The sequence below is a fragment of the Streptomyces sp. NPDC090077 genome (assembly GCF_044747545.1).
Classification (GTDB): Bacteria; Actinomycetota; Actinomycetes; order Streptomycetales; family Streptomycetaceae; genus Streptomyces.
The window spans coordinates 84,273-140,431 of the sequence record NZ_JBIVEG010000005.1; the positions used below are offsets into that span (position 1 = coordinate 84,273).

Annotated in this window: 47 protein-coding genes, 1 other RNA gene and 1 pseudogene (1 of these 49 only partly in view); 28 read left to right on the forward strand and 21 right to left on the reverse strand. The window is 73.6% G+C overall.

What is annotated here, in order from left to right; genetic code table 11:
* Positions 1 to 123 precede the first annotated feature (123 nt).
* Positions 124 to 3,111: a bifunctional [glutamine synthetase] adenylyltransferase/[glutamine synthetase]-adenylyl-L-tyrosine phosphorylase gene (locus ACIPW5_RS10895; RefSeq protein WP_401243312.1), complete on the reverse strand. Its 2,988-nt coding sequence runs from the start codon at positions 3,109 to 3,111 to the stop codon at positions 124 to 126.
* A 193-nt stretch (positions 3,112 to 3,304) separates the two neighbouring features.
* On the opposite strand from ACIPW5_RS10895, the gene ACIPW5_RS10900 reads away from it, so the two are divergent.
* The 3 genes from ACIPW5_RS10900 (at position 3,305) to ACIPW5_RS10910 (ending at position 9,084) form a co-directional block, all read left to right on the forward strand.
* Complete coding sequence (locus tag ACIPW5_RS10900; protein ID WP_401243315.1) at positions 3,305 to 6,067, forward strand: PIG-L family deacetylase; 2,763 nt, start codon at positions 3,305 to 3,307, stop codon at positions 6,065 to 6,067.
* A gap of 192 nt (positions 6,068 to 6,259) precedes the next feature.
* Entirely contained in the window at positions 6,260 to 8,338 is a 2,079-nt protein-coding gene (locus tag ACIPW5_RS10905) for a PIG-L family deacetylase (protein WP_401243317.1), read from the forward strand.
* A 56-nt stretch (positions 8,339 to 8,394) separates the two neighbouring features.
* Positions 8,395 to 9,084 carry a hypothetical protein gene (locus tag ACIPW5_RS10910; protein WP_401243320.1) on the forward strand — a complete coding sequence of 230 codons (690 nt, stop codon included), beginning with the start codon at positions 8,395 to 8,397 and terminating at the stop codon, positions 9,082 to 9,084.
* Between the two features lie 57 nt (positions 9,085 to 9,141).
* Here ACIPW5_RS10910 and ACIPW5_RS10915 read toward each other — a convergent pair.
* The 3 genes and pseudogenes from ACIPW5_RS10915 to ACIPW5_RS10925 form a co-directional block, all read right to left on the reverse strand.
* Positions 9,142 to 9,228 (reverse strand): annotated as a pseudogene (locus ACIPW5_RS10915) (glutamine synthetase); the annotation flags it as partial.
* A gap of 315 nt (positions 9,229 to 9,543) precedes the next feature.
* A complete protein-coding gene (locus ACIPW5_RS10920; protein WP_401243323.1) occupies positions 9,544 to 10,119 on the reverse strand; it encodes a hypothetical protein in 576 nt (191 codons plus the stop codon).
* A 528-nt stretch (positions 10,120 to 10,647) separates the two neighbouring features.
* A complete protein-coding gene (locus ACIPW5_RS10925) occupies positions 10,648 to 11,586 on the reverse strand; it encodes a hypothetical protein (RefSeq protein WP_401243325.1) in 939 nt (312 codons plus the stop codon).
* A gap of 438 nt (positions 11,587 to 12,024) precedes the next feature.
* On the opposite strand from ACIPW5_RS10925, the gene ACIPW5_RS10930 reads away from it, so the two are divergent.
* Complete coding sequence (locus ACIPW5_RS10930; RefSeq protein WP_401243327.1) at positions 12,025 to 12,600, forward strand: hypothetical protein; 576 nt, start codon at positions 12,025 to 12,027, stop codon at positions 12,598 to 12,600.
* Between the two features lie 75 nt (positions 12,601 to 12,675).
* Here ACIPW5_RS10930 and ACIPW5_RS10935 read toward each other — a convergent pair whose 3' ends face one another.
* Positions 12,676 to 14,037 carry a glutamine synthetase family protein gene (locus ACIPW5_RS10935; RefSeq protein ID WP_344153501.1) on the reverse strand — a complete coding sequence of 454 codons (1,362 nt, stop codon included), beginning with the start codon at positions 14,035 to 14,037 and terminating at the stop codon, positions 12,676 to 12,678.
* 175 nt (positions 14,038 to 14,212) lie between these two features.
* On the opposite strand from ACIPW5_RS10935, the gene ACIPW5_RS10940 reads away from it, so the two are divergent.
* The 3 genes from ACIPW5_RS10940 to ACIPW5_RS10950 all read left to right on the forward strand — a co-directional run bounded on the left by ACIPW5_RS10940 (position 14,213) and on the right by ACIPW5_RS10950 (position 15,966).
* Entirely contained in the window at positions 14,213 to 14,587 is a 375-nt protein-coding gene (locus ACIPW5_RS10940) for a hypothetical protein (RefSeq protein ID WP_401243330.1), read from the forward strand.
* Positions 14,588 to 14,659: 72 nt separating this feature from the next.
* Positions 14,660 to 15,310, forward strand: a complete 651-nt coding sequence (locus ACIPW5_RS10945; RefSeq protein WP_401243333.1) for a DUF3105 domain-containing protein — start codon at positions 14,660 to 14,662, stop codon at positions 15,308 to 15,310.
* Positions 15,307 to 15,966 carry a DUF305 domain-containing protein gene (locus ACIPW5_RS10950; protein WP_401243335.1) on the forward strand — a complete coding sequence of 220 codons (660 nt, stop codon included), beginning with the start codon at positions 15,307 to 15,309 and terminating at the stop codon, positions 15,964 to 15,966. The genes ACIPW5_RS10945 and ACIPW5_RS10950 overlap by 4 nt, the downstream gene beginning before the upstream one ends.
* Before the next feature lie 161 nt (positions 15,967 to 16,127).
* On the opposite strand, the gene ACIPW5_RS10955 is transcribed toward ACIPW5_RS10950, so the two are convergent.
* Together ACIPW5_RS10955 and ACIPW5_RS10960 are read right to left on the reverse strand one after the other, a co-directional pair.
* Entirely contained in the window at positions 16,128 to 16,985 is an 858-nt protein-coding gene (locus tag ACIPW5_RS10955; RefSeq protein WP_401243338.1) for an alpha/beta fold hydrolase, read from the reverse strand.
* Complete coding sequence (locus ACIPW5_RS10960) at positions 16,982 to 17,710, reverse strand: DUF998 domain-containing protein (protein WP_401243341.1); 729 nt, start codon at positions 17,708 to 17,710, stop codon at positions 16,982 to 16,984. Before ACIPW5_RS10960 ends, ACIPW5_RS10955 begins: the two co-directional genes overlap by 4 nt.
* 691 nt (positions 17,711 to 18,401) lie before the next feature.
* Here ACIPW5_RS10960 and ACIPW5_RS10965 point away from each other — a divergent pair.
* Complete coding sequence (locus ACIPW5_RS10965; RefSeq protein WP_401243344.1) at positions 18,402 to 20,087, forward strand: hypothetical protein; 1,686 nt, start codon at positions 18,402 to 18,404, stop codon at positions 20,085 to 20,087.
* 106 nt (positions 20,088 to 20,193) lie between these two features.
* A complete protein-coding gene (locus ACIPW5_RS10970; RefSeq protein ID WP_401243346.1) occupies positions 20,194 to 21,948 on the forward strand; it encodes an NAD+ synthase in 1,755 nt (584 codons plus the stop codon).
* 46 nt (positions 21,949 to 21,994) lie between these two features.
* On the opposite strand, the gene ACIPW5_RS10975 is transcribed toward ACIPW5_RS10970, so the two are convergent.
* Positions 21,995 to 23,023: an endonuclease/exonuclease/phosphatase family protein gene (locus ACIPW5_RS10975; protein ID WP_401243349.1), complete on the reverse strand. Its 1,029-nt coding sequence runs from the start codon at positions 23,021 to 23,023 to the stop codon at positions 21,995 to 21,997.
* Between the two features lie 306 nt (positions 23,024 to 23,329).
* Here ACIPW5_RS10975 and panB point away from each other — a divergent pair, with 306 nt between their 5' ends.
* From panB to ACIPW5_RS10990, 3 genes are all read left to right on the forward strand, one after another.
* Positions 23,330 to 24,190 carry a 3-methyl-2-oxobutanoate hydroxymethyltransferase gene (gene panB / locus ACIPW5_RS10980; protein WP_401243352.1) on the forward strand — a complete coding sequence of 287 codons (861 nt, stop codon included), beginning with the start codon at positions 23,330 to 23,332 and terminating at the stop codon, positions 24,188 to 24,190.
* 144 nt (positions 24,191 to 24,334) lie between these two features.
* Positions 24,335 to 25,363 (forward strand): ATP-binding cassette domain-containing protein, encoded by a 1,029-nt coding sequence (locus tag ACIPW5_RS10985; protein WP_401243355.1) that lies wholly within the window; start codon positions 24,335 to 24,337, stop codon positions 25,361 to 25,363.
* On the forward strand, positions 25,360 to 26,208 hold the full coding sequence (locus ACIPW5_RS10990; protein WP_401243358.1) for an ABC transporter permease: 849 nt from the start codon (positions 25,360 to 25,362) through the stop codon (positions 26,206 to 26,208). The genes ACIPW5_RS10985 and ACIPW5_RS10990 overlap by 4 nt, the downstream gene beginning before the upstream one ends.
* A gap of 64 nt (positions 26,209 to 26,272) precedes the next feature.
* Here ACIPW5_RS10990 and ACIPW5_RS10995 read toward each other — a convergent pair whose 3' ends face one another.
* Complete coding sequence (locus ACIPW5_RS10995) at positions 26,273 to 29,767, reverse strand: AfsR/SARP family transcriptional regulator (RefSeq protein ID WP_401243361.1); 3,495 nt, start codon at positions 29,765 to 29,767, stop codon at positions 26,273 to 26,275.
* Between the two features lie 62 nt (positions 29,768 to 29,829).
* On the opposite strand from ACIPW5_RS10995, the gene ACIPW5_RS11000 reads away from it, so the two are divergent.
* Entirely contained in the window at positions 29,830 to 30,633 is an 804-nt protein-coding gene (locus tag ACIPW5_RS11000; RefSeq protein WP_401243363.1) for a site-2 protease family protein, read from the forward strand.
* A 9-nt stretch (positions 30,634 to 30,642) separates the two neighbouring features.
* On the opposite strand, the gene ACIPW5_RS11005 is transcribed toward ACIPW5_RS11000, so the two are convergent.
* Together ACIPW5_RS11005 and npdG are read right to left on the reverse strand one after the other, a co-directional pair.
* A complete protein-coding gene (locus ACIPW5_RS11005) occupies positions 30,643 to 30,828 on the reverse strand; it encodes a hypothetical protein (protein ID WP_401243366.1) in 186 nt (61 codons plus the stop codon).
* A 103-nt stretch (positions 30,829 to 30,931) separates the two neighbouring features.
* Entirely contained in the window at positions 30,932 to 31,636 is a 705-nt protein-coding gene (gene npdG, locus ACIPW5_RS11010; RefSeq protein WP_401243368.1) for an NADPH-dependent F420 reductase, read from the reverse strand.
* Between the two features lie 84 nt (positions 31,637 to 31,720).
* Here npdG and ACIPW5_RS11015 point away from each other — a divergent pair, with 84 nt between their 5' ends.
* A complete protein-coding gene (locus ACIPW5_RS11015) occupies positions 31,721 to 32,326 on the forward strand; it encodes a hypothetical protein (RefSeq protein ID WP_401243371.1) in 606 nt (201 codons plus the stop codon).
* Positions 32,327 to 32,347: 21 nt separating this feature from the next.
* On the opposite strand, the gene ACIPW5_RS11020 is transcribed toward ACIPW5_RS11015, so the two are convergent.
* Positions 32,348 to 32,584 carry a hypothetical protein gene (locus ACIPW5_RS11020; protein WP_401243373.1) on the reverse strand — a complete coding sequence of 79 codons (237 nt, stop codon included), beginning with the start codon at positions 32,582 to 32,584 and terminating at the stop codon, positions 32,348 to 32,350.
* Between the two features lie 108 nt (positions 32,585 to 32,692).
* On the opposite strand from ACIPW5_RS11020, the gene map reads away from it, so the two are divergent.
* On the forward strand, positions 32,693 to 33,550 hold the full coding sequence (map, locus tag ACIPW5_RS11025) for a type I methionyl aminopeptidase (RefSeq protein ID WP_401243376.1): 858 nt from the start codon (positions 32,693 to 32,695) through the stop codon (positions 33,548 to 33,550).
* Between the two features lie 148 nt (positions 33,551 to 33,698).
* The gene (locus tag ACIPW5_RS11030; protein ID WP_401243379.1) at positions 33,699 to 34,346 is read left to right on the forward strand and encodes a heme oxygenase (biliverdin-producing); all 648 of its coding nucleotides are present in this window, start codon (positions 33,699 to 33,701) and stop codon (positions 34,344 to 34,346) included.
* A 30-nt stretch (positions 34,347 to 34,376) separates the two neighbouring features.
* Here ACIPW5_RS11030 and ACIPW5_RS11035 read toward each other — a convergent pair whose 3' ends face one another.
* From ACIPW5_RS11035 to ACIPW5_RS11045, 3 genes are read right to left on the reverse strand one after another with little or no spacing between them, the layout of a single operon-like run.
* Positions 34,377 to 35,027 (reverse strand): PhzF family phenazine biosynthesis protein, encoded by a 651-nt coding sequence (locus tag ACIPW5_RS11035; protein ID WP_401243381.1) that lies wholly within the window; start codon positions 35,025 to 35,027, stop codon positions 34,377 to 34,379.
* A 36-nt stretch (positions 35,028 to 35,063) separates the two neighbouring features.
* The gene (locus tag ACIPW5_RS11040; RefSeq protein WP_401243384.1) at positions 35,064 to 36,530 is read right to left on the reverse strand and encodes an HtaA domain-containing protein; all 1,467 of its coding nucleotides are present in this window, start codon (positions 36,528 to 36,530) and stop codon (positions 35,064 to 35,066) included.
* A 53-nt stretch (positions 36,531 to 36,583) separates the two neighbouring features.
* On the reverse strand, positions 36,584 to 38,005 hold the full coding sequence (locus tag ACIPW5_RS11045) for an HtaA domain-containing protein (RefSeq protein ID WP_401243387.1): 1,422 nt from the start codon (positions 38,003 to 38,005) through the stop codon (positions 36,584 to 36,586).
* 142 nt (positions 38,006 to 38,147) lie between these two features.
* Here ACIPW5_RS11045 and ACIPW5_RS11050 point away from each other — a divergent pair, with 142 nt between their 5' ends.
* The 6 genes from ACIPW5_RS11050 to efeU all read left to right on the forward strand — a co-directional run bounded on the left by ACIPW5_RS11050 (position 38,148) and on the right by efeU (position 44,689).
* Complete coding sequence (locus tag ACIPW5_RS11050; RefSeq protein ID WP_401243390.1) at positions 38,148 to 39,179, forward strand: hemin ABC transporter substrate-binding protein; 1,032 nt, start codon at positions 38,148 to 38,150, stop codon at positions 39,177 to 39,179.
* 1 nt (position 39,180) lies between these two features.
* Positions 39,181 to 40,272, forward strand: a complete 1,092-nt coding sequence (locus tag ACIPW5_RS11055; protein ID WP_401243392.1) for a FecCD family ABC transporter permease — start codon at positions 39,181 to 39,183, stop codon at positions 40,270 to 40,272.
* Positions 40,269 to 41,195 (forward strand): heme ABC transporter ATP-binding protein, encoded by a 927-nt coding sequence (locus ACIPW5_RS11060; RefSeq protein WP_401243394.1) that lies wholly within the window; start codon positions 40,269 to 40,271, stop codon positions 41,193 to 41,195. The genes ACIPW5_RS11055 and ACIPW5_RS11060 overlap by 4 nt, the downstream gene beginning before the upstream one ends.
* Positions 41,196 to 41,360: 165 nt before the next feature.
* The gene (gene efeO / locus ACIPW5_RS11065; RefSeq protein ID WP_401243396.1) at positions 41,361 to 42,512 is read left to right on the forward strand and encodes an iron uptake system protein EfeO; all 1,152 of its coding nucleotides are present in this window, start codon (positions 41,361 to 41,363) and stop codon (positions 42,510 to 42,512) included.
* A 31-nt stretch (positions 42,513 to 42,543) separates the two neighbouring features.
* A complete protein-coding gene (efeB, locus tag ACIPW5_RS11070; RefSeq protein ID WP_401243398.1) occupies positions 42,544 to 43,806 on the forward strand; it encodes an iron uptake transporter deferrochelatase/peroxidase subunit in 1,263 nt (420 codons plus the stop codon).
* A gap of 22 nt (positions 43,807 to 43,828) precedes the next feature.
* Complete coding sequence (gene efeU / locus ACIPW5_RS11075) at positions 43,829 to 44,689, forward strand: iron uptake transporter permease EfeU (RefSeq protein ID WP_401243399.1); 861 nt, start codon at positions 43,829 to 43,831, stop codon at positions 44,687 to 44,689.
* A gap of 79 nt (positions 44,690 to 44,768) precedes the next feature.
* Here the strand turns inward: efeU and ACIPW5_RS11080 are convergent, their stop codons facing one another.
* The gene (locus tag ACIPW5_RS11080; RefSeq protein WP_401243401.1) at positions 44,769 to 45,530 is read right to left on the reverse strand and encodes an SDR family oxidoreductase; all 762 of its coding nucleotides are present in this window, start codon (positions 45,528 to 45,530) and stop codon (positions 44,769 to 44,771) included.
* Between the two features lie 108 nt (positions 45,531 to 45,638).
* Between ACIPW5_RS11080 and ACIPW5_RS11085 the strand changes: the two genes are divergently transcribed.
* Positions 45,639 to 47,027 carry a multidrug effflux MFS transporter gene (locus tag ACIPW5_RS11085; RefSeq protein WP_401243403.1) on the forward strand — a complete coding sequence of 463 codons (1,389 nt, stop codon included), beginning with the start codon at positions 45,639 to 45,641 and terminating at the stop codon, positions 47,025 to 47,027.
* Positions 47,028 to 47,036: 9 nt separating this feature from the next.
* Entirely contained in the window at positions 47,037 to 48,041 is a 1,005-nt protein-coding gene (locus ACIPW5_RS11090; protein ID WP_401243404.1) for a small ribosomal subunit Rsm22 family protein, read from the forward strand.
* Positions 48,042 to 48,044: 3 nt separating this feature from the next.
* On the opposite strand, the gene ddaH is transcribed toward ACIPW5_RS11090, so the two are convergent.
* Complete coding sequence (gene ddaH / locus ACIPW5_RS11095) at positions 48,045 to 48,917, reverse strand: dimethylargininase (protein WP_401243853.1); 873 nt, start codon at positions 48,915 to 48,917, stop codon at positions 48,045 to 48,047.
* Between the two features lie 72 nt (positions 48,918 to 48,989).
* Between ddaH and ACIPW5_RS11100 the strand changes: the two genes are divergently transcribed.
* Both ACIPW5_RS11100 and ACIPW5_RS11105 read left to right on the forward strand, forming a co-directional pair.
* On the forward strand, positions 48,990 to 49,616 hold the full coding sequence (locus ACIPW5_RS11100) for a TetR/AcrR family transcriptional regulator (protein WP_401243406.1): 627 nt from the start codon (positions 48,990 to 48,992) through the stop codon (positions 49,614 to 49,616).
* A gap of 149 nt (positions 49,617 to 49,765) precedes the next feature.
* Positions 49,766 to 50,518, forward strand: a complete 753-nt coding sequence (locus ACIPW5_RS11105; protein WP_401243408.1) for a bifunctional DNA primase/polymerase — start codon at positions 49,766 to 49,768, stop codon at positions 50,516 to 50,518.
* Positions 50,519 to 50,568: 50 nt separating this feature from the next.
* On the opposite strand, the gene yaaA is transcribed toward ACIPW5_RS11105, so the two are convergent.
* Positions 50,569 to 51,369: a peroxide stress protein YaaA gene (gene yaaA, locus ACIPW5_RS11110; protein ID WP_401243410.1), complete on the reverse strand. Its 801-nt coding sequence runs from the start codon at positions 51,367 to 51,369 to the stop codon at positions 50,569 to 50,571.
* A 148-nt stretch (positions 51,370 to 51,517) separates the two neighbouring features.
* Between yaaA and ACIPW5_RS11115 the strand changes: the two genes are divergently transcribed.
* Entirely contained in the window at positions 51,518 to 52,960 is a 1,443-nt protein-coding gene (locus tag ACIPW5_RS11115; protein ID WP_401243412.1) for an RNB domain-containing ribonuclease, read from the forward strand.
* 24 nt (positions 52,961 to 52,984) lie between these two features.
* Here ACIPW5_RS11115 and ACIPW5_RS11120 read toward each other — a convergent pair whose 3' ends face one another.
* Together ACIPW5_RS11120 and ACIPW5_RS11125 are read right to left on the reverse strand one after the other, a co-directional pair.
* Positions 52,985 to 53,794, reverse strand: a complete 810-nt coding sequence (locus tag ACIPW5_RS11120) for a hypothetical protein (RefSeq protein WP_401243413.1) — start codon at positions 53,792 to 53,794, stop codon at positions 52,985 to 52,987.
* The gene (locus ACIPW5_RS11125; RefSeq protein ID WP_401243415.1) at positions 53,791 to 54,525 is read right to left on the reverse strand and encodes a MerR family transcriptional regulator; all 735 of its coding nucleotides are present in this window, start codon (positions 54,523 to 54,525) and stop codon (positions 53,791 to 53,793) included. The genes ACIPW5_RS11120 and ACIPW5_RS11125 overlap by 4 nt, the downstream gene beginning before the upstream one ends.
* Before the next feature lie 77 nt (positions 54,526 to 54,602).
* Between ACIPW5_RS11125 and rnpB the strand changes: the two genes are divergently transcribed.
* Positions 54,603 to 55,005: RNase P RNA component class A (rnpB, locus tag ACIPW5_RS11130), an RNA gene on the forward strand.
* Between the two features lie 30 nt (positions 55,006 to 55,035).
* Here rnpB and ACIPW5_RS11135 read toward each other — a convergent pair.
* A protein-coding gene (locus ACIPW5_RS11135) for a tyrosine-type recombinase/integrase (protein WP_401243416.1) crosses the window boundary here: on the reverse strand, positions 55,036 to 56,159 show its 3' portion. 244 nt of this gene lie beyond the right edge of the window; 1,124 of the gene's 1,368 nt are visible here — the last part of the coding sequence; its start codon lies off the right edge, out of view — the gene reads right to left on this strand; it ends in the stop codon at positions 55,036 to 55,038.

Consider the following 56,159-nt stretch of genomic DNA (forward strand, 5'->3'; position numbering starts at 1 on the left):
GTCCCGGGGCGCCCCCGGCACGGGCGCCCCCGGCCCCCCCCCCCGCCGGCGGGGGGGGGCGGGGGGGGGGGCGGGGGGGGGCCCCGCCCGCGGCCGGCCGGCCCCGGTCAGGGGCCGGCCGGCCTACGCCCCGTAGAACAGCTCGTCCACCACGGCGCGGGCGCGGCGGGTGGTGCGGCGGTAGTCGTCCAGCATCTCGCCGACCCTGCCCTCCGGGTAGCCCAGGTAGCGGCCGACGGCGGCCAGTTCGCGGGCGTCCGAGGGGAAGGTGTCCCCGGCGCGGCCGCGGACCAGCATGACGGCGTTGCGGACGCGGGTGGCGAGGACCCAGGCCTCGTCCAGGATCTGCGCCTCCTCCGCCGGGAGCAGCCCGGCTGTCCGGGCGGCGGCCAGGGCCCGGCGGGTGCGGGTGGTGCGCAGGCCCGGTTCGGCCCAGGCGTGCCGCATCTGGAGCAGCTGGACGGTCCACTCGACGTCGCTGAGCCCGCCGCGGCCGAGTTTGGTGTGCAGCGTGGGGTCGGCGCCGCGCGGCAGGCGTTCGGACTCCATGCGGGCCTTGAGGCGCCGGATCTCGCGGACCGCGTCCTCGCCGAGGCCTCCGGCGGGGTAGCGCAGCGGGTCGATCAGCTCGATGAAGCGGCTGCCGAGGTCCGGGTCGCCGGCGACCGGCTCGGCGCGCAGCAGGGCCTGGCTCTCCCAGGTCAGGGACCAGCGCCGGTAGTAGGCGGCGTAGGAGGCCAGGGTGCGTACGAGGGGCCCGGAGCGGCCCTCGGGGCGCAGGTCGGCGTCGATGAGGAGCGGCGGGTCGGCGGTGGGCAGCTGGAGCAGCCTGCGCATCTCGGCGATCACCGTCTGGGCGGCCTTGGCGGCCTCCTGTTCGTCGACGCCCTCGCGGGGTTCGTGGACGAAGAGCACGTCGGCGTCGGAGCCGTAGCCCAGCTCGTGCCCGCCGAAGCGGCCGACGCCGATGACGGCGAACCGGGTGGGCAGGGTCTCGCCCCAGTGGTCGCGTACGGCGGCGCGCAGGGCGCCGGCGATGGTGGCGGCGGTGAGGTCGGAGACGGCGTCGCCGACCCGGTCGACGAGGGCGCCGCAGTCCTTCTCGGCGGGGCTGTCCTCGGTTCCGTAGGAGGCGATGATGTCGGCGGCGGAGGTGCGGAACAGCTCGCGGCGGCGGACCCCGCGGGCGGCGGCGACGGCGGCTTCCCCGCTGTCGGCGCGGCCGACGGCGGAGAGCACCTCCTGTTCGAGGGCCTCGTGCGTACGGGGCTGGAGGCCTTCGGGGTCGCCGAGCAGGGCGACGGCCTCGGGGGCGCGCATCAGGAGGTCGGGGGCGAGTCGTCCGGCGGACAGGACGCGGGCGAGGTTCTCGGCGGCGGCGCCCTCATCGCGCAGCAGGCGCAGGTACCAGGGGGTCTTGCCGAGGGCGTCGGAGACCTTGCGGAAGCCGAGCAGTCCGGCGTCCGGGTCGGCGGAGTCGGCGAACCAGCCGAGGAGGACGGGCAGCAGGGTGCGCTGGATGGCGGCCTTGCGGCTGACGCCGGAGGCGAGGGCCTCCAGGTGGCGCAGGGCGGAGGCCGGGTCGGCGTAGCCGAGGGCTTCGAGCCGCTGTCCGGCGGCGCGCGGGGAGAGCCGGGTCTCGCCGGGGGACAGCTGGGCGACGGCGTCGAGCAGCGGCCGGTAGAAGAGCTTCTCGTGGAGGCGGCGCACGACGGAGGCGTGCCGGCGCCAGGCCTTGTTGAGCTCGGCGACGGGTTCGGTGCGCAGGCCCAGCGAGCGGCCGAGGCGCCGCAGGTCGGCCTCGTCCTCGGGGACGAGGTGGGTGCGGCGCAGCCGGTAGAGCTGGATGCGGTGCTCCATGGCGCGCAGGAAGCGGTACGCGTCGTGCAGTTGGGCGGCGTCGGCACGGCCGACGTAGCCGCCCGCGGCGAGGGCGTGCAGGGCGTCGAGGGTGGTGCCGGAGTGCAGGGTGGCGTCGCTGCGGCCGTGGACGAGCTGGAGCAGCTGGACGGCGAACTCGACGTCGCGCAGGCCGCCGGGGCCGAGTTTCAGTTCCCGGTCGACCTGGGCGGCGGGGATGTTGTCGACGACGCGGCGGCGCATCTTCTGGACGTCGGTGACGAAGTTCTCGCGTTCGGCGGCCTGCCAGACGAGGGGGCTTATCGCGGCGACGTAGTCGGCGCCGAGGTCGGGGTCGCCGGCGACGGCGCGGGCCTTGAGGAGGGCCTGGAACTCCCAGGTCTTGGCCCAGCGCTGGTAGTAGGCCATGTGGGAGGCCAGGGTGCGGACGAGGGGGCCGTTGCGGCCCTCGGGGCGGAGGTTGGCGTCGACGGGCCAGATGCTGCCCTCGACGGTGGTCTCGGAGCAGATCCGCATCAGGTGGGAGGCGAGGCGGGTGGCGGCCTGGAGCGCCTTGTGCTCCTCGGCGCCGCCGACGGACTCCCCCACGAAGATCACGTCGACGTCGGAGACGTAGTTGAGCTCGTTGCCCCCGCACTTGCCCATGGCGATGACGGCGAGGCGGCACTGTGCGGCGTCGTCGGGCGCGGCGGCGGTCGCCATGCGCAGGGCCGCGCGGAGGGTGGCGGTCGCGAGGTCGGCGAGTTCGGCGGCGGTCTGGGCGACGTCGGTGGTGCCGCAGACGTCGCGGGCCGCGATGGAGAGCAGGCAGCGGCGGTAGGCGACGCGCAGGGCGACGGGGTCGTGGGCGTCGGCGAGGCCCTGCTCGAACTCGGCGAGGCCGGGGTGCAGGTCGGCGGCCTCGTAGGTGACGAGGGCCTGCCAGTCGCGGGGGTGGCGGGCGAGGTGGTCGGCGAGGGCCTCGGAGGCGCCGAGCACGCCGAGGAGCCGGTCGCGCAGGGGTTTGGCGCTGACGAGGGTGTCGAGGAGCAGGGGCAGCTCCTCGGCGGACTGGGCCTCCGCGAGGCGCACCAGCCCGTGCAGGGCGAGGTCGGGGTCGGCGGTGGCGCCGAGGGCGTCGAGGAGGACCGGGTCGGCGCGTACGGCGGTCAGCGCGTCGGCGTCGAGGAGCCGGGCCGCGTGCGTGGGGTCGGTGAACCCGCTGCGCAGCAGCCGGATGAAGGTGCTGCTCCTGCGTCCCGGGACTGTCATCCCGCCGCCTCCCGAGTGTGTCGCTGCCGGTTGGTCCGGCCGCCGGCCTGGGGCGAGCCTAGCCGGAGCAGGCGTTCGACTCACCGGGCACCGTGGCCGATATCATGAGGCGGATTATCGGATTATCTGCTTACTTGTTAGATCTATGCCCGAGGGGGCCCGGTCCCCGCCCGACCGGCCGCGAGGAGCCCCCATGTCCGACGGACCCCCCGGCTCCGCCGCACCCCCCTCCCCCGAGCCCCCCTCCACCCGGCCTGCACGCGTCCCCGAGCAACGCCGCACCCCTGCCGAGCCCCCGGCGGGGAGCCCTGCGGACGGCACCCCGGGCCCGGACGCGCCGGGCCCGGACGTGCCGGCACCCCCTGCGGGGAGCCCCGCGGACGACGCCCCGGGCAAGGACGTACCGGCGCCCCCTGCGGGGAGCCTCGCGGACGACACTCCGGGCCCGGACGCGCCGGCGCCCCCTGCGGGAAGTCCCGCGGACGACGCCCCGGGCAAGGACGCCGCCGGGCCCCGCGCCGCCGCGACCCCGGACTCCCCCGAACCCCGGACCCCCTCCCGGTCCACGGCCTCCCGGTCCACGGCCCCCGGGGCCGAAGCCGCCGGGAGCCGCCCGGACGACGCCCCGGGCGGGAACGCTCCCGCCGACGCTTCCGTTCCCGCTCCGGCGGACGGTCCCCGGGCCGCCGCGCGCGCGACCGGTGCCGGGACCCCGGGCGGGCCCGGCCCCGAGGCCGGCGACGGGCCCCGCGTACCGGGTCCCCGTACGGCGGGCCCCGCGACCGGCACGGGCGCGTCCGGCCCCTCCGGGGGGCGCGCGCCCGCCCCGGGAGCGGCCGCCCGGGTCGCCGGAAGCCCCGGCGCAGCCGCCCGGCATCCGGTGGCCCGGAAGATCGTCAAGGCCGTCGGGCTCGTCGCCGCCACCGCCGCCGGCGGCATGCTCGTGCTCCGGGGCAACGAGGCCCTGGCCGGCCTCGACGCGCCCACCGCCGCCGATTCCCGGGCCACCACCGCCACCGCCGTGGACGCCCCCGACCCCGGCCGGGTGCTCCAGATCGTCGCCCACCCCGACGACGACCTGTACTTCATGAACCCCGACCTGCGGTACTCCATAACCGCCGGCCACCCCGTCACCTCCGTCTACCTCACCTCCGGCGAAGCCGACGGCATCAACGCGGGCGCCGCCGCACAGGCCTCCACCCGCCCCGACAAGCCCGCCTACGCCGAGGCCCGCCAGAACGGCATCCGCGCCGCCTACGCCAAGATGGCCACCGGCGACCGCAGCAGCGCCTGGAAGCGCACGGTGATCCCGACCAAGGGCGGCGGGCAGGCCGAGGTGGACGTCCTCGTCGCGAAGCCCGAGATCAACCTCGTCTGGCTCCAGCTGCGCGAGGCCGGCAACGTCTACGCCGACGTCCCCGACAGCCTCCGCGGCCTGTGGGACGGCCGGGTCCCCCACCTGGAGTCGGTGCTCGCCTCCGGCTCCCCCGTCCGGCAGGGGTTCACGTACACCAAGGACCAGGTCGTCCGGACGATCGAGGGCATCCTGGAGCGCTACCGGCCCACCACCATCCGCGCCCAGGACCCGACCCCCGGCCGCTTCCAGGACACCAAGCGGTACACCGACCACCAGGACCACTTCTACGGCGCCCGCTTCGCCCAGCTGGCCACCGCCGCCTACGCGCAGGAGGTCGAGGACCGCCCGCACTTCGCGGTGCAGAACTACATCGGCTACTTCAACGGCTCGCTCCCCAGCGCCCTCGACCCCGGCGAGGCCAAGGAGAAGCTGGACATCCTGGACACCTACGCCTGGCTCGACAAGCAGAACCACTGCGGCAGCGAGGCCGGCTGCGGCGACCTCAAGGTCGCCGACCACCCCTCCGGCAACCGCTGGACGCAGTCCATCAACTACGCGCGCGGCACCAGCACCTCCTGGCTCGCCTCCGACGCCGAGCACGGCCTGTGGGCGTTCAAGGTCCTCGACGGCCAGGTCGCCGTCTGGCACCGCACCGGCCTGATCGGCCACTGGACCGGCCCCAGCCTGCTCCCCGGAACCGGGATGGACCAGGGCATATCCACCGTCACCCTCAAGGACGGCCGGATCGCCGCCTTCGGCACCCGCACCTCCTTCGGCGACAAGCCCGCCGACTACCTCCGCGAGGTCGTGTACGCGGTCCAGCAGGCCCCCGGCTCCGCGGAGTTCGGCCCCTGGCAGTCCCTCGGCACCCCGGAGGGCTCCGACGACGCCTGGACCTCCGACATCAGCGCGCCCGCCGTGTCGGTCGACGGCACCGGGGCGCTCGCCGCGTACGTGCGCGACGGCGCCTCCACCCTGCGCGGCCGCGTCCAGCGCCCCGACGGCGAGTGGGGCCCGTGGGAGTCCCTCGGCGGCGCCGACCTGCACGGCACCCCGGCCACCGCGACCGACGGAGCCGGGCGACGGATGGTCTTCGCCGCGACCACGAAGACGGTGACGGCCTGGGCCCAGCCGGAGCCCGGCGCCCCGCTGGGCCCGGCCACTCCCACCGGACTGCCGGACACCACGCTCCCGCTGACGGCGCAGGGGCGCGAAGCAGGGGTGCGGCTGCTGTTCCGCAAGCCCGGCTCGGGCAACGTGCGCTCCGCGCTGGTGACGGCCGGCGGCAGGCTGAAGGTGGACGCCCTCACCGACCTGGGCGGGCTCCAGGGCTACGGCCCGGTGACGGCGAGCGGGCACGTACTGGCGGGCCGTTCGGCGGGCGGACAACTGGGCTCGGACGTCGGCCCCGACGGGGCCTGGCAGCGCTCGCCGCTGATGTTCGTCGGCGCCCCGTCCAGCACGATGACCGGGAAGAACCTGGTCAGCCTGGCCGTCGTCGGCCTGGACGCGCGGCTGTACGTCACCTCCTCGGCGGACGACTCCGACGCGCACCTCGCGCCCTGGCAGCCGGTGGGCCCGCGCAACACGGCGCCGTAGCCGGCTCCGGCACCGGTCCACCATCCGGGCGGTTCGGCACCGTCACGGCACCGGCAGGGCAGAATCACATCCGGTCGTTTTCGGAAAAGCGTGCGTCATCGGCGGAATCGGTGAACCAACTCCCCCGATTTGGCCTCTCACTGACTGCACAGCGGTTCTTCCTGCCCGAAGCGACCTCAAGAGGCCGTGACCATGCCCCTTTCCCGCCGCCGCTTCCTCCTCGCGGCCGTGCTGCCCATGATGACCCTGGGCGCCTCCGGCGTCCTCTCCATCGCCTCCGGCCAGCAGACCTCGGCCGAGACCGGCGAGGGGAAGAACCCGGCCGCGGCCCTGCCCGCCAGCACCACCTCCGGCACGGTCGTCCAGATCGTCGCCCACCCCGACGACGACCTCTTCTTCATGAACCCCGACCTCAGCCGCTCCCTGCTGGCCGGGATCCCCGTCACCACGGCCTACCTGACCTCCGGCGAGGCCGACGGCCGCAACGAGGCGCGCGGCGGGGAGGCCAAGGACCCGGAGCAGCCCGCCGACCGGGCGCAGTACGCGGAGGCCCGGCAGAACGGCATACGCTCCGCCTACGCCCAGATGGCCACCGGGGACCGCACGAGCGCGTGGAAGCGCACGGTCATACCCACGGCCGGCGGCGGCCAGGCCGAGCTCGACGTCCTCGTCGCCCGCCCGCAGGTCAACCTGGTCTGGTTCCAGCTCCGCGAGGCCCGCAACCCGGCCGCGGACAACCCGGACAGCCTGCGCGGCCTGTGGGACGGTCGGATACCGGCGCTGGAGGCGCAGCTCACCACGGGCACCCCGGTCAGGCAGCAGTTCTCGTACACCAAGGACCAGGTGGTCCGGTCGATAGCCGGGATCCTGGAGCGGTACCGGCCGACGACGATACGGATGCAGGACCCGACGCCGGGCCGGTACCCGGACACCGGGAAGTACACCGACCACCAGGACCACATGTACGGCGCCCGCTTCGTGCAGGCCGGCACCGCCCTGTACGCCGAGCAGGTCGCGGACCGGCCGCGGTTCTCGGTCCAGAACTACCTCGGGTACCACAACGGCACCCTCCCCCACGCGCTCGACCCGCAGACCGCCGACACGAAGATCGGCTTCCTGAAGACGTACGCCTGGCAGGACCGGGCCGACTACTGCGGCGGCTCCCCCTCCGGCTGCGGCGACCGCAAGGTGGCGGGCAGCCCCACCGGCCGCAACTGGGCGCAGTCGCTGCGCTACGCCCGCGCCGACACCTCCTCCTGGCTCACCGAGGGCACCTCCGGCCGGCTCTGGGCCTTCGCCGCGCTGGACGGCCGGATGGCGGTCTGGAACCGCGACCGGGCCGGCACCTGGACCGGGCCCGCCCTGCTCCCCGGCACCGGCATCGACCCGGGCGCCACGACCGCCCGCTTCCCCGACGGCCGGGTCGCGGTCCTCGCCACCCGCACCACCCTCGGGTCCGGGCCGGCCGGCTACCGGCGCGAGGTGGTGTACGCCGTCCAGAGCGCGCCCGACGGCCCGTTCGGGGCGTGGCAGTCGCTCGGCACTCCCGAGCAGGCCGACGAGCCCGGCACCTCGGCCATCAGCGCCCCCGCCGCCGCCGTCGACGCCCAGGGCCGCCTCACGGTCTACCTCCGCGACACCCGCCGCACCCTGCGCGCCCGCGTCCAGCAGCCGTCGGGGGCCTTCACCGACTGGCAGCAGCCGGGCGGCGAGGACCTGCAGAGCGACCCGGTCGTGCTCGTCGACTCCGCGGGCCGGCGCCACGTCTACGCCACCACCACGAAGTCCGTCCTGGCCTGGACGCAGCCCTCCGCCGGCGCCCCGCTCGCCGGCCCGTACCCGACGGGGCTCCCCGCCACCACGGTCCCCCTGTCGGCGGCCCGGGACGGCGCGGGGATACGGCTCTACTTCCGGCGCCCCGACTCGGGGGTGGTGCGCAGCGCGCTGGTCACGGCGGGCCCGGGCGCCCCGCAGGTCTCCAGCGTCTCCGAGTCCGGCGGCCGGGCGGGCTACGGCGCGGTCGGCGTGGCGGGCCGCTCGGTGACGGGCCGCGCGGACTCCGGCACGGTCGCCGCGACCACCCTGGGCGGGCCGCCCGCCTGGACGGAGTCCCGGATGCTGTTCGCGGGGGCCCCGTCGGCGGTGCTCGACCCGTCCGGCACCACGACGACGACGGTCCTGGGCCTGGACGCCCGGCTCCACACCACGGCCGGCCGCCCCGCCGGCCCCGCCCCCACCTGGCACCCGGCGGTCCTCCAGCCGCCCGCCTGACCCGCCGATATCCTGGGAGGAGCATCGGGGGCCTACCCGTCCCGGAGGGCAGCACGATGATCCGGCACCGCCACCTCACGCTCCTCGCGGCACCGCTCCTCCTCTCCTCGGCCGCCGTCGCCTTCGCCTCCCCGGCGCCCGCGGCCCCACGGCCCGCCGCCTCGTGCGAGCTGGTCGCGTCCGGGGAGGGCGGGGGCGGCCCGTACACCCTGGTCCTGGAGGGCTTCGAGCCGAACCAGTCCGTCACGATCAACGGCCCGCACACCAGCCGGCGCACCCGGGTCGGCGACGAGGGCACCCTGGACCAGCAGGGCGTCGGCTACGGCAAGTACAGCGTCACCAGCAAGGGCAAGCGCACCGGCTGCCTGACCCCGCCCGGGGGGAAGCACGACGGCGGCGGCAAGCAGGGCAAGGTGCAGGTCACGAAGGTCGAGGTGGTCACCCTCACCGCGCAGGGCACCGTGGTCGACTGCACGAAGCCCAGCAAGGTCCTGTTCGACGGCAAGATCACCGGCACCGGCGTCGGCGAGGTCCCCTACTTCTGGACCTTCGCCTCCAGCCCCGACGTGCTCAGCCGGGGCAAGGCCGTCTTCACCCCCGGCACCACCGGCGCGTCCGTGCTCCTGGCGACCGAGTTCGTCTCCGTGAACGGAAACCCGCCGAACGCCTTCGTCACCCTGCACGTCCCCTCGGCGAACATGAACGCCCAGAGCGCCACCCTCACCCTCACCTGCGCCAAGCCCTGAACCGCCTGCGGACCCCCGGTCACCGACCGGGGGCCCGCAGGCAGGGCGCAGCGTCCGCTACAGCACGGGGAGGTTCTTGCGGAGCTCGAAGGCGGTGACCTCGCTGCGGTACTCCTCCCACTCCTGCTTCTTGTTGCGGAGGAAGTCATGCCCACCCCAGCCCGCCAGGCGGCCCCTGCACACACTCTGCCCCCAACAAGCATCTGAGGGGCGGTCATCGGTCATTGAAAGTCACCCTCGGCCGCCCTCCGACAGCCCAGAGGCCACCACGGGTCAGAGTGGGCTTCTGTGGTTGCCGGTGCGTGAATGCTGTACGCCCCTCTCTCGAAGCAAAACGTGGTGGCTTTCCGACAGGCCTTCGCCACGCCGAGCACCTGCGCCCACGAGCCAACGCCCCGTCCGCTGCAGTGGGCCCGGACCTCCCGAAGCTAGACAGTTGCCCAACATGAGGTGTCGCGCTCATCTGACATCGGCATTCAGGTATCCCCGGACCGCCTCGACGAAGGCCTGGTGGGACTCTTCGAAGAGCGCCTCCACCCTGTCGGATGACACTTGCTCGTCCCCCTGAGGGCCGGGAACATGCCAGATGGACTCGTCGTCATCTTCGCCCTCCGCAGTTTGACAGCTGTAGAAGAGCACTTCGGCGTACTCGCCCATCAACTTGGCCGCGGTGAAAACTGTCTCGTGCGCATCCAGGCTTACGACGGCGATGGCTTTCCGCAATGCTGAGTGCGCGTCAGCCATCGCGTCCGAGGCTTCCTCTATTGACACGTTGCTTATCGACGGAGCCAGAGAGCGTCTCCAGGCAGCATCCCGGAAGTCGTTGACTGCGACTAGGAGGCTGATGTACGCGTCGCGCTGGGCCGTACGACGAGCTTCGGAGTGGAGGGCTTGGGCGGAGATCCGTGCAGCAGCAACTGCATTGTCAGCAGCCCTGCGTGCCGCTCGAGCCTGTATGTACGTGGCGGGCACGCCGAGGCAAGTCACGGTAGCTGCTCCGACTGCCGCGACTGCGGCTATGACTTCTGCATTCACCTGAGCAATTCTCACGCATCGGGATCGGCGAGCCGGACCCGACTACCGGCGATCTTGACTGGCGCGAGCCACGGACTGGCCTGGGACCGGGCAGCAGACGCGCGACTGGCCCCGGGCATTCCGGAGCCTGAGTGCCCCTGCCGAAGGTACTGCCTCTGGCCGTCAGCGAGCCGATGAGAAGGGGCACCCCATATCAAGCAAGCCCCTCAGCCCATTGGCGCGCGGCAGGCGGCCCAGGCTCGAGCGGGGCGCAGGCCCGGGGCGACAGGCGAGTGACCCCGCCTTGGGCGACGGAAGCGCCCTTGATAAAGAAGGGAAACCCTCACCAGCCCGAATCGCGACGGCTTTCAAGAGGGTTCCGGAGACCGCGTCCGCATAGGCCATGACCTGCGCCAGAGGCGACTGGCGCCGATCCTGAGGGACCTCTTGGCCCACAGATGGCCCACTGATGGGCAACATGCGATGTGATCGCCTCCTCCGCGCGCAGCGGTCGCCACCCCACTGGTAGGCCCGATGAGGCGCGTGCGTTCACCGGGGGATGACGAGATCCTGGAGCTGCTCTGGGGAGGGACCCTTACCTCGGTGGAATAGCATCACCGCTCCAATCACGAGCAGCGGCAGAAGCGGGACAATCGCTCCCTCAGGAAGCCCGAAAACAACCGCGGCGGCGATGACGCCAACGACCACCACACCTACGGCCAGCAACCGTAGCCCCATCCGGTGGACAACCTTCTCGGACCCGGTGAGGTCTTGCTCGTCAAGCAGCTGACCAACCCTGCCCTCTGCGCACCGGTAGGCGATCTTGAGCAGCAGCCTTGTCATCTCATGCAACGCTTCGGCCCGGTCGACACTCTGCTTGACCTCCGCCGTGCGGAGTGCTCCGACCACCTGACCGAAGTGCTCGTTGAGGAACCTACGGTGGTGCAGTCGAAGAAAGCCGTTCTCGCTGCTGCCCTGTATCCGCCAGATGGCGCGCTCCGCAGAACGCAGCGACACTGTCGCCGTACTAGCAGCCCAGCCACCGCTAGCAACCAAGAGACGACGAGCGCGCTGACACTCGAGCGCTGTTACCAGGAGGACAGTCACAACCCAGGCATTCGACAACGTCCCTTGCGGCCGGGGGCGGCCACGCGTGCGATGTCCCTGAGCATCGCCATCAGGCTGAAGCCGTATCGCTGCAACGATCGTGGAAACGATGGGCTTCAAGAACAGCACTACAACGAAGGGGAACAGGGTCCGCGCAACGTCATCCACTGTGTCCCAAGCACGCACTTCGGCAGGTAGCGAGACGACGGTGCCATACGCCCATTTCGCGACCACCGACACCAAGTAGGGCACTCGGAGTTCGCTGTCTCCGATGGACCAACCCTGTCCGATCTTCCACACGTACCAGACTGCGCCAACCCCACCGAGCACCACGAATGGAGCGGCCACCTGTTGGTTGTAGCGCCACAGGATTACCGCCACGTGGATCGACCTCAGGTGCCGGTCCGTCTCTTGACCGTGAGGCCTAGGAAGCACTTCGTCGACCGCATCCATTAGCGGGCGGCAGCCCCTCGCAGCGGCGTCGAGCCTCCAACCAAGGATGCGCGTCTGTTGCCGTTCTACCCAGCGAAGGATCGCGGTACGGGTCGGTACGTGGGAGAAGGCTAAGAACGTGGTTGCCAGGAAACCCAGGAACAGGAGAGGTATCACGTGGCGAGTTTCGCCGATGGGTCAGACATCCAGGGGGTACTTGCCGCAGACCGCTCCGGAGCCCCGCGCGGCGCACGTCCTTTGCCAGGTCAGGGGCGCCGAGTCCGTTCGCGCTGGCGTGCCAGTCCACGAACAGGCCGGCGCCCCACGACAGCGATCCCGATCATCCCTCTCCGACAGGGTGAGATCTTCGGACTCACCAAAAACGCGGTGAACCACGCGACCGGATGGGTGCACGTCGATTGCCAGGTGAAGGTGGTCAACGGGCATCTCGTGTTCTCGCCGCCGAAGCGGAGCAAGGAACGGGATGTACCACTGCCCGCCCGTGTCGCTCACGTTCTGAAGCGGCACAGCGAGGAGTTCCCGGCCGTGGACGTCGCGCTCCCCTGGCTCAGGCCGGACGGGCCACTCGTCACGAAGCGGCTGCTCTTCTCGCTCGCCGGCGGCGGCACAGTTCGCCGAACCGACTTCAACACCCGCGTGTGGAAGCCCGCCCTCGTCACGGCCGAGGTGCTCGAGGGGCCGAAGCCCGGTGAGCGTCACCAGGCCGCGCGTGAGCACGGGATGCACGCGCTGAGGCACTTCTACGCCTCGGTGCTTCTGGACGCCGGCGAGAACGTGAAGGCGCTCAGCACATACCTGGGCCACGGCGACCCCGGCTTCACGCTCCGGACCTACACTCACCTCATGCCGAGCAGCGAGGGGCGGACCCGGAAGGCCCTGGACGGGCTCTACAAGGCCTCGGGTTCCACGTCGGACGGCCCACAGACGGCCCAGGGCCAGTGAGACGACTCCGGGCCGACGGCCATCGACCGTCGGCCCGGAGCGTCACACATGCCACGATAGGGCTCTGACCTGCCCTTACAGCACCGGCAGGTTCTTGCGCAGCTCGAAGGCGGTGACCTCCGAGCGGTACTCCTCCCACTCCTGCTTCTTGTTGCGGAGGAAGAAGTCGAAGACGTGCTCGCCGAGGGTTTCGGCGACCAGTTCGCTGCGTTCCATCAGGGAGATGGCCTCGCCGAGGTTCTGCGGGAGGGGTTCGATGCCCATCGCGCGGCGTTCGGCGTCGGAGAGGGCCCAGACGTCGTCGTCGGCGCCCGCCGGGAGTTCGTAGCCCTCCTCGATGCCCTTGAGGCCCGCCGCCAGCAGGACGGCGTACGTGAGGTACGGGTTGGCGCCCGAGTCGATCGAGCGGACCTCGACCCGGGAGGAACCGGTCTTGCCCGGCTTGTACATCGGGACGCGGATCAGGGCCGAGCGGTTGTTGTGGCCCCAGCAGATGTACGAGGGGGCCTCGCCGCCGGAGCCGGCGGTGCGGGAGGAGCCGCCCCAGATGCGCTTGTAGGAGTTCACCCACTGGTTGGTGACCGCGGCCGTCTCGGCGGCGTGCTTCAGGAGGCCCGCGATGAAGGAGCGGCCGACCTTCGAGAGCTGGTACTCGGCGCCCGACTCGTAGAAGGCGTTGCGGTCGCCCTCGAAGAGCGACAGGTGGGTGTGCATGCCGGAGCCCGGGTACTCGGAGAACGGCTTCGGCATGAAGGTGGCCTGGACGCCCTGTTCGAGGGCCACCTGCTTCATGACCAGGCGGAACGTCATGATGTTGTCGGCCGTCGAGAGGGCGTCGGCGTAGCGGAGGTCGATCTCCTGCTGGCCCGGGGCGCCCTCGTGGTGGCTGAACTCCACGGAGATGCCCATGGATTCGAGCATGGTGATCGCCTGGCGGCGGAAGTCCATGCCCACGTTCTGCGGAGTGTGGTCGAAGTAGCCGGAGTTGTCGGCCGGCACCGGGCGGGTGCCGTCCAGGGGCTTGTCCTTGAGCAGGAAGAACTCGATCTCCGGGTGGGTGTAGAAGGTGAAGCCCAGGTCGGAGGTCTTGGCCAGGATGCGCTTGAGGACGTAGCGCGGGTCCGCGAAGGACGGGGAGCCGTCCGGCATCAGGATGTCGCAGAACATCCTGGCCGTCCCCGGGGCCTCGGCGCGCCACGGCAGTATCTGGAAGGTCCCCGGGTCCGGCTTGGCGATCATGTCGGACTCGTAGACCCGGGCGAAGCCCTCGATCGCGGAGCCGTCGAAGCCGATGCCCTCGTCGAAGGCCTGCTCCAGCTCGGCGGGGGCGACCGCGACGGACTTCAGGAAGCCCAGCACATCGGTGAACCACAGGCGCACGAAGCGGATGTCGCGCTCCTCGAGCGTCCGGAGGACGAATTCCTGCTGCTTGTCCATGCCTTCATCCTCGCAGTTCAGACGATCTGTGCACCACCACCCCAAAGGGACGGGGGGCGCAGCCGGGCCCGTCCAGTATCGCCAGTGGTGGTTTCCGCCACATTACGCACCCCCCAGAGCCGATGGCACCCCCGCTCTGACCCCGGGGCCGTCATGAGCATTACCATCAGCGGCCATGGGGGGCTGGGAGCACACGCGGAGCGGGCGCCACGGGCGTCCCTTCCGGCGTGCCGTCCTCGTGCTGCTGGTCGCGGCCGGGGTGGCGGCCGGCATGGCCTTCCTGTGCGTGCGGCCCGCGGCGGAACCCGGACGGGTGCACGCCGGACACGGAACGCACGCCACCTGCGTGGCCCCGTACGACCTCCCGGGCTGCTCCCCCCTCTCCCATGTGACCCCCGCCGTGCTGCCCGCCCCGCCGCCCGCCGCGGCCCTGCCCCGGAGCGGGCCGGTGCCCGCCGCCCGCCCGGGTGCGGCCGCGGGGCCGGTGCGGCCTGACGGCACCCTCGCGCGCGCCCCCGGCCTGCACGTCCTGCAAGTGCTGCGGACCTGAGCGGTCCGGCGCACCGGACGGCATTCACGGCACCATCCCCACACCCCCCTCAGCAGAAGGAATCCAGGGCACATGGCCAGCAAGGCGTCACAGCAGAACTCCCGCCAGCAGCGCATAGCCGAGATGCGCCGCGCCGAGCAGTCGCGCGAACGGCGCAACAAGTTCCTCGCGATCGGCATCTCCACGGTGATCGTGGCCGGGCTCGTCGGATTCGGCGGCTGGGTGCTGATGGACCAGAAGCAGAAGGAGAAGGACGCCGAGGCCGCCCGCAAGGCGCCGGTCTCGGGCGAGCAGACCTGGGACGCGAAGAAGCTCGGGCGCAACCACGTCGAGACCCAGGTCAAGTACGAGATGAACCCGCCGGTCGGCGGTGACCACCACCCGCGCTGGATGAACTGCAACGGCGACGTCTACAAGAACCCGGTCCCCGAGGTGAACGCCGTCCACTCGCTGGAGCACGGCGCGGTCTGGGTGACGTACAACGACAAGGCCGACAAGGCCGAGGTCGACAAGCTCGCGGAGAAGGTCGGCAAGACCCCCTACACGCTGCTGAGCCCCGTCAAGGAGCAGGCCGGCGCGATCATGCTGAGTGCCTGGGGCATCCAGCTGACGGTCGACAAGGCGGACGACCCGCGCGTGGCGCAGTTCTTCACCAAGTACGTGCAGGGCCCGCAGACCCCCGAGCCGGGTGCGGCCTGCACCAGCGGTCTGGGCGAGAAGTGACCCGTACGTACTGGGCGGCGGGCGCGGCGGTCGTGCTGGCCGTGCTGTTCGCGGTGGGGGCCACGGTCGCCACCGCGAACGGCCCGGACGGCGGCGACCGCCGCACGGCCGCCGCGCCGGCCCTGTACTCGGCGGACGCGGGCTTCGCCCGGGACATGGCGGTGCACCACCAGCAGGCGGTGGAGATGTCCTTCATCGTCCGCGACCGCACCCAGGACGAGCCGGTGCGCTCGCTCGCGTACGACATCGCGAACACGCAGGCCAACCAGCGCGGCATGCTGCTGGGCTGGCTGGACCTGTGGGGGCTGCCGAAGGTGGTGGCCGACGAGCCGCCGATGTCCTGGATGCAGTCGGGCGAGGGGCACGGCGGCCACGCGGGGCACGGCGCCGCCAAGCCCGGGGCGCTGATGCCCGGCATGGCCACCAAGGAGGAGCTGGAGCGGCTCGGCACGGCGAACGGCCGGGACGCCGAGGTGCTGTACCTCCAGCTGATGACCGACCACCACAAGGGCGGCGTCGCCATGGCCGAGGGCTGCGCCCGCCAGTGCGGCACCCCGGCGGAGAAGGCCCTGGCGCAGGGCATGGCCGAGGCGCAGCAGTCGGAGCTGAAGCTGATGGAGGACATGCTCCGCCAGCGCGGGGCGGCCCCGCGCTAGGCCGTCTCTTTCGGATCTTGCCGGTTAAGCCCGCGTCGTCCGGTGCCGTGCATCGGCGCGTTGGCGGGGCGCCCTTGTACTGGACGTACTCGGGTGCTCCGCCAACGCGGCGAGGTGCGGTGCCGGGCGGCGCGGGTCAGGCAAGATCCGGAAGAGACGGCCTAGACCGTGTCCAGGACCGCCCGTGCCACCTGGTGCGGGCGGTCCAGCATGACCAGGTGCCCGGCGGGCTCCGCGACCTCGAAGCGGGCGCCGAGCAGCCCGGCCAGGGCCTCCTGGCGGCCGAGCCAGCGCGCGGCGGCGTCGCCGGGCCGGCCGTCGTGACCGGCCAGGACGGTGGCGGGGGCCTTCAGCGGGTGCTCCCCGCGCAGGGCGAGCAGCTCGGCGGCGGTGTCCAGGTAGCGGGAGTTCTCCAGCAGGGCGCCGCGCCAGACCCGGCCCGTGCGGTAGCAGCGGCGTACGAGGTCCCGTGCGGCCGGGTCCGCGGCCCGGCCCGCCCGGGAGGCCCGGACGGCCGCGCCCCGCAGCGCGGGCCCCACCGCGGCGGGGAGGCCCGCGGCGGTGACGGCCCGGCCCAGGGCCCGGGCGGCGCCGGTGCGCAGCGCGGCGGGCAGCAGGGGGCGGGGGGCCTCCTCGACGCTGGAGTCGACCAGCACCAGGGCGGCGGTGCGCTCCGGGTACAGGCGGGCGAAGGCCTCGGCGTGGAACCCCGCGATGGAGTGCCCGACGGCGGTGACGGGGCCGGCGCCGTCCGGGCCCAGCGCGTCCAGCAGCCCGGCGATCCGGCGGGCCTCGGCGGCGGCGCCCGGCGGCCCGGCGGCCGGGGCGCTGAGCCCGTGCCCCGGCCGGTCGAAGCGGATCACGGTGCGGCCCCGGGCCGCGAGCAGGGCGGCGACCGGGTCCCAGTCGAACCAGGCCATGGCGAGTCCGGCGCTCAGCACCACCGGGGGCCCCGTGCCCTCGACGACCACGTGCAGCGGGATGCCGTCGACCCGGAGGAAGCGGGGCGGGGGGTTCACGTACGGCCCTCCTTGTGGACGGAGTGGGCCAGCAGGCCGAGCCACAGCGCGACCAGCAGCACCTGGAGCCGCTGGCCCGCGCCGAGCGCCCAGGTCCCGTGCCCGGCGGTGAACAGGGCGATGGCGGTCAGCGTCCAGGCGGTGGCGAGCAGTTCCAGGAGGACGAGGGCGGGGCCGTAGCGGGCGAGGGGCGCGAGCCGTCCGTACCGGCGGGCGGCGACGGTGAGGGCCACTATCCCGATGAGGGCGCCGGTCATGGCGAGGCTGCTGCTGACGGCGTGGGCCTGGTGGGTGGCCGGGACGAGGCCCGCGGTCTCGCGGGCGGCGCACTCCGGGTCGGCGGTCGGCTGGCAGCTGAGCGGCAGCCAGGCGTCGGCGGCGGTGGCCGCGCCGAAGAGGGTGATCCCGGCCCAGCCCGTGACGGCCCAGAAGCCCCGGGACCCGGGGTGGCGCACCAGCCGGACCAGGGCGAGCAGGCCGCCGAAGAAGACGAGCAGGCCCGCGGTGAAGTCGGTGGCCCGGAAGAGGCCGCCGAGGGGCTGGTCCTGGGCGGCGAGCTCGCTGACGTAGGTCTCGATGGGGTTGAGGCCGGTGGAGAGGACGACTTCGAGCACCCAGGCGGTGTAGGCGGCCGCGCCGAGACCGATCAGGAGGACGACGGGCCAGGTCGCGGGGGGCGGGGCTCCTTCGGGGTGGTGCGGACGGTTCGGGCGTTCTGTACGCATGGTGTGAATGATCCTCAGCAGATCCGGCGTCGGCGGGCGGCGCCCCCGGGCGGCGCCGCTGCTGGGGATCGCCTTGATGCGCGCCCTGCGCCATCCGGCGGAGTCCCTCGGGGGAAGAACGTGCGGGTGCGCTGCCGCGTTCCCCGGGGTCTCCGGCGGCCCGGGACCCTCCGGCTGCCGCCGGGGGCTCGGGCGGGGGCTCCGGCGGGGTCCGGGACGGACGGCCTCCGGCTGCCGCCGGGGTTTCGGCGGGGTCCGGCGGGGTCCGGGACGGACGCAGGCCCGGAGCTCCTCCGGCTGCCGCTGGGATCTCCGACGGGGTCTCCAACGCGGGATCCGGGACGGACGCGGGCCCGGAACCCCTCCGGCTGCCGCCGGGGGCTCCGATGGAGTCCTCGGCGGCGGGGCCGGGGACGGACGCAGGCCCCGGGCTCCACCGGCTGCCGCCGAGGGGCGTCGGGGTCTCCGACGGAGCCCGGGGCCGCGGGGCCCGGCCCTGTCCGGCCGTACGCCCCTGCCCCCGCGCGGGCGGAAGTCCTGATTCCGGCACATCGGCCGATACCGATCCCCGGCGCGGGGGCCGGGGCCGAAACGGCTTGGAGGGGGCCGGAGGGCATGGCAGTCTGCCCGCATCGTCCGTACACCGCGTTTCCCGCCCCGTACGCCGCACACTCCGAGGACGCCGACAGGTATGAGCACGCCCCCGAACCCGCCCGGTACCCCGTCCGAGCCGGCGGTCCCGCCCATACCCGGGACGGCGAAGCCGTCACTGGAGAAGACCCCGACGGCGGATACTCCGCCGGTGGCCGCCCTGCCCGCGGACGCCCCGGCGGCGGACGCCCCGGAGCCGGCCGCCCCGGCGGCGGACGCCGGGGACACGGACGCCCCGCCCGGGGATGCCCCGGTCACGGACACCCCGCCCGCAGACGCTCCGATCACGCACGCCCCGCCTACGGACGCCCCACCTGCGGACGCCCCAACGGTGGTTGCCCCGACGTTGGCCGCCCCGCCCGCAGACACCCCGTTCTCGGCCGCCACGCCCGCAGACACCCCCCCGGCCGACGGCCCGGCGTCCGCGCCCGCGCCGGAATCGGCGAAGCCGTCGCTGATGAAGGCCCCGCAGGCCGACGCCGCGCCGGCGGAGGCGCCGGATCCCGCCCCCGCGCAGGCGGGCCCGTCGCCGGCCAAGACCCCCGCCGCGGACCCGGCACCGCAGCAGGCCCCGCAGGCCGGTGCCGCGTCGGCAGAGGCGCCCCTGCCCGCCCCCGCGCAGGCGGGCCCGTCGCTGACCAAGGCCCCCACCGCTGACCCGGCGCAGCCGGAGGCCGCGCAGCCGGAGGCCCCCGCCCCCGGGACCGCCGCGGCGCAGACCCCGCCCCCCGTCCAGGCGCCGCCCGCGCCCGCCGCGCCGACCGCGGAGTTCAACCCCTGGGCGACCCCCGCCCCCGGAGCGGCCCCGCCGCGGTTCGTGCCGCCCGCCGGCGCCTGGGGCCAGGCCGCCCCGCCCGCGGCGCCCTACCCCGGGTACCCGGCGTACCCCGGGTACCCGGCGTACCCCGGGTACCCGGCCTACGCCGCCTACCCGCCCGTGCCCGCCCCGCCCTCCAACGGGATGGCCGTCGCCGCGCTCGTGGTGGGTCTGGTGGCCGTACCGGTCGCCCTCGTGCCGTTCGTGTTCTGGATCGGCGCGCTCCTCGGGATGACCGCCATCGGCCTCGGCATCGGCGCCTTCGTGCGCGCCCGGGGCGGCGCCCCCCGCAAGGTGATGTCCCTGTTCGGCGTCGCCCTCGGCGTCCTCGGCCTCGGCGCCTGCGCCGGCGGCTGGTTCTTCACCGTCTCCTTCGTCGACAAGGCCGTCGAACGCGCCGCCCGCCACGCCCCGGCGTTCCCGGAGGACGAGTGGGACGGGGACGGGGACGAGGACTGGGACGCGGACGGGGACGGCGAGTGGGACGAGGACCCGCTCCCCACGCCCCAGCCGGGCCCCGGCATGACCACCCCGCTCGACTTCGGCCGTACGTACACGTACCCGAACGGCGTCAAGGTGACCGTCGAAGCGCCCCGGAAGTACACCAGCGGCAGCAAGTGGATCGAGGTGGGCAACGCGGTCGAGGTGCCCTTCACCATCACCAACACCTCCTCCGCGGCCGTCCGCGTGGTCCACGCGATCCCCGAGGTCCGCGACGGCAAGGGCATCGCCGGCCGGCTCGTCTTCGACGGCCGGATGCCGAAGCGCGTCGACCGGGTGCTCGAACCCGGCGAGACGGCCTCCGGCAGTGCCGCGTACGAGGTGCCGGCGGGCACCACGAGCATCGCCGTGGAGCTGTCCCCCGGCGTCACGCTGCCCCCGGCGAAGTTCACCGGCCCCGTCCGCTGAACCACCGGCCGAACCGCCGGCCGAACCGCCCCTGAACCGCCCGTGAACCGCCCGGAACGGCCGGGGCCCAGGACATCGCGTCAGAAAGACGATTAGACTGGGCCCCGTGCCTCAACTTCGCCTCGCTCTGAATCAGATCGACTCGCAGGTCGGCAACATCGCCGCCAACGCCGACTCGGTCGTGCACTGGACGCGGCACTCCGCCGAGCAGGGCGCCCACCTGGTGGCGTTCCCGGAGATGACGCTGACGGGCTACCCCGTCGAAGACCTGGCCCTGCGGGCGTCCTTCGTCGACGCCTCCCGCACCGCCCTGACCGCGCTGGCCCGGCGGCTGGCGGACGAGGGGCTGGGCGGGCTCCCCGTCGTCGTCGGCTACCTCGACCGCAGCGAGCGGGCCGCCCCCCGGCTGGGCCTCCCCGCGGGCTCCCCGGAGAACGCCGCGGCCGTGCTGTACGGCGGCGAGGTGGTGCTGCGGTTCGCCAAGCACCACCTGCCCAACTACGGGGTGTTCGACGAGTTCCGGTACTTCGTGCCCGGCGACACCCAGCCCGTCGTGCGGGTCCACGGCGTCGACGTGGCCCTCGCCATCTGCGAGGACCTCTGGCAGGAGGGCGGCCGCGTCCCGGCCACCCGGTCCGCCGGGGCCGGGTTGCTGATCTCGGTCAACGCCTCCCCGTACGAGCGCAACAAGGACGACGTACGCCTCGAACTGGTCCGCAAGCGCGCCCAGGAGGCCGGCTGCACCCTCGCCTACCTGGCGATGATCGGCGGCCAGGACGAGCTGGTCTTCGACGGCGACTCGATCGTCGTGGACGCCTCCGGCGAGGTCGTCGTGCGCGCCCCCCAGTTCTCCGAGGGCTGCGTCCTGATCGACCTGGACCTCCCTGCCGCCCGGCCCGACGCTCCCGAGGGCGTCGTCGGCGACGGGCTGCGCATCGACCGCGTGATCCTCTCCGAGGAGCCGCTGGAGGCCTACGAGCCGGTGGTGACCGGCGGCTACGCCGAGCGGCTGGACGACGACGAGGAGGTCTACGACGCACTGGTGGTGGGCCTGCGCGCGTACGTCAGGAAGAACGGCTTCCGCTCCGTCCTGATCGGGCTCTCCGGGGGCATCGACTCGGCGCTGGTCGCGGCCGTCGCCTGCGACGCGGTCGGCGCGCAGAACGTGTACGGCATCGCGATGCCCTCGAAGTACTCCTCGGAGCACTCCAAGGGCGACGCCGCCGATCTGGCGGCGCGCACCGGGCTGAACTTCCGCACCGTCTCCATCGAGCCGATGTTCGACGCCTACATGGGCGCGCTGGGCCTCACCGGCCTGGCCGAGGAGAACCTCCAGTCCCGGCTGCGCGGCACCCTGCTGATGGCGGTCTCCAACCAGGAGGGCCACATCGTGCTGGCGCCGGGCAACAAGTCCGAGCTGGCCGTCGGCTACTCCACCCTCTACGGGGACTCCGTCGGCGCCTACGGCCCGATCAAGGACGTGTACAAGAGCGACGTCTTCCGGCTCGCCCGCTACCGCAACCGGGCCGCCGAGGAGCGGGGCGAGACCCCGCCCATCCCGGAGAACTCGATCGTGAAGCCGCCGAGCGCCGAGCTGCGCCCGGGGCAGGTGGACACCGACTCGCTGCCGGACTACCCGGTGCTCGACGCGGTCCTCGACCGGTACGTGGACCGGGACCAGGGTCTGGAGGAGATCGTCGCGGCCGGCTTCGACCGGGAGCTCGTGGCGAGGACCCTGCGGATGGTGGACGCGGCGGAGTACAAGCGCCGCCAGTACCCGCCGGGCACCAAGATCTCCGCGAAGGGCTTCGGCAAGGACCGCCGCCTGCCGATCACCAACGGCTGGCGCGAGCGGCCGTAGCGCGGGCCGGGCCGGCCGCCCCCGGGGAGGGCGACCGGCGGCGCCGCTACTTCCGCACGGTCAGCCGGGCGGCGACCGGGAGGTGGTCGCTGCCGGTGCGCGGCAGGGTCCAGGAGGCCTCCGGCTTCGCCCCGCGGACCATGATCTGGTCGATGCGGGCCATGGGGAACTGCGCGGGCCAGCTGAAGCCGAAGCCGTCGCCGGCGGCGCCCTGGGTGGAGCGCATCTGGGAGGTGACCTCGGACAGGGAGCGGTCGTTCATGGTGCCGTTGAGGTCGCCGAGCAGGATGACGTTCTTCAGCGGTTCGGCGGCGAGGGCCGCGCCGAGGGCGTCGGCGCTGTTGTCGCGCTGGTTGGCGGTGAAGCCGGCGTTCAGCTTGACGCGGACCGAGGGCAGGTGGGCGACGTAGACGCCGATCTCGCCGAAGGGGCTCGCGACGGTGGTGCGCATGGCGCGGGTCCAGCCGAGCCGGATGTCGACGGGCTTGCTGGAGGTCAGCGGGTACTTGCTCCACACGCCGACCGTGCCCTCGACCGCGTGGTACTTGTACGTGCCTTCGAGGGCCTTCTCGTAGACGGGCACGGCGCTCGCCTTCAGCTCGGTCAGGGCCAGTACGTCGGCGCCCGACTTGGCGACCGAGGCGGCGGTGCCGCGCGCGTCCGGGTTGTCGGCGTCGACGTTGTGGGTGGCGACCACCAGGTTGCCGCCGGAGCCCGACTTGTCGGTGAGCAGGCCGCCGAAGAGGTTCACCCAGACCGCGGCCGTCAGCAGTATCGCGATCAGGGCGGTGGCGGACTTGCGGACCACCGCGATGGCCAGCAGCACCGGCACGAACAGGCCCAGCCAGGGCAGGAACGTCTCGGTGAGGCTGCCGAGGTTGCCGACGTCGTTGGGCAGCTCGGCGTGGAAGACCATGATCAGCGAGATCAGCGCGGCGATGCCGGCGGTGACGATCCCCCGTTTCCAGATCCCGCGGTCGCGCACGAGCTCGGCCAGCCGGCGCTTCAGTCCGGATCCGGAGGGTCCGGGCTCGGAGCCGCCGTTCCCCGTCTCCGTCATGTACGCCTGTGCCATGCCAAATCCTCGCTGCCGTGCTCGCGCTCCGTCCCCGCCCCTTGACCCTAGGCGATGTCGGGAGCCTTCCGTGCCGACCTCGCGGCCGTACAACCGGGAGGACGAACGGCCGTGCAGCAAGGGTTCCGGTTGTCACGAAACGCGCACATTGGCTCGGGCGCGCCCGGAGGCGGGCCAGGAGTGTGACGCACGGGTCAGCGCGCCGCGGGCCCGCCACTTCCGCCGACGGCCGGACGAGTGCCACCATGGTGGGTGAGTCCGGGGACGCCGTGAGGGCGCCTCGAGATGACACAAGGAGCAGTTGCAATGACGCATGCCGTTTCGCCTGCCCGCGAAGCCGCCTCCCCCACCCTGTACGGAGGCACTGGCACCCGGCGGATCACCGTCCGCGACCTCATGCTCGCCAAGGAGCGCGGCGAGAAGTGGCCCATGCTCACCGCCTACGACGCCATGACGGCGTCCGTGTTCGACGAGGCCGGCATCCCGGTGATCCTCGTCGGCGACTCGATGGGCAACTGTCACCTCGGCTACGACACCACCGTCCCCGTGACGATGGACGAGATGACCCTGCTGTCGGCGGCCGTCGTACGGGGCACCCGCCGTGCCCTGGTCGTCGGCGACCTGCCGTTCGGCTCGTACCAGGAAGGCGCCGTGCAGGCGCTGCGCAGCGCCACCCGGCTGGTGAAGGAGGCCGGTGTCGGGGCGGTCAAGCTGGAGGGCGGCGAGCGCTCGCTGCGCCAGACCGAGCTGATCGTGCAGTCCGGCATCCCGGTCATGTCCCACCTGGGCCTGACCCCGCAGTCCGTGAACGCCATGGGCTACCGGGTGCAGGGCCGCACCGACGAGGCCGCGCACCAGCTGCTGCGCGACGCGAAGGCGGCGCAGGACGCGGGCGCCTTCGCGGTGGTCCTGGAGCTGGTCCCGGCCGAGCTGGCCGCCGAGGTCACCCGGTCCCTGCACATCCCGACGGTCGGCATCGGCGCCGGTGCGGAGTGCGACGCGCAGGTGCTGGTGTGGACCGACATGATGGGGCTGACCGGCGGGAAGATGCCGCGGTTCGTGAAGCAGTACGCGGACCTGCGCCGGACCATGGGCGACGCGGCGAAGGCCTTCGCCCAGGACGTGGTCGGCGGAACGTTCCCGCAGGAGGAGCACGCCTTCCACTAGTCCCGGGAGTACCGACGGGCAGTACCGACAGGTAGTACCGACAGGTAGTACCGACAGCCCGCCGACGGTCCCGTCCGCGGGCTGTCGGCGGGCTGTCGGCCGGCTGTCGGGGCTTTGTCAGTGGCGCCTGGTCCCATGGTGGGCATGACGCGAAACGACAAGAACTCCCACGCCGTGGAAGTGCGGGGGCTGGTCAAGCACTACGGCGAGACCAAGGCCCTGGACGGGGTCGACCTGGACGTCCGCGAGGGCACCGTGCTCGGTGTCCTCGGCCCGAACGGCGCCGGGAAGACCACCCTGGTCCGCTGCCTGTCCACCCTGATCGTCCCGGACGCGGGCACCGCCACGGTCGCCGGGTACGACGTGGTCCGCCAGCCCCGGCAGCTGCGCCGCACGATCGGCCTGACCGGCCAGTACGCCTCGGTCGACGAGAAGCTCTCCGGCTGGGAGAACCTCTACATGATCGGCCGGCTGCTGGACCTGTCCCGCAAGGACGCCCGGCTCCGCGCGGACGAGATGCTGGAGCGCTTCTCCCTGACCGAGGCGGCGAAGAAGGCCGCCATGCACTACTCCGGCGGCATGCGGCGCCGCCTCGACCTGGCCGCCTCCCTGATCGGCCGGCCGGCCGTGATCTACCTGGACGAGCCGACCACCGGACTCGACCCGCGCACCCGCAACGAGGTGTGGGACGAGGTCCACCACCTGGTCGCGGAGGGCGCCACCGTGCTGCTCACCACCCAGTACATGGAGGAGGCCGAGCAGCTGGCGAGCGAGCTGACGGTCATCGACCGCGGCAAGGTCATCGCCAAGGGCAAGGTCGACGAGCTGAAGGCCCGCGTCGGCGGCCGCACCCTGCGGATCCGTCCGGTTGACGCGTCCGACCTGCCGGGCATGGCCCGCGCGCTGGCGGAGACCGGCCTGGACGGCGTCGCCGGCTCCCAGGCGGTGCCGGACGAGGGCGTGCTGCTGGTCCCGATCCTCAGCGACGAGCAGCTGACCGCCGTGGTCGGCCTGCTGGCCGCCCGCGGGTACGCGCTCGCCGACCTCGGCACGTACCTGCCCAGCCTGGACGAGGTGTTCCTGTCGATCACCGGCCAGAAGCCCGCGGCGGACGCGGACGCGGACGCCGTGCCCACCCGGAAGACCGAGACGGATCAGGAGGTCGCGGCATGAGCACCGTAACCACGACGAAGCCCAGCACCACCGCGGCCGCGGCGGCCGCCTCCCCACTGGACGGCGAGGGCCGGATCGGCCTGCGGGCCAACCTGCGCCACATCGGCGCCCTGGTCCGCCGCAACGCCCTCCAGATCAAGCAGGACCCGGAGTCGATGTTCGACGTCCTGCTCATGCCGATCATCTTCACGCTGCTGTTCGTGTTCGTCTTCGGCGGCGCGATCTCCGGCAAGGGCAACCAGGGCGACTACGTCAACTACGTCGTCCCGGGCCTGATGGCGATGATGGGCATGAACATCGCCATGGGCGTCGGCACCGGCGTCAACGACGACTTCAAGAAGGGCGTGATGGACCGCTTCCGGTCCATGCCGATCGCCCGGTCCTCGGTCCTCATCGCGAAGATCGTGGTCGAACTCGGCCGGATGATGGTCGCCATCGCGATCCTGCTGGCCGTGGGCTTCGCGCTGGGCCTGTCCATCAAGTCCTCGGTCCTGGACCTGTTCCTCGCCATCGGGCTCTCCGCCGTCTTCGGCGCCTCGCTGATGTGGGTCTTCATCCTGCTGGGTCTGACCATGAAGACCGCGCAGGCCGTCCAGGGCATGGCGATGCTCGTCCTGATGCCGCTGCAGTTCGGCAGCTCGATCTTCGCCCCGCCCACCACGATGCCCGGCTGGCTGCAGAGCTTCACCGACGTCAACCCGCTGTCCAACCTGGCCGACGCGGCCCGCGGGCTGATCAACGGCGCCCCACTGGGCGACTCCGTGTGGATCACCCTGGGCTGGTCGGTCGCCATCACGGCGGTCACCATGCCGATCGCGGTCCGCAAGTTCCGCCAGAAGACCTGATCCCGGGCAGGCCGGTCCGTCCGGATCGCGTCCCGGACGGCACCGCACGGGGGAGCCGGCCGGATCAGATGAGGGCGGTGGCCTCCTCCAGGGAGAGGCCGCCGCCTTCGGCGTGCGCCGCCTCGTACGCGGTGTCCCCCAGCGCCGCCCGCGCCCGTTCCTCGGCCCGGGCGGCGTCCTCGCGTTCCGTGGAGACCGGGACGTGCCCGGGCGGCAGGTGGGCGCGGTAGGCACCGATCAGCCGCGCGCCGTCGTGGACCTGCTCCGGGCCGCCGAGCCCGAGCAGGGCCACCGCGGCCGTCAGCAGGTAGAGGGCCGGCATGTACGGGGCGACCATCATCGCCAGCGGGTGCCGGACGGCCCCCGCGGCCTCGCGGACCAGCCGGAGGGCGTCCTCGTGCTTGCCCTCCTGGTTGTCCAGCCAGGCCGTCGTGGCGAGCAGGAAAACGTCGAAGACGGCGAACGCCCCGTAGGCGAACTCCTCGCGCAGCAGCCGGATCTGTTCCCGGGCCTCGGGGATCCGGCCGGTGCGGCCGTAGATCCCGGCGAGGAACATCCGGGCGGCGGGCACGGACTCGTTGGCGAACCGCACCACGCTGGTGAGGCTCTCCGTGAGGATCTCCTCGGCCTCCTCGGTCCGGCCGCTCTCGACGAGGGAGCCGGCCATCCGCACGCGCAGCACCGTCACCTGCGCCTTGGCGCCGAGCCGCTCGGCGTGTTCGATGGCGGCGAGGTAGTCCTGGGCCGACAGGTCGTAGTTCCCGCGCTTCTCCCGGGTCTCGGCGCGGGCCGACAGGGCCTCGGCACAGCCCCAGTCGTCGCCGAGCTCGCGGAAGAGGGCCAGGCTCTCGTCCGCGTCGCGGGAGGCGTCACCGGCCCAGTCGGCCCGGTTGGCCAGGATGTTGGCCCGCAGCTGGAGGCCGGAGGCGAGCTCCCAGCGGTAGCCGAGCTCGCGGGCCGTGTCGACGGTGGCGTCCACGACCCGCTTGAGCAGACCCGGGTCCCCCGCAATCATCACGGCGTAGATCCACAGGGAGGCCGGGGTCCGGCAGGTCTGCGGGAGCCCGGGCCGGTAGGTGGCGAGCACCCCGGCCACCTGCTCGCGGACCTCCGGGCTGTCCCAGTCGGTGTTCGACTGGTCCCGGGAGGCGAGCCGTACGAGGTGCAGGGCGCGCCAGCCCTCGGTGAGGAGCTCCCCGGAGTAGGGCGGCGGCGAGTCGACGAGCCGTTCGTAGAGGGGCTCGGCGGGGGCGTGGGGCGGGGCGAAGGGGTCGGGGCCGAGTTCGGCGACGGCGTCGGACCAGTGCCGGGCCTCGGCGCGCAGGTCCTGCATGTGCCAGTACCAGCCGAGGGAGTGGACGAGGCACAGCGCTTCGCCGGTGTCGCGGGTGGCGACCGCCCGGCGCAGGGCGGTGCGGAGGTTCTCGTACTCGGTGCCGATCCGGTCGGCGGCCGCGCGCTGGCCGTGGCCGCGGAGCAGGGGCTCGGTGGTCCGGGCGAGTTCGCGGAAGTGGACGAGGTGGCGGTGCTCGGTGGCCGCGCGGTCGCCGGCGGCCTCGGCGAGGCGCTCGGCGGCGTATTCGCCGACGGTCTCCAGGAGGCGGTAGCGCATGTCGCCGGCGGAACCGGGGGCGGCCACGACGAGGGACTTGTCGACCAGGTTGGCCATGGCGTCGGCGACGTCCCCGGTGCCGGGGTCCGCGCAGACGGCCTCGGCGGCGTCCAGGTCGCAGCCGCCGGCGAAGACGGACAGCCGGGCGAGCACGGCCCGTTCCGGCGCGTCCAGCAGGTCCCAGGACCAGTCGACGACGGCGCGCAGCGTCTGCTGGCGGGGCAGGACGGTGCGGGCGCCGCCGGTCAGGAGGCGGAACCGGTCGTCGAGCCGGTCGGCGATCTGGCGGGGGGTGAGCAGCCGCAGCCGGGCGGCGGCGAGCTCGATGGCGAGCGGAAGGCCGTCCAGGCGGCGGCAGATCTCGACGGCGGCGGCCGGGTCCGCGGCGACGCTGAACCCGGGCCGGGCGGCGGCCCCGCGGTCGTCGAGGAGCCGCAGGGCGACGGGGTCCGGGAGGGGTTCGACGGGACGCAGGAACTCCCCCGGCACGCCGAGGGGTTCCCGGCTGGTGGCGAGGATCCGGACGCCGGGGCAGTGGGTGAGGAGGCGTTCGGCGAGGTGGGCGGCGGCGCCGATGACGTGCTCGCAGTTGTCCAGGACGAGGAGCAGCCGGCGGCGGGAGCAGTGTTCGGCGAGCCGGTCGAGGGGGTCGTCCCCGCCCCGGTCGGTGAGGGCGCGCAGCTCCTCGGCGGCGGCGCCGCGCAGCTTGGTCTCGCGGGCGCCGAGGGCGGCGAGGACCGCCTCGGGGACGTCCTCGGGGTCCTCCACGGGTGCCAGCTCGACGAACCACACCCCGTCGGGCCAGCCTTCGCCCGCGGCGCGGGCGTGGGTCTCGGCGGCCTCCTGCGAGAGCCGGGTCTTCCCGGCGCCGCCGGGGCCGAGCAGCGTGACGAGCCGGGCCGCGGCGAGGTCGTCGCCGATGACCCGGATGTCCTCCTCCCGCCCGACGAAGGTGGTCAGCCGGGCCCGCAGGTTCCCGGGCACGGGGGCGACGGCCGCCGCCGGATCCGGGTCGGCGGGGGCGGCGGGGTACGGGGCCGGGGCGGCGCCCCCGGAGCCGGCGGCGGGCCGGACGGCCGGGTGGGCCGCGCCGTCGGCGTCGGTCCAGGAGGGCGCGGGCCGGTCGGCCGGGGCGGCCGGTGGCCGTACCGCGTCGGACCCGGGCCCGGGCTGCGCGGGACCCGCGGGCCGGGCGGCGCGGGGGTCGGCGGCGCCCGGTACGGGCGGGGTGGGGGGCGGTGGGGCGAGGAGTTCCGCGTGGAGGGCGCGGAGGGCCGGGCCCGGGTCCGTGCCGAGGCGGGCGGCGAGCTCCTGGCGGACGGTCTCGTACGCGGCCAGCGCCTCCGCCGGGCGGCCCGCCGCACGCAGGGCCCGGATCCGCAGCACCTGGAGGGACTCGTCCAGCGGCTGCCGCGCGCACAGTTCGGTCAGCTCCGGCAGGGCCTGCTCCGCCCCGCCCAGCGCCAGCGCCGCGCCCAGGCGGCCCCGGCGCGCGTCCATCCGTACGGCCTCCCAGCGCGCGGACTCGGCCGCCGGATCGGGGAGGGAGGCCAGCGCCGGGCCCCGCCACAGGGCGAGCGCCTCGTCGTACAGGGCCGCCGCCCGGGCCGGGTCCGGTTCGGCCGCGGCGGACCGGGCGAGGCGTTCGAAGCGGTACAGGTCGACGTCCTCGCGCTCCGCCTCCAGCTGGTAGCCGCCCTCCACGGACCGCACGGCCGCGTGCCCGAGCGCCCGCCGCAGCCGCCCCACCAGCGCCTGGAGCGCGGCAACGGCGTCGGCCGGCGGGTCGGCGACCCACACCTCGGCGACCAGCAGCCCGGCCGGGACCGCGCGGCCGGGGCGCAGGGCGAGGGCGGTCAGGAGCGCGCGCAGGCGCGCTCCGCCGACGGCGACGGGGCTCCCGTCGTCGCGGACGGCCTGGGCGGTGCCGAGAATCACGTAATGCACCGGGCCATTCTCCCCGGCCCCCGCGACCCCGGTGGCTCCGAGCCCGGGATAGGTTTCGCCGCATGGGTCATCAGGGCGTCCGCGGCGAGCGGCAGATCAGTTCCGTGTTCCTCGGCATCGTCGCCGTGATGGCGGTGACCGGCTGGGCGGTGTGGACGGACTACGCGGCGAGCCCGGGGCTGGCCGTGTTCCTCTTCGTCACGTCGGCGTGGGTGGTCTCGCTGTGCCTGCACGAGTACGCGCACGCCCGCACCGCGCTGCACGGCGGTGACATCACGGTCGGCGCGAAGGGCTACCTGACCCTGAACCCGCTGAAGTACACGCACCCGCTGCTCAGCATCGTGCTGCCGGTGGTCTTCGTGATCCTGGGCGGGCTGGGCCTGCCCGGCGGTGCGGTGTACATCGAGCACGACCGGATCCGGGGCCGCTGGAAGCACAGCCTGGTCTCAGCGGCGGGCCCGCTGACGAACGTGGCCTTCGCCGTCGTGTGCACGGCCCCGTTCTGGCTGGACGCCCTCGACGGGGTCCCGTTGCCGTTCCGCTTCGCGCTGGCGTTCCTGGCGCTGCTCCAGGTCTCGGCGGCGATCCTGAACTTCCTGCCGGTCCCGGGTCTGGACGGCTACGGGGTGATCGAGCCGTGGCTCCCCCACCGGGTCCGCCGCGAGCTGGCCCCGCTGGCGCCGTTCGCGCTGATCGGGGTGTTCGCGCTGCTGTGGATCCCGGAGGTGAACGCCGTGTTCTTCGACGCGGTGAGCGGGATCCTGCGCGGGCTGGGCGTGTCGGACCTGGACACCTACTGCGGCCGCGACCTGTACCGCTTCTGGCAGGGCTCCGAAGGGTTCTTCTGCACGGCCCCGCAGGGCTGACCGGACCGGCTACGCGGTCGGCTGCCGCTGCTTCTCGGCCTTGGCCTTGCGGATGTAGAACCAGGCCATGTTGGACGTGACGCCGGCCAGCAGCACCCACACGATCCCGAGGAAGCTGCCCTCGACGAAGGCGACCACGGCCGCGGCCACGGCAAGGACGCAGACGACAACGGCGAACACGGCAAGGCGGGGCATCCGGAACAGCTCCTCGGCGACACGGAAGGGGGGCGAACCCCTCCAGTGTCCCCCATCCCGCCCGGGCCCCGCCGCCGGTGCGGGCCCCGGGTGGGTGGTGGGGTCACACGTCCGTGAGGCGGAGGCCTGCGTGGGCCTTGTAGCGGCGGTTGGTGGAGATGAGGTTGGCCACCATGGCCTCGACCTGGTGGGCGTTGCGCAGGCGGCCCGCGAAGACGCCGCGCATGCCGGGGATGCGGGCCGCGAGGGCCTGGACGAGGTCGGTGTCGGCGCGGGATTCGCCGAGGACCATCACGTCGGTGTCGATCTCCTCCACCGAGGCGTCCTGGAGGAGGACGGCGGAGAGGTGGTGGAAGGCGGCGGTGACGCGGGAGCCGGGGAGCAGGGCGGCGGCCTGCTGGGCGGCGCTGCCCTCTTCGACCTGGAGGGCGTAGGCGCCCTGCTTGTCGAAGCCGAGCGGGTTCACGCAGTCCACCACGAGCTTGCCCGCGAGGTCCTCGCGCAGGGCTTCGAGGGTCTTGGCGTGGCCCTCCCACGGAACCGCGATGATCACGATGTCGCTGCGGCGGGCGCATTCGGCGTTGTCGGCGCCCTCGACGCCGAGGCCGAGCTCCGCGGCGGCCGTCTCGGCGCGGTCGGCGGCGCGGGAGCCGATGATCACCTTCTGGCCCGCGCGGGCGAGCCGGTAGGCGAGGCCGCGGCCCTGGTCGCCGGTGCCGCCGAGGACACCGACGACGAGGCCGGAGACGTCGGGGAGGTCCCAGGGGTCCTTGGCCGGCGGCTTCTGCGTGCTGTCTGAGGAAGTCATACGCGCGAGCGTACTGCCGGGTAGGCCGGACGAGGAGGGTCCGATGGTGCAGGATGCCGCCATGGACGCTGCCGTGGATGCCGCATGGATGCCGTGAGGGTGGCGCTGCTGCGCGAGGTGCTCGCCGGGACCCGGTGGCCGGACGAGGCCCGGCGGTTCGCGGGGTCGCTGCGGCGGTCGGTGGCGCCGGCCGGCGGCAGTCTGCTGCTGGTGGGCACCGAGCAGTACGAGCCCTGGCACCTGGCGGCGCACCTGGTGGACGAGGCCGCCTGGTCGGGCCAGCCGGAGCTGGCTCCGACGCTGGTGCGCCACCGCGTCCGGCCGGGCGAGCCGCCGCACCTGTCGGTGGGGCTGGGCCGGCTGGAGGCGGCCCGGCGCGGGCACACCCTGCTGGTGGTGGCCCCGGAGCAGCCGGGCGGGGGGCTGCTGGAGCGGGTGCACGACGCCCGGCGCGCGGGGGCGACCGTACTGTCCCTGGACGGCGGGGACCCGGACCTGGCCGCCCTCGCCCACGACGCCCTGTCCGTACCCGCCGCCGGCTCCGAGCTGGACCTGGACACCGTGCAGCACCTGGTCAGCGCGGCGGCCGGGGAGAACGGCCCGCCGCAGCGGCGGGGCACGCGGCGGCTGCGCGACCGGCTGGCCACCCTGGCCGACCGGCTGGCCGCCCCGCCGCCCAGCCGCTGGTAGGGGCGGAGTCGGGGAGGGCCGTCAGGGAGTGGCGCCGTCGTCGCCTTCGCGGGTCTTGTCGTTCCACTTGGGGTCGTTCTGCCATTCGAGGTTGCGCTCCTGCGCCGTCTCCATGGCGTGGGCGGCCTCCTCGGGCGTGGTGTAGGGGCCGAAGCGGTCCTTGGCGGGGCACTCGGGGCCCTCCTCCACCTTCTGGTGGACCAGGCAGTAGTACCACTCGCCCGGCTTGCCCACCTGGCGCTTCTTGAACAGGGCCATCGCCTTCGGACTCCTTCCGGCACGGTCTTCCGGTACCGCCGCTCGATACCGTTCGATACCGCTCCTCGTCGCCATGCTGCCCCATCCCCGCTGGATACACTCGCTTGCATGTCTGGCCAGTCGCTGCTCGTACCAGGCGAGCTCTCTCCCGCCCGTTCCGTCCCCGGAAACATCCGCCGGCCCGAGTACGTGGGCAAGCCCGCGCCCACTCCGTACACCGGACCGGAGGTGCAGTCGGCCGAGACCATCGAGGCCATGCGCATCGCCGGCCGGATCGCCGCCCAGGCGATGGAGGAGGCGGCGAAGCACATCGCACCGGGGGTGACCACCGACGAGCTGGACCGGGTCGCCCACGAGTACATGTGCGACCACGGCGCCTACCCGTCGACGCTCGGCTACCGCGGGTTCCCGAAGTCGCTGTGCTCCTCGCTCAACGAGGTCATCTGCCACGGGATCCCGGACTCGACCGTCCTGCGGGACGGCGACATCGTGAACCTCGACGTGACCGCCTACATCGGCGGGGTGCACGGCGACAACAACGCCACCTACCTGTGCGGTGAGGTGGACGAGGAGTCGCGGCTGCTGGTGGAGCGCACCCGCGAGGCCCTGAACCGGGCGATCAAGGCGGTCAAGCCCGGCCGTCAGATCAACATCATCGGCCGTGTCATCGAGTCGTACGCGAAGCGCTTCGGGTACGGGGTGGTCCGGGACTTCACCGGCCACGGCATCAACTCGTCCTTCCACTCGGGCCTGATCGTCCCGCACTACGACAGCCCGCACGCCACGACGGTCATCGAGCCGGGCATGACCTTCACCATCGAGCCGATGCTGACGCTGGGCACCCACGAGTACGACATGTGGGAGGACGGCTGGACGGTCGTCACCAAGGACCGCAAGCGCACGGCGCAGTTCGAGCACACGCTGGTGGTGACGGACAGCGGCGCGGAGATCCTGACCCTGCCGTAGGGGCCCCGGCGGCCCGATTTTGCCGGCCGAAGGGTTTTTACCGACAAGACGTCGGGAACACATTGACTTAGGTAAGCCTAAGCAGGAGGATCGGGGCGTGGCGGCGGCGTGCCGCCACGGCCCGTTCCTCTCCCGACGGAGGTCAGTCTTGGACGCGTTCTCCACGGTCATCCGTGTCGCCTCGCACGAGCAGCACACCGAAGCCGAGACCTCCTCGTTCATGAGCGACCTGCTCGGCGGACGGCTCGGCGTGGACGCGTACACCCGCTACACCGAACAGCTGTGGTTCGTGTACCGGGCCCTGGAGGACGGCGCCGAGTCCCTGCGGGACGACCCGGTGGCGGGCCCCTTCATACAGCCGGAGCTGATGCGCGTCGCCGAGATCGAGCGCGACCTGGCGCACCTGCTGGGCCCCGGCTGGCGCGACGCGGTCAGCGCGCTGCCGGCGACGCGGGCGTACGCGGACCGGGTCGCGGAGTGCGCCGCCTCCTGGCCGGGCGGGTACGTGGCCCACCACTACACCCGCTACCTGGGCGACCTCTCCGGGGGCCAGATCATCCGGGACAAGGCCGAGCGCACCTGGGGCTTCGAGCGCAAGGGCGACGGCGTGCGGTTCTACGTCTTCGCGGACATCTCCAACCCGGCCGCCTTCAAGCGGGGTTACCGGGAGCTGCTGGACGCGATCGCCGCGGACGACCTGGAGAAGCAGCGCATCATCGACGAGTGCAAGCGGGCCTTCGACTTCAACGGGGCGGTCTTCCGCGAGCTGGGCGAGGAGTTCCCGCTGACCGCGTAGGCCCCGGCCGGGCGGTCGGCGGATGGGGGCCTACGAGGCGAAGCGGACGCGGCCGCCGATCTCGACGGTGCCGTCCGGGCCGGGGGCGGTGAGGATCTGGGAGCCGGCGCCCTGGGTGATGTTCAGGGCGCGGTTCAGCTGGGCGGTGAGGAGGACCGCCGCCGAGCCGGTGGCCTCGTCCTCGGTGATGACCCCGTCCGGGCGGCGCGGGAAACCCCGGGCGCGGATCCGGCCCGCGGTCTCGTCCTCCCACGCCCACGCGTACAGCCAGCCCTCGCCGGGCGGCGGGGCGGGGAGGGCGTCGACCTCGGCGGGGGTGGCGTACTGCTCGGTGCGCTTGCCGGTGACCCACTCGGGGCGGGCCGTGATCCAGGTGAACTCCCCGTCGTCGCGCGCCCATACGGAGCCCACGGGCGGCTGGAGCTCCTCGATGTCCAGCAGCCAGGCGACCCCGACCAGCGGGTGTCCGGCGAAGGACATCCGCGTGCCGGGGGTGCGGATGTCGACGACCCCGCGCTCGGGGTCGTCGACGAACACCGTCTCGCTGTAGCCCAGTTCGGCGGCGAGGGCCTGCCGGGCGCCGTCGTCCGGGCAGGTGCGGCCGTCCCGGACGACTCCGAGCAGGTTGCCGAAGCGGCCGTCACCCGCGCAGAAGACCCTGATCACGTCTAGATCGTTCACGCTGGCATTGAAACACGCCGCCGTGTCCGGCCTCCGTCAGCTCAGGGCCGCCCGGCGGCGGCGCCCGAGGAAGACGGCGCCCGCGCCGGCCGCGACCACGCCCGCGGACGCGCCGAGCAGGGTGCCGGCCGGGACCTCGGCCCCGGTGGAGGCGAGGCTGCCGCCCGCGGAGCCGCCGGCCGAACCGCCCGCCGAGCCGCCGCCCGCGGAGCCGCCCGCCGTACCGCCGGTGGTGCCGCCCGTGGTGCCCGTGGCACCCGTGGTGCCGGTGGTTCCGGTGGGGCTCGCCGTCGGGAGGGGGGCGTCCTTGTCCACGGAGACGGAGAGGGTCACCGGGTCCATGGGCTTGCCCGGCTTGTACTTCTCGGGGACGGAGCCTTCGTTGGCGAAGACCGCCGACCCCTTCTCGGTGAAGACGGCGGGGACGGACGTGAGGGTCAGCAGGCCGTCCTTGGTCTTGTAGTCGCCCTTGGACAGGTCGAGGGTGGCGAAGGGGACGTCCTGGGTGGCGCCCTTCGCCGTCCTGGCGTCGAGGACCAGGGTGCCGGTCCCGCCCGCGGTCTCGATCCGGATGTTGCCGAAGGTCAGGTCGAGGCCGTGGGCGGCGTACTCGAAGCGCACGGCGCCTTCGAAGGCGGCGTTCAGCTTCCGCTTCCCGGCGTCGAGTTCGCCCTTGCCGAAGGAGAAGTCGAAGGTCTTGCCGTGCTTGGTGGCCCCGCCGCTGGTGGTGATCCCCTTCTCTCCTACGTAGTCGTGGAAGGAGCCCATCACGCCCCACGTCAGCTTGCCGCGGAGGATCTTCTGCGGCCCGCCGGCGGACGGGGAGGGGGCCGGGGCGGAGGAGGCGGACGTCGACGGGGACGGGGCGGTGGACGTCGAGGGGGACGGGGCGGGCGGCTCGGGGAACTTCAGGAGGGCCGTGAGCCTGTCGCCCTCGACGCCCTCGTAGGGGCCCGAGAGCTGCTCGGCGAGTTCCTTGGTGAGGGTGGTGGCCAGGCCGCTCATGTTCATCCCGGCGAAGGCGACGGTCGCCGCCGGGACGTCCTTGGCGAGCGTGCCGTTCCTGGTGATGTCGACCGTCAGCTTCCTGGTGCCCGTGTCGAAGCGGAAGTTCTCCATCTTGATGACGAAGCCGTGCGCCGCGCTCTCGAAGGTGACGCTGCCCTTGAACTGCGCCTTCACGACGTGGCCGGCGTCCTTGTCGTACTGGCCGGTGGCGGAGCCGAAGCGGAAGGTGCCGTCCGCGTTCTGCACGGCACCGTCCGCCGTGGTGATCTTGCCCTTCGCCATGCCCGTGACGTAGGTGCGGAACCGCGCGAGCACCCCCCAGTCGAGGGTGCCGCCGACGACGGGTACCGGTGCGGCGGCGGCCCGGGCGGCCCCGGCGGCGGGGGCGGGGGCGGCTCCCTCGGCCGCGGCGGGGAGGGCGAAGGCGGTGGTGCCGAGGGCGGCCGCGGTCAGTACGGCGGCCGCGACGGCGATCGGGCGGCGGTGCGAGGACATGGCTGAGGACTCCTGGAGGGGCGCGTGGCGAAAGGGACGGGAGCGAGGGGTGGTTACGGCGTGGTGCCGGACGCCGCCGCGCGGTGCCTGCGCACCACCAGCAGGGCGGCGCCGCCCGCCAGGACCAGTACGGCCACGGCCAGGGCCGCGTACAGGCCGAGGTCGGCGGATTCGCCCGCAGGGGCGGCGGCGGACGCGGGGGCCGGAGCGGCGGGGGACGGGGCGGCCGGGGTCCCGGCGGTGGTGGGCGGGGCGGTGGAGCCGAGGTCGGGCAGGGCGGGCAGCTGCGCACCGGCTTCGAGGGGGACGGCCAGCGAGACCGGGTCCATCCCGGTGCCCGTCGTGTAGAGGGAGCCGAAGGCCCGGGCGCCGCCTTCGGTGAGGGTGGCGGGGGCTTCGGTCAGGGTGGCGAGCTTCCCCTCGGCCTTGAGGCCCTTGGCGTCGAACTCGACGAGCGCCACGGCCGGCCTGGTCTGCCCGCCGGTGGTGACGTCGGCGGACAGCACGCCCTTGCCGTTCTCCACCGTGACGCCCACCCTGCCGAGCGTGAGGTCGAGCCGGGCGCCGGTGAAGCGGACGCTGCCGGCGAACTCGGCGGCGAGTCGGCCCTCCCGGCCGTCGTACGTCCCCTTGCCCTGCGGGAAGCGGAACAGCGCGCCGCCGTCCTGGGCGCCTTCGGCGAGGGTCCAGCGGCCCTGGCCGACGGGGCCGGTGACGTACTCGCGGAAGGTGCGGCGCACGCCCCAGTCGACGGCGGCGTCGGTGAAGGCCCCCTCGGCCCGCGGACCGGCGGGCGGGGTGCCGGACGGCTGTGCGGGCGGGGCGGGCTGCGGGGCGGAGGGGGCCGGCGGGGCCGTCCTGACGTCGGCGGACAGGCTGACCGGGTCGAGCTGCGCGCCGGCCTGGTAGTAGCCGGCGAAGGCCTGGGCGCCCTGGTCGGTGAGGGTGGCGGGGACGTCGGTCAGGACGACGGGGCTGCCGGCGCCCCTCATGTCGATGCCGCCGAGTCCGAGGGTGGCGAAGGGCACCTGCGGCCGGCTGGTGACCGCGCCGGTGTCCTTCGCCTTGCTGGTGACGTCCAGGTAGAGGGTGCCCCTGCCGCCGGAGATGCGGACGGTGGGGCGGCTGACGGTCAGGTCCAGTTCGTACGCGCCGTCGGGCCCGCGGTGCCCCTGGAAGGCCACCCCGCCCGAGAACGCGGCCTCGAACGCCCCGGAGGCGGGGTCGTAGGTGCCGGTCGCGGAGTGGAAGCGGAACAGGCTGCCGCCGACGGTGGCGGCTCCTCCGTTCAGCCGGAAACCGCCTTTCGCGACCGGACCGGTGACGTAACTCTGGAAGGAGGACTTGAGGCCCCAGTCGAGCCGTCCCCCCTGCACGGCACGGCCCTCCGCGCGGGCGGCGGAGGCCGGGAGCAGCGCCGCGAGCAGGGTCGCCAACAGGGTCACGGCGAACGCGCGGACGGGGCGTGCGGGCATGGGGTCCCCTCCAGGATCTGACGGATCAGGAGCCGGTGAGTAAGGTTAGGCTAACCTAAGTCATCCTGGCGGGACGGGAAACCCCTCGATCCGGCCAGCCTCCGCCCCCGCCTCCCGGCCGGACGATCAGGACGGTGTCCCGGTGCCCACGCCCGCCGCCCCCACCCGCTTCCCCCGCCTGGCCGTCGCCCTGGCGGCCCTCGGGACCGCACTCGCGCTCACCGCCGCCGGCTGCGCCGGTACGGACGCCCCTACGGGCCCCGCCGCCGGCCGCTCCGCCCCCGCCTTCCCCGACCGGGTGGAGCCGATCGCCGCCGCCGCGCAGCCCGCGCTGCCGGTGACGGTCGCCTCGGCCGACGGGACGCAGGTCACCGTCACCTCGGCGGACCGGGTCATCCCGCTCACCGGCGGCCTCAACGAGATCGTGCAGACCCTCGGCCTCGGCCCCCGGGTCGTCGCCCGGGACATCACCGCCACCTTCGAACAGGCCGCGGCCCTGCCGGTGGTGACCCGGGGCCACGAGGTCTCCGCCGAGAGCGTGCTCTCGCTGCGCCCGACGCTGGTCCTGGCGGAGACCACCACCGGCCCCGCCGAGGCCGTGCGGCAGATCCGCGACGCCGGGGTCCCGGTCCTCGTGGTCGCCCCCGCCAAGACCCTGGAGGACGTGCCCCAGCGGATCGGCGCCGTCGCGGCCGCCCTCGGGGTCGAGGAGGCCGGCGCGCAGCTGAACCGGCGGACCGCCGAGCGGATCGCGGCCGCCCGCGCGGGCGTTCCGGGGGGTGCCGCCAAGAAGCCCCGGGTGGCCTTCCTGTATCTGCGGGGCACCGCCTCGGTCTATCTGCTGGGCGGCTCCGACTCCGGCGCCGGCTCGCTGCTGGAGGCGGCGGGCGCGGTGGACACCGGCAAGGAGTCGGGGCTCGGCAAGGACTTCACCCCGATCACCAGCGAGGCCCTGGCCGCGGCCGCCCCGGACGCGATCCTCGTCATGTCCAAGGGCCTCGCGTCGGTGGGCGGCGTCGACGGCCTGGTGAAGATCCCGGGCGTGGCCCAGACCCCGGCCGGGCTGGACCGCAGGGTCGTCACCGTCGACGACGGGGTGCTGCTCAACTACGGTCCGCGCACCGACCAGGTGCTCGCCTCGCTGGTCGCGCAGCTCCACGGCAAGGGGGCCTGAGGTGGCCGTCTCCGCGGAGGCCCGCCCGGAGGCCGGGGCCGCCCCGGCTCCCCCGCGGCGGCGGCCGGGGCGCCGGGGGACGCTGCTCGCGGCGGGGCTGCTCGCCGCGCTGCTGCTGCTCGCGCTGGTGTCGGCCGGCGTCGGCGCGTACGCCATCCCCGTCGGGGACGTGCTCGCCTCGGCCCTGCACCGGGCGGGCCTCGGCGGGGCGCCGCTCGACCGGGTCGGGGAGAGCGTGCTGTGGAACGTACGCCTGCCCCGGGTCGTGCTCGCGCTGCTGGTCGGCGCCAGCCTGGGGTGCGCGGGCGCGCTGATGCAGGGGGTGTTCGGCAACCCGCTGGCCGAGCCGGGCGTGATCGGCATCTCGGCGGGCTCCGCCGTGGGCGCGGTCGCCGCGATCGGGCTGGGCCTGACCTTCCTCGGCACCTGGACGGTCACCGCCTGCGCCTTCGTGGCGGGGCTGGTCACGGTCGGCTCCGTCTACCTGCTGTCCCGCAGCGGGGGCCGGACCGAGGTGGTCACGCTGATCCTGACCGGCATCGCCGTCAACGCCTTCGCGGGCGCCCTGATCGGGCTGTTCGTCTTCTTCGCGGACAGCGGCCAGGTCAACCAGATCACCTTCTGGCAGCTCGGCTCCCTCGCGCAGGCGACCTGGCCCAAGGTGCTCGCGGTGCTGCCGTGCGCGCTCGCGGGGCTGGCCGCGGCCCCCTTCTACGCCCGCCGGCTCGACCTCCTCTCCCTCGGCGAGCGGCCGGCCCGGCACCTGGGGATCGACGTGGAGCGGCTGCGCCTGGCCCTGGTGCTGGTCGTGGCCCTGCTGACGGCGGCCGCCGTGGCCGTGGCGGGGGTGATCACCTTCGTGGGGCTGCTGGTCCCGCACCTGCTGCGGATGGCGAACGGCCCCGGGCACCGCTTCCTGGTGCCCGGCAGCGCGCTGGCCGGGGCCGTGGTGCTGGCCGCGGGCGACCTGGCCGCCCGTACGGTGGCCCGGCCGGCGGAGCTGCCGCTGGGCGTGCTGACCGCGCTGATCGGCAGCCCCTTCTTCTTCTGGCTGCTGCGCCGCACCCGCCGGGGGCAGGGGGGCTGGGCATGAGGCTCCCCGCACGCCGTCGGCGTGCCGTGCCCGCGCGCCCCGCCCCCGGGACCGCCGTCGCCGAGGCCGACGCCCTGCACGTGCGGCTCGGCGGCCGCGAGGTGCTCGCCGGCGTCACCCTGGCCGCCCGGGCCGGCGAGGTGCTGGCCCTGGTCGGCCCGAACGGCGCCGGGAAGTCCACCCTGCTGGCCGCCCTCGCCGCCGACCTGCCGGCCGCCTCGGGCACCGTACGGATCGACGGGCGCCCGGTGGACGGCTGGAGCGCCGCCGAGCTGGCCCTGCGCCGCTCGGTGCTCCCCCAGTCGGCCGCGCTGTCCTTCCCCTTCCCGGTCGCGGAGGTGGTCCGGATGGGCCGCGCCCCGTGGTCGGGGACCGGGCTCGCGGACGCCGACGAGGAGGCGGTGGCCGGGGCGATGGCCGCCGCCGAGGTCACCCGTTTCGCCGATCGGCCGTTCTCGGACCTCTCCGGCGGCGAGCGGGCCCGGGTCGCGCTGGCCCGCGTACTGGCCCAGCGGGCCCCGCTGATGCTGCTCGACGAGCCCACGGCGGCCCTGGACCTGCGCCACCAGGAGCTGGTGCTGCGGATCTGCCGGGAGCGGGCGGCGGCCGGGGACGCGGTGGTGGTGGTCCTGCACGACCTGGGGCTGGCGGCGGCGTACGCCGACCGGGCGGCGGTGCTGCACGGCGGGCGGATCGCGGCGGCCGGGCCGCCGGCGGAGGTGTTCGGGGGCGGACTGCTGAGCCGGGTCTACCGGCAGCCGGTGGAGGTGCTGGCGCACCCCCGGACGGGCGCCCCGCTGGTCCTCCCGGTACGGGACGGAGGCGTTCCGGATCGCCTTCCCGGCCAAGCGGCACAAGGCGATCGACCGGACGGTAACAACGGCGCCGCACGGAATGCGGACGGCGATTTGACCCCTGCTTGACCCTCGCTTGAGTCCGTCATGGAGGGCCCGTGACGGGCTTGTGTCCGGGGCCGGAATGTGAGAGCTGAATCACTGGACGAGCGGGTATCGGTCAGGTAAGCCTCGGTTAAGTTAGGTCGGCCTCACCGGCCCTCCCCCCAGCCTTCACCCTCGCCAGGAGCCCCCATGCGCCCCGCCCGTCTCACCGTCCTCACCGCGGCCGCAGCCGTCGCCGCGCTCACCGCAGTCACCGGCTGCGCCGAGAAGAGCGACAAGGGCGGCTCCGGCGCGATCCACGTGAACGCGACCGACACCGCCTGCGAGGTCTCGAAGACCGAGTTCCCGGCCGGCAAGGTCACCATCGAGGTCGAGAACAAGGGCTCCAAGGTCACCGAGCTCTACGTGCTCTTCCCGGACGACCGGATCGTCGCCGAGCGCGAGAACATCGGCCCCGGCACCAAGGCCACCATCACCGCCGAGATCAAGGCCGGCGACTACGCCTTCACCTGCAAGCCCGGCATGAAGGGCGACGGCATCCGCACCCAGGTCAAGGCGACCGGCAAGGGCGGCACCGAGAAGCGCAGCCCCGAGCTGGACGCCGCCGTCGCCGCGTACCGCAAGTACGTCCAGGAGCAGGCCGACGAGACCCTGCCGAAGGCCAAGGTCTTCGCCGACGCCGTCAAGGCCGGCGACCTGGAGGCCGCGAAGAAGGCCTACGCCCCGTCCCGCATCGGCTGGGAGCGCACCGAGCCGGTCGCCGAGTCCTTCGGCGACATCGACCCGAAGGTCGACGTCCGCGAGGACGGCCTGGAGGCCGGCCAGGACCCGGCCAAGGACTGGACCGGCTGGCACCGCCTGGAGAAGTCCCTCTTCCAGGAGAACAAGATCGACGACAACGACAAGAAGCTCGCCGACACCCTGATCGCCGACCTCACCGAGTGGCAGAAGAAGGTCGGCCAGGCCGAGATCACCCCGACCTCCATGGCCAACGGCGCCAAGGAGCTGCTCGACGAGGTCGCCACCGGCAAGGTGACGGGCGAGGAAGAGCGCTACAGCCACACCGACCTCGTCGACTTCAAGGCCAACGTCGAGGGCGCCCAGAAGTCCTACGAGCTCCTCAAGACGGTCACCGCCAAGAACGACCCGGAGCTCGCCAAGCAGCTGGACACCCAGTTCGCCGCGATGAACACCCTCCTGGACAAGTACCGCGCCGACAAGAACACCTACGAGTTCACCTCGTACGACAAGGTCGGCGAGGCCGAGCGCAAGGAACTCTCGGACGCCGTCAGCGCACTGGGCGAGCCGCTCTCCAAGCTGGCCGCCGCGGTCGCCAAGTAGTCCGGAGCCAGGCAGAGGCGGGAGAACCACCATGAGCGACCAGGTGTCGGAAGAGACCACGAGCGCCGCCGCAGCGCCCTCGCGCCGGGCCGTGCTCGGCTGGGGCGGGGCGGGTCTGGCGGTCGGCGCGGCCGCGGCCGGCGGCGCGGTCGCCGCGTTCGGCGGCGGACCGGACCTCTCCCCGGCGGCCTCCGCCGGGGCGGCGGTTCCCTTCCACGGCGAGCACCAGGCCGGCATCGCGAGCGCCGTCCAGGACCGGCTGCACTTCGCGGCCTTCGACGTGAAGACGAAGAGCCGCGACGAGCTGGTCGCGCTCCTCAAGGAGTGGACGGCCGCGGCCCGGCTGATGACGGCCGGCCTGCCGGTCGGCGACGTGTTCGAGGGCGCGCCCGAGGCCCCGCCCACCGACACGGGCGAGGCCCTCGGCCTCAAGCCCTCCCGCCTCACCCTGACCATCGGCTTCGGCCCGGGGCTGTTCGCCAGGGACCGCTTCGGCCTGGAGGGCAAGCGCCCCGAGGCCCTGGTGGACCTTGAGCTCTTCCCCGGCGACAACCTGGACCAGGCCCGCTCCGGCGGCGACCTGTGCGTCCAGGCCTGCGCCGACGACCCGCAGGTCGCCGTGCACGCCATCCGCCAGCTGGCCCGCATCGGCTTCGGCAAGGTCGTCGTCCGCTGGTCGCAGCTCGGCTTCGGCAAGACCTCCTCGACCACGCCCGAGGAGCAGACCCCGCGCAACATGATGGGCTTCAAGGACGGCACCCGGAACATCTCGGGCACCGACAGGGCCGCCCTGGACAAGCACGTGTGGGTCGGCGCGGGCGACGGCAGCGACTGGCTGACCGGCGGCTCCTACCTGGTCGCCCGGCGCATCCGGATGCACATCGAGACCTGGGACCGCACCCCCCTGCAGGAGCAGGAGGACATCTTCGGCCGCGACAAGGGCGAGGGCGCCCCGGTCGGCAAGTCCAAGGAGCGCGACGAGCCGTTCCTGAAGGCGATGAAGCCGGAGGCGCACGTGCGCCTCGCGCACCCCGACACCAACGACGGGGCGACCATCCTGCGGCGCGGCTACTCCTTCACGGACGGCACGGACGGCCTGGGCCGCCTCGACGCGGGCCTGTTCTTCCTGGCCTACCAGCGCGACGTCCGCAAGGGCTTCGTCCCGATCCAGCGCCGGCTGGCGAAGTCGGACGTCCTGAACGAATACATCCAGCACGTGGGCTCGGCGATCTTCGCCGTCCCGCCGGGCGTCCGCGACAAGGACGACTGGTGGGGCCGGTCCCTGTTCGCCTAGTCCCCGCCGGAGAGGAAACGCCGTGTTCGGCAACTATCTGATCGGCCTGCGCGAGGGGCTGGAGGCCAGCCTGGTCGTCTGCATCCTCGTGGCGTACCTGGTGAAGACCGGGAACCGGGCCGCCCTGCGTCCGGTCTGGCTCGGCATCGCCATCGCCTGCGGGCTCTCGCTCGCCTTCGGCGCGATGCTGGAGTTCGGCACGCAGGAGCTGACCTTCCAGGCGCAGGAGCTGCTCGGCGGCAGCCTGTCGATCATCTCGGTGGGCCTGGTGACCTGGATGGTCTTCTGGATGAAGCGCACCGCGCGGCACCTGAAGGCCGAACTGCACGGCAAGCTCGACTCGGCGCTCGCCATGGGCACCGGCGCGCTGGTCGCCACCGCCTTCCTGGCGGTGGGCCGGGAGGGCCTGGAGACGGCGCTGTTCGTGTGGGCGTCGGTCCGCGCGAGCGGCGAGGGCTCCTCGGCCCCGCTGATCGGCGTGCTGCTGGGCATCGCGACCGCGATCGTGCTGGGCTGGCTGTTCTACCGGGGCGCGCTGAAGATCAACCTGGCGAAGTTCTTCAAGTGGACCGGCGGGATGCTGGTGGTCGTGGCCGCGGGCGTGCTCGCGTACGGGGTCCACGACCTCCAGGAGGCCGAGTTCCTCGGCGGCCTGAACGACAAGGCCTTCGACATCAGCTCGGTGATCGCGCCGGACAGCTGGTACGGGGTGCTGCTGAAGGGCGTCTTCAACTTCCAGCCGGACCCGACCGTCCACCAGCTGGTGGTGTGGTCCCTGTACCTGGCGGTCGTGCTGACGCTGTTCCTCCTGCCGGCCCGGCTGCGCACCCCGGCCGCGGCGCCGGCCCCGGCCCCGTCGGGGAGCGGTCCCGCGAAGGACTGACCGGTCCCACGGACACGGCCGGGCCGCCTCCCCCCTCGGGGGAGGCGGCCCGGCCGTACCGCACGGGCGCGGGCTCCGCTCAGCCGCGGCCGATGTACGGCATCGCGGTGGCCATCACCGTCGCGAACTGGACGTTGGCCTCCAGCGGGAGCTCCGCCATGTGCAGCACGGTGCGGGCCACGTCGGCGGCGTCCATCACCGGCTCCACCGCCAGCTGCCCGTTGGCCTGGAGGATGCCGGTCTGCATGCGCTCGGTCATCTCGGTCGCCGCGTTGCCGATGTCGATCTGTCCGCAGGCGATCCGGTACGGGCGCCCGTCGAGCGACAGGGACTTGGTCAGGCCGGTCATGGCGTGCTTGGTCGCCGTGTAGGCGACGGAGTTCGGGCGCGGGACGTGCGCGGAGATGGAGCCGTTGTTGATGATCCGGCCGCCCTGCGGGTCCTGCTCCTTCATCACCCGGAACGCCGCCTGGGCGCAGAGGAAGGAGCCGGTCAGGTTGACGTCCACGACCTGGCGCCAGGCCTCGTACCCGATGTCCTCCAGCGGGACCCCGGCCGGGCCGAAGGTGCCGGCGTTGTTGAAGAGCAGGTCGAGCCGCCCGTACCGCTCCCGTACGGCCGCGAACAGCTCGGCGACGTCCGCGGGGTCGCTGACGTCCGCCGCCACGGGCAGCACGTCCGCGTCCGCTCCGGCCGCGGCGGCGGTCTCCTCCAGGGGCCCGGTCCGGCGCCCGGCCACGGCCACCGACCAGCCGGCGCCGGCCAGGGCCAGGGCCACGGAACGGCCGATCCCGGAACCGGCTCCGGTCACTACAGCGATCTTCTTCGCGGGTGCGCTCATGGGGCCGCAGAGTACGTCACAGCGGACATCCGGCCCGGGACGTTCCGACAGCTGAGAGCATGGGTCGGTCAGGGGTGCATAAAGCAGATGAAAAGACTGGAGTTCCGCATGTCGGAGAGCGGCCCCTCTACCGCCCCCTCGCACGGGCCGTCGACCGATCCGTCGACCGGCCCGTCGCCCGTCCCCCCGCCCCGGCGGGCCCCCGGGCCCCCGGCCGGCGAGGCGTCCCCGAAGGACCCCGCCGCCACCCCCCTGACCGCCGCGCGCCGCACCGGCCTGCTGGTGACCTTCATCCTGGGCGGCCTCACCGCCCTCCCCCCGCTGTCCATGGACATGTACCTCCCGGCCCTGCCCGAGGTCACCGCCGCCCTGCACAGCCCCGCCGCGACCGTCCAGCTCACCCTCACCTCCTGCCTCGCCGGCATGGCGCTCGGACAGCTGGTCATCGGCCCGATGAGCGACAAGTGGGGCCGCCGCAGACCGCTGCTGACCGGCATGGTCCTCTACGTCCTCGCCACCGCGATCTGCGCCCTCGCCCCGAGCGCCGAACTGCTCATCGCCTTCCGGCTGCTCCAGGGCCTGGCCGGCGCGGCCGCCATCGTGATCGCCCGGGCCGTCGTGCGCGACCTGTACGAGGGCGTCGAGATGGCCCGCTTCTTCTCCACCCTGATGCTGATATCCGGCACCGCGCCGATCATCGCCCCGCTCATCGGCGGCCAGGTGCTCCGCTTCGCCGACTGGCGCGGGGTCTTCGTCGTCCTCACCGCCGTCGGCCTCGCGCTCACCCTCGTCGTGTGGCGCAGCCTCGGCGAGACGCTGCCGCCGGAGCGCCGCCAGACCGGCGGGGTGGGCGCCGCGCTGCGGACGATGCGCGGACTGCTCGGCGACCGGGTCTTCGCCGGCTACACCCTGGCGGGCGGCTTCGCCTTCGCGGTGCTCTTCTCCTACATATCCGCCTCCCCCTTCGTCGTGCAGGAGATCTACGGGGCCTCCCCGCAGGCCTTCAGCCTGCTGTTCGGCCTGAACTCCGTCGGGCTGATCGTCGTCGGCCAGATCAACGGCAAACTGCTGGTCGGCCGGGTCAGCCTGGACAAGGCCCTGGCCGTCGGGCTCGCCGTCATCACCGCGGCCTCCGTCGCCCTGCTGCTCATGTCGAGCGGGGTGTTCGGGAAGGCCGGGCTGGTACCCGTCGCGGCCGCGCTGTTCGTGCTGATGTCGGCGATGGGCCTGGTCCTGCCGAACACCAACGCGCAGGCCCTCATGCGCACCCCGCACGCCGCCGGATCGGCGTCCGCACTGCTGGGCACCTCCTCCTTCCTGGTCGGCGCGGTCGCCTCGCCGCTGGTCGGGATCGCGGGCGAGGACACGGCGGTGCCGATGGCGCTCGTCCAGCTCGGCTGCTCCCTGGTGGCGGTGGCCTGCTTCCTCGGGATGTGCCGGCCGTGGCGGACCCGGGAGCCGATGGCCGCGCCCGGTACGGGCTCCGGGGCGCCGTAAACTTCCCGGGTGAACGCCGCACCCGCCCCCACCACCGCCGAAACCCTCCGCAGCGCGCTCGCCGCCCTGCTCGACGGGCTCCCGCCGAAGCAGGCCTCGGCCGCCGTGGAGCGCCTGATCTCCAACTACCGCGGGGCCACCCCCACCGACGCCCCCGTGCTGCGCGACCGCTCCGACGTGGCGGCGTACGCGGCGTACCGGATGCCGGCCACCTTCGAAGCCGTGCGGTCCGCCCTGGACGGGCTGGCGGAGGCCGCCCCGGACTGGACGCCGGGCTCGCACGTGGACGTGGGCGGCGGCACGGGCGCGGCGACCTGGGCGGTGGACGCCACCTGGGACGGGCCCCGCACGACGACGGTGCTGGACTGGGCGGAGCCGGCGCTGGCGCTCGGCAAGGAGCTGGCCGGCCGCTCGGCGTCCGGGGTGCTGCGCGCGGCCGAGTGGCGCCGCGCCGTCATCGGCAGCGGGCTCGGCCTGCCGGACGCGGACCTGGTCACCGTGTCGTACGTACTGGGCGAGCTGACGGAGGAGGCCCGTACGGCGGTCGTCGCCGAGGCGGCCCGGGCCGGGCGGGCCGTCGTACTGATCGAGCCGGGCACGCCGCAGGGCTACCTGCGCATCCGCGAGGCCCGAGAGCAGCTGATCGCCGCCGGGATGACGGTCGCGGCGCCCTGTCCGCACGACGGGGCCTGCCCCATCGAGGCCGGGCAGGACTGGTGCCACTTCTCGGCCCGGGTCAGCCGCTCCTCCCTGCACCGGAAGGTCAAGGGCGGTTCCCTGCCGTACGAGGACGAGAAGTTCAGCTACGTCGCCGCGACGCGGTTCCCCGTGACGCCGGTCCCCTCCCGGATCACGCGCAGGCCGCAGATCCGGAAGGGGCTGGTCCTGCTGGACCTGTGCGGTCCCGAGGAGGCGGGACTGTCCCGGGCCACCGTCACCAAGCGGCACGGCGGCCTCTACAAGGCGGCCCGGGACGCCGAGTGGGGCGACGCCTGGCCGCCCGCGGCCTCCTAGGGCCTACGGCCTCAGCTCCTGGGTGCAGCACTTCACGCTGCCGCCGCCCTTGAGCAGTTCGCCCAGGTCCATCGGGACCGGCTCGAACCCCCGGTCGCGCAGCGGCGCGATCAGCCCGGTCGCGCCCTGCGGGAGCAGGACGTGGCGCCCGTCGGAGACCGCGTTCAGGCCGAAGGCCGCCGCGTCGGCGTCCTCCACGACCAGGGCGTCGGGGAACAGCCGGCGCAGCACGGCCCGGCTGCCGGGAGAGAAGGCCGGCGGGTGGTACATGATCTCGTCGCCGTCGAGGACGCAGAGCGCCGTGTCCAGGTGGTAGTAGCGCGGGTCCACCAGGTCGAGGCCGATGACGGGGCGGCCGAAGAACTCCTGCGCCTCGTCGTGCGAGAGCGGGCTGGAGCGGAAGCCGCGGCCGGCCAGGATGTGGCCGGCGGTGACGGCGAAGTCCCCCTCGCCCTCGTTGACGTGCGAGGGCTCGTGGACGTCCGCGAAGCCGTGCGAGCGGAACCAGTCGAGGTGGATCTCCGCCTCGGCGGCCCGTTCGGGAAAGGCGAAGCGGGCGCCGAGCACCCGGCCGTCGATGACGAGGGCCCCGTTCGCGGCGTAGACCATGTCGGGCAGGCCGGGATCGGGGACGAGCGTCTCGACGGTGTGCCCGAGGGAGAGGTAGCGGTCCCTCAGGTCTTCCCACTGGGCGAGTGCGAGGGGCAGGTCCACCGGTTTCGTGGGGTCCATCCACGGGTTGATGGAGTACGTGACCTTGAAGTGTGCGGGTGGGCACATCAGGTAGCGCCGGGGTGTGGCGTCTCTGCGCAAAGAAGGCTCCTCACGGCTACGACTGTCGGGAGAATCGTCTCTCCTCGGGGGGTTGCCGCGCAGTGAACCGATCGGGTGAATGGCCACAACAGCTCGGAGACGAGACGTCTCGGACTGCCTTGATACGTTGGGACGGTGACCAAATCCCCTGACGCTACCCGCCGCAGCGACCGCTCCCGGCGCGCCATCCTCGACGCCTCCCTCGTACTGGTCGGCGAGGTCGGCTACAACAAGCTGACCATCGAGGCCATCGCGGCCCGTGCGGGAGTCGGCAAGCAGACGATCTACCGCTGGTGGTCCTCGAAGGCCGAGGTGCTGCTGGACGCCTCGCTGGCGCTGGGCGGGGAGGCCGACACGGAGGCCGGCTGGACCGGCTTCCCCGACACCGGGGACCTCGCGGCGGACCTGAAGGCCGTGCTGCGGGCCACGGTGGACGAGTTCGCCGACCCCCGGTACGACGCCCCCACGCGCGCCCTGACCGCGGCCGGGGCCACCGACCCGGAGCTCGGGGCCCGCTTCACGGAACGGCTGCTGGAACCGCAGCTCGCGCTGTACGAGGCGCGGTTGCGGTCGGCCGTGGACGCGGGGCAGCTCCCGGCGGGCACCGATCTGCGGCTGACGGTGGAGATGCTGGTGGGCCCGCTGACGTACCGGTGGCTGATGCGGACCCGGCCGCTGACGCACGGGTTCGCGGACGCGCTGGTGGACGGGGTGCTGACCGGCGTGGGATACGTCACCGCCGGACGGCCGGAGAGCCGGTGACACCTGCGTGACCGAGAACCATATGGCCTGATTGTGTGGTTATCTGGGGAACTCGATCGGGGAGTCCGTTCGGGGGGTGCGGTCACCCGGCGCTCCCGATGGTGGGACCATGGAATGGTCTGCCGGGGCAACGGTGAGGTAGGGGATAGATGGGGTCTGAGTCCGGCCGCGTCAAACGCGGCGAGCTGAGCAGGATTTCCCAGTGGCTGCGCCGCCGCTCGAAACCCGCCCCCGAGGACCCCGGCAAGGAGCGCGAAGCCCTCCTGCTCGCCGTGGCCGCCGCCGGACTCCCCGTCGCCCCCGCCGCCCATCCCGCCGACGGCTACCGGTGTTCGTGCGACCGCATCGGCTGTCCCACGCCCGCCCGGCACCCCGTCTCCTTCGCCTGGCAGACCCAGTCGACCACCGACCGCGCGCAGATCGAGCGCTGGGCCCGCAGCCAGCCCCAGGCCAACTTCATCACCGCGACGGGCATGGTGCACGACGTCCTGGACGTCCCCCTGGAAGCCGGCCGCAGCGCCCTGGAGCGGCTGCTGGCCGCGGGCATCGAGGTCGGCCCCGTCGCCGAGTCCGGCGGCACCGGCGACCAGGCCCGGATGCTCTTCTTCACGGCGACCCGCGGTACGCCGGAGGACGAGGACGAATGGTGGCCCTGCGAACTGGACTGCCACCCCGAGACGATGGACGAACACCCCGGCCTGCGCTGGCACTGCCGCGGCAGCTACGTCCTGCTCCCCCCGGCGGCCCTCCCCGGCGACCACTCCGTGAGCTGGCTGCGCGACGCCCGCCATCCGCTGCCGGACCCGCTGACCCTGCTGGAAACCCTGACGGACGCCTGCGCCCAGTACGCGGGCACCCTGGACCAGACCCCGGCCGCGGCCTCCTGGCCCCCGGGCCGCTAGGAGACCTCCTCTTCGACGCGCCGCGTGGGCGGCGCGTCGAAGAGGTGGCCTCAGTGGATCTGGCTGACGACCACGTCCAGGGACCAGGCCTTCGCCGGCTTCGCGGGCGCCTCGGCCTCCACCACGTAGCCCAGGTCCCGCAGGGCCGTCACCAGCTCCGCCGGCGACGCCGGCACCGCACCGGCGAGCAGCAGGTCGCGTACCAGGCGCCCCTTGGTGGCCTTGTTGAAGTGGCTCACCACCGACCGCTTCTCCACCCCGTCCACCACCTGCGCGTGCAGCACCCGCACCGTGGCGGTGCGCCCCGCCGTCTCCCCCTTCGGCTTCCACGCCGACGCGTACGCCGACGAGCGCAGGTCCAGCACCAGCCCGTCCCCCGCCGCCTGCGGCATCACCTCCGCCATCGGGGTGCGCCAGTACGCGCCCAGCGCGCCCAGCCCCGGCAGCTTGACCCCCATCGAGCAGCGGTAGGAGGGGATGCGGTCGGTCACCCGCACCGCGCCCCACAGTCCGGAGAACACCAGCAGCGTCCGCTCCGCCAGCTCCCGCGCGGGTGCCGGGAGGCCCGCCAGGTCCAGGGCGTCGTAGAGCACACCGGTGTAGATCTCCCCGGCCGGGAGGGCCGGTGCGGTCGGCAGGGCGGCGTTCTTGGCGACCTCGCCGCGCAGGCCCTCGCTGAGCCCGAGCACCTCGCGCGCCTTCGTCTCGTCCGCCGCGCACAGCTCGACGAGTTCCTCCAGCACGGCCGCCCGCGCGGGGGCCAGGCCCGGCAGCGACAGGGAGGCGGGGTCGAGCGGTGCGCCGGAGCCGCCGGCGGCCTTTCCCTCGGAGGGCGGCAGCAGCACGAGCACGGTGGTTCTCCTTCAGACGACGCGGCGCAGGGGGTGCGGCCCCCGAGTCAGGGTAGACGGCGTACGCGATCCCGTCCGCGCCGCGATCCCCCGCCCGGCGGTCTCCGCGGCCCGCGCGGAACCGGCGTACTCGGCCTACGCTCGGTCCATGCCACGCCGTCACATGCACATGGCCGGAGCGGACGGGGCGGCCCTGCGCGCCGCGCTGGGCGACCTGAGGACGCGGCTGGGCGTGCCCGCCGGCTTCCCGGCCGAGGTGCTCGCCGAGGCCGGGCGGGCGGCCTCCGCACCCCGGCTGCCGTCCGAGGACATGACCGGGCTGCCCTTCTTCACCGTCGACCCGCCCGCCTCCGTGGACCTCGACCAGGCCATGCACCTGGCGAAACGGTCCGGCGGCGGCTACCGCGTGCACTACGCCATCGCCGACGTCGCCGCCTTCGTCGGCCCGGGCACCGCCCTCGACGCCGAGGCACACCGCCGGGTGACCACCCTCTACTTCCCCGACGGGAAGGTCCCCCTGCACCCGGCCGTGCTCTCCGAGGACGCGGCCAGCCTGCTGCCCGACCGGACCCGGCCGGCCCTCGTGTGGCGGCTGGACCTGGACGCCGACGGCCGGGTCGAGACCACCGACGTCCGCCGGGCCCTGGTGCGCAGCCGGGCCAAACTCGACTACGACGGCGTGCAGAAGGCCATCGACACCGGCACCGCCGAACCCTCCCTGGCCCTGCTGAAGGACATCGGGACCCTGCGCGAGGCCCTGGAGGCCGAGCGCGGCGGCGTCTCCCTGAACGTCCCCGAGCAGGAGGTCGTCGAGCGCGACGGCTCGTACGGGCTGGTCTACCGGGCCCCGCTGCCGGCCGACGGCTGGAACGCCCAGGTCTCCCTGATGACCGGCATGGCCGCCGCCGAGCTGATGCTGGCCTCCGGCACCGGGATCCTGCGCACCCTCCCCGCCGCCCCCGACGGCGCGGTCGGGCGGCTGCGCCGGGCGGCGAAGGCCCTGCGGATCGACTGGCCGCACCACGTCCCGTACGCGGCGCTGGTCCGTTCCCTCGACCCGCGCCTGCCGGCGCACGCCGCCTTCCTCCAGGAGTGCACGGCCCTGCTGCGCGGCGCCGGCTACACGGTCTTCACCGGCGGCCGGACCCCGGACCCCGCCCTGCACGCCGCGGTGGCGGCCCCGTACGCGCACTGCACCGCCCCGCTGCGCCGGCTCGCCGACCGCTATGCCGGGGAGCTGTGCGTGGCGGCGGTGGCGGGGGCGGAGCCCCCGGCGTGGGTGGTCGAGGCCCTGGAGGCGCTGCCGCACGAGATGGCGGAGGGCACCCGGCTGGCCAACTCGGTGGAGCGGGAGTGCGTGGACCTGGTGGAGGCGGCGCTGCTCAAGGACCGCGTCGGGGAGACCTTCGAGGCGACGGTCATCGACGTGAAGGAGCAGGAGCCGCAGGTCGGGACCGTCCACCTGGAGGACCCGGCCGTGGTGGGACGGGTCGAGTCGCCGTCGGAGCGGCTGCCGCTCGGGGAGCGGATCCGGGTCCGGCTGACCCGGGCCGACCCGGGCACCTCGAAGATCCTCTTCGCACCGGCGTGAGGGGGGCCCCGGGAAGGCGGTCCGTCACGGGGACGCGGGTTGCCGCAGTGCGGTGACCAGGGCGCGGGGGTCGTCGACGTGGAAGCGGATCGTGCGGGCACTGGCCCGGGCGCCGAGCGGCCGGCGGAAGTCCAGCGGGCGGTTCAGCTCCAGGGTCACGGTCGTCTGGCTGCCCACGATCAGGTCGAGCACCCCGTCCTCGGAGAGGGTGACGAGCCGCCCCTCGGGGTAGCGGCGCTCGACGCGGGCCGAGGCCACCGCGTCCGGCGGGACGGTGAGGTCGAACAGGGCCCCGTAGCGGATCCGCAGCGACCCGTCGGCCCGCAGCACGTGCGGGCGGGTCACGCAGGCCGCGTGCAGGGCGAGGACGAGCAGCACCGTGTAGACGTCGAGGACCAGCACCACCCGGTGCACGGCGGGCCAGGGGATGAGGACGGCCAGCCCGACGGTCTCGACCACCGACACGAAGAGCAGTCCGTACATCATGGCCGTCTGCGGTCCGGTGTACCCGGCGGCGAGGTCGCCGGGTCCCACGCCGTGCCGGCGGCGCACGATCCACCGGCCGAGGGAGGCGGCGGCCCGCAGCTCGTGCAGCAGCAGCAGCCGGACCGGCTCGGGCACGACGGCCCGCACGGCCCGCCGCCAGGAGCCGGTGCGCCGGCGCAGCGCGCACAGTACCCAGGCCTCCAGTAGCAGCGTCCCGAGCACCAGCGCCTCGGCGGCGGCCGTCGCCCACCCGGGCGGGCGCACCCCGGCCGCGAGGCACAGGACCAGGAGCAGCTCGCCGGGTATGACGCAGCCGGCCGCGATCCGGGCAGCCCGTACGGCCCTCATGACCGCCCCTTCCCGGTGAAGGCCGCCATCACCCGGCGTACGACCTCGGCCTGCGCGGGGGCGTAGTCGGCGAGCAGCGCCTCCTCGAAGCCCGGGACGGCGGGGCCGCCGGACGGGATCGCGGCGAAGGCCTCCGGCGGTACGGCGGCGACCATCGCGTCGGCGAGCGGGCCGATCCGGGGGTCGTCGACGGGGGCTGCGGCCAGTTCGTCGAGCCGCTCGTACAGGGCGAGCACGGCGGGGTCGGCGGCCAGCCGTCCGAGGACGGCGTACAGCTCCTCGCCGACGGCGCCGGTGGCGTCGAGCAGGGTGAGGTGCTCGCGGTCCTTCGCGGCGGCCGGCGAGTCCGTCGCCGGGGCCTTCGCCAGCAGCGCGGCGAGCGCCGGGGAGACCGGCTCGCCGTCCCCGGGGCCGGCGGCGAGCAGTACGGCGAGGCGGCGCCGGCGTTCGGCCAGCTCGGCCTCCTGCCGCGCGAGGTCGGCGTCCAGCTCGTGGAGTACGTCGGCCAGCTCGCGCCCCGCGTCGTCGGCGAGGACGTCCCGCACCTCGTCGAGGCCGAGCCCGAGCTCGGTGAGCCGGCGCACCCGGGCCAGCAGCACGGCGTCGCGCACGGTGTAGGCCCGGTAGCCGTTGGGGCGCCGGCGGGGCTCCGGGAGCAGTCCGACGTGGTGGTAGTGCCGGATCGCGCGGGTGCTGAGCCCGACGAGCGCGGCGATCTCTCCGATCCGCATGCCCCCCAGTAGAAACCCTGCCGCTGCGTCAAGGTCAAGCCGCCGCGGACAGCCGGTAGCATGGTCGGCACGACAGACGAGTCGGCCGGGCGGCCGCGTCGGGGTCCCCGGATCCCGCCGAGGAACGTCCGGGCTCCACAGGGCAGGGTGGTGGGTAACGCCCACCCGGGGTGACCCGCGGGACAGTGCCACAGAAAACAGACCGCCGGGGGCTTCGGCCGCCGGTAAGGGTGAAACGGTGGTGTAAGAGACCACCAGCGCCTGAGGTGACTCAGGCGGCTAGGTAAACCCCACCTGGAGCAAGGTCAAGAGGATCCGTCCCCGGACGGGTCTGCGCGAACGCTTGAGGGCTGCCCGCCCGATGTTCGCGGGTAGACCGCACGAGGCCGGCGGCAACGCCGGTCCTAGATGGATGGCCGTCTCCCCGGCGACCGCGAGGTCTCCGGGTGACAGAACCCGGCGTACAGGCCGACTCGTCTGTCGTTCTCAGCCCTGACCTGGGGCAGAGCCTCAATTCTCTAGATCATCCTGATCGCTGGGGAGGATCTGGGGAGAATCGCTCCCCGTCGGGGATGCACTGTCTGTCGTGGCGGACATCCACCGCCCCAACGCCGCCAGCGCCCGCTTCCCGGACTTCGGCATGAAGTGCACGTAAGTCCTCAGCGTGAACGCTGGATCCGTGTGCCCCAGCCACGCGGCCAGCTGAGTAATGGTCTCACCCTCGGCCAGGACGACGCTAGCGAATGTGTGCCGGGTGACATGGAAGCCATCCTCCCGCGGCATCTCCCACTGCACGCGCTCCCACGGCTTCTTCCCCTTGCCCTGGATGTACTCGCGCACCGGAGCACCGATAACGCCGGCCTGCACGAGCGCCGGCTTCCACGCCTTGTCGTCGAACGTGGAGCGGTTAATGGCTCCCCCGCTGACACCCGAGCTGCGTCCAGTGGTCACAAGGAGACGTACAGTCCGCTTCGGCCGCTTGTCCCATTCGAGACTCGGGCGGTCAGGGTCGACCCACGGCAGCGTGACCTCCGTGGTCGGGAACTTGTCGGCGTAGAGCTTCACGGCCTCCGCCAGCTCCGCAGGGCACGGCGCCCGGCGGGTCTTGTTGCCCTTGGGCGGAGCGAAGGCGAGCTTCCCGCCGATCTTCACCACCTGGCGCAGGACACGGATCTCGTCGCCGTCGATGTCCTCGGGGCAGAAGCCGAAGGCCTCCCCCTGCCGCAGCCCGGACCCGACGGCAAGGTCGACCAGGATGCCGTACCGGTCACCAAGACCCTTGCGGACCGCGATCACGGTCTCCTCCGGCCACGCCTTCGCCTCGGAGGGCGGGGCGGCGGGCGCCGGCAAGTCCTCATCTCGGAAGGGGTTCTCGGGGATCCGCTTGGCCTTGTGCGCAGCCTGGAGAATGGAGGAGAAGTGGCGCCAGGTGGTCCGCACGGTGTTGACGTCGATGTTCTGCTCGACGGCGATCAGCCATTCCTTGATCTGGTCAGAGCCGATGCGGTTCAAGGGCAGATGGCCGACGTGCGGCAGGATGTGCTTGAACACCCGCGGCTTCATCGACTCTTTGGTGCCGGGAGGCTTGCGGAGAGTGGGCCACCACGTCTTCTCGACGTACTCCCGAAGCGTCA

What these genes read in the sequence shown, in the direction of transcription:
- ACIPW5_RS10965 (WP_401243344.1), top strand. Translation starts at nt 18,402, where the DNA reads ATGAGCACGCCCCCGAACCCGCCCGGTACCCCGTCCGAGCCGGCGGTC.
- ACIPW5_RS10900 (WP_401243315.1), top strand. Translation starts at nt 3,305, where the DNA reads ATGTCCGACGGACCCCCCGGCTCCGCCGCACCCCCCTCCCCCGAGCCC.
- ACIPW5_RS11120 (WP_401243413.1), bottom strand. Translation starts at nt 53,794, where the DNA reads ATGAGGGCCGTACGGGCTGCCCGGATCGCGGCCGGCTGCGTCATACCC.
- ACIPW5_RS10985 (WP_401243355.1), top strand. Translation starts at nt 24,335, where the DNA reads ATGACGCGAAACGACAAGAACTCCCACGCCGTGGAAGTGCGGGGGCTG.
- ACIPW5_RS11125 (WP_401243415.1), bottom strand. Translation starts at nt 54,525, where the DNA reads ATGCGGATCGGAGAGATCGCCGCGCTCGTCGGGCTCAGCACCCGCGCG.
- ACIPW5_RS11060 (WP_401243394.1), top strand. Translation starts at nt 40,269, where the DNA reads ATGAGGCTCCCCGCACGCCGTCGGCGTGCCGTGCCCGCGCGCCCCGCC.
- efeB (WP_401243398.1), top strand. Translation starts at nt 42,544, where the DNA reads ATGAGCGACCAGGTGTCGGAAGAGACCACGAGCGCCGCCGCAGCGCCC.
- ACIPW5_RS11020 (WP_401243373.1), bottom strand. Translation starts at nt 32,584, where the DNA reads ATGGCCCTGTTCAAGAAGCGCCAGGTGGGCAAGCCGGGCGAGTGGTAC.
- efeO (WP_401243396.1), top strand. Translation starts at nt 41,361, where the DNA reads ATGCGCCCCGCCCGTCTCACCGTCCTCACCGCGGCCGCAGCCGTCGCC.
- ACIPW5_RS11015 (WP_401243371.1), top strand. Translation starts at nt 31,721, where the DNA reads ATGGATGCCGTGAGGGTGGCGCTGCTGCGCGAGGTGCTCGCCGGGACC.
- map (WP_401243376.1), top strand. Translation starts at nt 32,693, where the DNA reads ATGTCTGGCCAGTCGCTGCTCGTACCAGGCGAGCTCTCTCCCGCCCGT.
- ACIPW5_RS11105 (WP_401243408.1), top strand. Translation starts at nt 49,766, where the DNA reads ATGGGGTCTGAGTCCGGCCGCGTCAAACGCGGCGAGCTGAGCAGGATT.
- ACIPW5_RS11085 (WP_401243403.1), top strand. Translation starts at nt 45,639, where the DNA reads ATGTCGGAGAGCGGCCCCTCTACCGCCCCCTCGCACGGGCCGTCGACC.
- ACIPW5_RS11115 (WP_401243412.1), top strand. Translation starts at nt 51,518, where the DNA reads ATGCCACGCCGTCACATGCACATGGCCGGAGCGGACGGGGCGGCCCTG.
- ACIPW5_RS10940 (WP_401243330.1), top strand. Translation starts at nt 14,213, where the DNA reads ATGGGGGGCTGGGAGCACACGCGGAGCGGGCGCCACGGGCGTCCCTTC.
- ACIPW5_RS10960 (WP_401243341.1), bottom strand. Translation starts at nt 17,710, where the DNA reads ATGCGTACAGAACGCCCGAACCGTCCGCACCACCCCGAAGGAGCCCCG.
- ACIPW5_RS10935 (WP_344153501.1), bottom strand. Translation starts at nt 14,037, where the DNA reads ATGGACAAGCAGCAGGAATTCGTCCTCCGGACGCTCGAGGAGCGCGAC.
- ACIPW5_RS10910 (WP_401243320.1), top strand. Translation starts at nt 8,395, where the DNA reads ATGATCCGGCACCGCCACCTCACGCTCCTCGCGGCACCGCTCCTCCTC.
- panB (WP_401243352.1), top strand. Translation starts at nt 23,330, where the DNA reads ATGACGCATGCCGTTTCGCCTGCCCGCGAAGCCGCCTCCCCCACCCTG.
- ACIPW5_RS11040 (WP_401243384.1), bottom strand. Translation starts at nt 36,530, where the DNA reads ATGTCCTCGCACCGCCGCCCGATCGCCGTCGCGGCCGCCGTACTGACC.
- ACIPW5_RS10945 (WP_401243333.1), top strand. Translation starts at nt 14,660, where the DNA reads ATGGCCAGCAAGGCGTCACAGCAGAACTCCCGCCAGCAGCGCATAGCC.
- npdG (WP_401243368.1), bottom strand. Translation starts at nt 31,636, where the DNA reads ATGACTTCCTCAGACAGCACGCAGAAGCCGCCGGCCAAGGACCCCTGG.
- ACIPW5_RS11045 (WP_401243387.1), bottom strand. Translation starts at nt 38,005, where the DNA reads ATGCCCGCACGCCCCGTCCGCGCGTTCGCCGTGACCCTGTTGGCGACC.
- ACIPW5_RS10990 (WP_401243358.1), top strand. Translation starts at nt 25,360, where the DNA reads ATGAGCACCGTAACCACGACGAAGCCCAGCACCACCGCGGCCGCGGCG.
- ACIPW5_RS11005 (WP_401243366.1), bottom strand. Translation starts at nt 30,828, where the DNA reads ATGCCCCGCCTTGCCGTGTTCGCCGTTGTCGTCTGCGTCCTTGCCGTG.
- ACIPW5_RS11000 (WP_401243363.1), top strand. Translation starts at nt 29,830, where the DNA reads ATGGGTCATCAGGGCGTCCGCGGCGAGCGGCAGATCAGTTCCGTGTTC.
- ACIPW5_RS10895 (WP_401243312.1), bottom strand. Translation starts at nt 3,111, where the DNA reads ATGACAGTCCCGGGACGCAGGAGCAGCACCTTCATCCGGCTGCTGCGC.
- ACIPW5_RS10905 (WP_401243317.1), top strand. Translation starts at nt 6,260, where the DNA reads ATGCCCCTTTCCCGCCGCCGCTTCCTCCTCGCGGCCGTGCTGCCCATG.
- ACIPW5_RS11080 (WP_401243401.1), bottom strand. Translation starts at nt 45,530, where the DNA reads ATGAGCGCACCCGCGAAGAAGATCGCTGTAGTGACCGGAGCCGGTTCC.
- ACIPW5_RS10975 (WP_401243349.1), bottom strand. Translation starts at nt 23,023, where the DNA reads ATGGCACAGGCGTACATGACGGAGACGGGGAACGGCGGCTCCGAGCCC.